This window comes from Massilia sp. DWR3-1-1 (genome assembly GCF_049898325.1).
Lineage (GTDB): Bacteria > Pseudomonadota > Gammaproteobacteria > Burkholderiales > Burkholderiaceae_D > JAFCUW01.
In genome coordinates, this window is record NZ_JAFCXL010000020.1 from 56,334 (window position 1) to 99,664 (window position 43,331).

The 43,331-nt window shown below is 66.8% G+C and carries 43 protein-coding genes and 1 pseudogene (1 of these 44 only partly in view); 13 read left to right on the forward strand and 31 right to left on the reverse strand.

Features of this window, described 5'->3' with window-relative positions; all coding sequences use genetic code 11:
- From ACP7EY_RS19150 to ACP7EY_RS19170, 5 genes are all read right to left on the reverse strand, one after another.
- Positions 1 to 173: the 5' end (the start) of a peptide MFS transporter gene (locus tag ACP7EY_RS19150; protein ID WP_426196426.1), read on the reverse strand. 1,357 nt of this gene lie to the left of the window's left edge; 173 of the gene's 1,530 nt are visible here — the first part of the coding sequence; the start codon lies at positions 171 to 173; the stop codon falls past the left edge of the window.
- Positions 174 to 331: 158 nt separating this feature from the next.
- Positions 332 to 754, reverse strand: a complete 423-nt coding sequence (locus ACP7EY_RS19155) for a response regulator (RefSeq protein WP_426196427.1) — start codon at positions 752 to 754, stop codon at positions 332 to 334.
- A gap of 204 nt (positions 755 to 958) precedes the next feature.
- Positions 959 to 2,188: a cyanophycinase gene (locus tag ACP7EY_RS19160; protein ID WP_426196428.1), complete on the reverse strand. Its 1,230-nt coding sequence runs from the start codon at positions 2,186 to 2,188 to the stop codon at positions 959 to 961.
- Between the two features lie 13 nt (positions 2,189 to 2,201).
- The gene (locus ACP7EY_RS19165) at positions 2,202 to 3,044 is read right to left on the reverse strand and encodes a ferritin-like domain-containing protein (RefSeq protein WP_426196430.1); all 843 of its coding nucleotides are present in this window, start codon (positions 3,042 to 3,044) and stop codon (positions 2,202 to 2,204) included.
- Between the two features lie 202 nt (positions 3,045 to 3,246).
- On the reverse strand, positions 3,247 to 4,920 hold the full coding sequence (locus ACP7EY_RS19170) for a DUF4394 domain-containing protein (RefSeq protein ID WP_426196431.1): 1,674 nt from the start codon (positions 4,918 to 4,920) through the stop codon (positions 3,247 to 3,249).
- 370 nt (positions 4,921 to 5,290) lie between these two features.
- Here ACP7EY_RS19170 and ACP7EY_RS19175 point away from each other — a divergent pair, with 370 nt between their 5' ends.
- Positions 5,291 to 5,755 carry a GNAT family N-acetyltransferase gene (locus tag ACP7EY_RS19175; protein WP_426196433.1) on the forward strand — a complete coding sequence of 155 codons (465 nt, stop codon included), beginning with the start codon at positions 5,291 to 5,293 and terminating at the stop codon, positions 5,753 to 5,755.
- A gap of 9 nt (positions 5,756 to 5,764) precedes the next feature.
- On the opposite strand, the gene ACP7EY_RS19180 is transcribed toward ACP7EY_RS19175, so the two are convergent.
- A complete protein-coding gene (locus tag ACP7EY_RS19180) occupies positions 5,765 to 6,160 on the reverse strand; it encodes a winged helix-turn-helix transcriptional regulator (protein ID WP_426196435.1) in 396 nt (131 codons plus the stop codon).
- Positions 6,161 to 6,261: 101 nt separating this feature from the next.
- On the opposite strand from ACP7EY_RS19180, the gene ACP7EY_RS19185 reads away from it, so the two are divergent.
- Positions 6,262 to 7,017: an SDR family oxidoreductase gene (locus ACP7EY_RS19185; protein WP_426196437.1), complete on the forward strand. Its 756-nt coding sequence runs from the start codon at positions 6,262 to 6,264 to the stop codon at positions 7,015 to 7,017.
- 21 nt (positions 7,018 to 7,038) lie between these two features.
- Here ACP7EY_RS19185 and ACP7EY_RS19190 read toward each other — a convergent pair whose 3' ends face one another.
- Together ACP7EY_RS19190 and ACP7EY_RS19195 are read right to left on the reverse strand one after the other, a co-directional pair.
- On the reverse strand, positions 7,039 to 7,692 hold the full coding sequence (locus ACP7EY_RS19190) for a response regulator (RefSeq protein ID WP_426196438.1): 654 nt from the start codon (positions 7,690 to 7,692) through the stop codon (positions 7,039 to 7,041).
- Positions 7,689 to 8,981 (reverse strand): sensor histidine kinase, encoded by a 1,293-nt coding sequence (locus ACP7EY_RS19195; RefSeq protein ID WP_426196440.1) that lies wholly within the window; start codon positions 8,979 to 8,981, stop codon positions 7,689 to 7,691. Before ACP7EY_RS19195 ends, ACP7EY_RS19190 begins: the two co-directional genes overlap by 4 nt.
- 162 nt (positions 8,982 to 9,143) lie before the next feature.
- Here ACP7EY_RS19195 and ACP7EY_RS19200 point away from each other — a divergent pair, with 162 nt between their 5' ends.
- The gene (locus tag ACP7EY_RS19200) at positions 9,144 to 11,702 is read left to right on the forward strand and encodes a TonB-dependent receptor (protein ID WP_426196442.1); all 2,559 of its coding nucleotides are present in this window, start codon (positions 9,144 to 9,146) and stop codon (positions 11,700 to 11,702) included.
- Here the strand turns inward: ACP7EY_RS19200 and ACP7EY_RS19205 are convergent.
- The gene (locus tag ACP7EY_RS19205) at positions 11,680 to 13,578 is read right to left on the reverse strand and encodes an amidohydrolase (protein WP_426196444.1); all 1,899 of its coding nucleotides are present in this window, start codon (positions 13,576 to 13,578) and stop codon (positions 11,680 to 11,682) included. The genes ACP7EY_RS19200 and ACP7EY_RS19205 overlap by 23 nt on opposite strands.
- A 224-nt stretch (positions 13,579 to 13,802) precedes the next feature.
- On the opposite strand from ACP7EY_RS19205, the gene ACP7EY_RS19210 reads away from it, so the two are divergent.
- Positions 13,803 to 14,183, forward strand: coding sequence for a translational machinery protein (locus ACP7EY_RS19210; protein ID WP_426196446.1), 381 nt, complete (start codon positions 13,803 to 13,805; stop codon positions 14,181 to 14,183).
- A gap of 29 nt (positions 14,184 to 14,212) precedes the next feature.
- Here ACP7EY_RS19210 and pnuC read toward each other — a convergent pair whose 3' ends face one another.
- From pnuC to ACP7EY_RS19240, 6 genes are all read right to left on the reverse strand, one after another.
- Positions 14,213 to 14,794, reverse strand: a complete 582-nt coding sequence (gene pnuC, locus ACP7EY_RS19215; RefSeq protein ID WP_426196448.1) for a nicotinamide riboside transporter PnuC — start codon at positions 14,792 to 14,794, stop codon at positions 14,213 to 14,215.
- Between the two features lie 157 nt (positions 14,795 to 14,951).
- Positions 14,952 to 15,419 (reverse strand): hypothetical protein, encoded by a 468-nt coding sequence (locus ACP7EY_RS19220; RefSeq protein WP_426196450.1) that lies wholly within the window; start codon positions 15,417 to 15,419, stop codon positions 14,952 to 14,954.
- 627 nt (positions 15,420 to 16,046) lie between these two features.
- A complete protein-coding gene (locus ACP7EY_RS19225) occupies positions 16,047 to 16,652 on the reverse strand; it encodes a hypothetical protein (protein ID WP_426196452.1) in 606 nt (201 codons plus the stop codon).
- Positions 16,653 to 16,811: 159 nt separating this feature from the next.
- A complete protein-coding gene (locus ACP7EY_RS19230; protein WP_426196454.1) occupies positions 16,812 to 17,975 on the reverse strand; it encodes a helix-turn-helix transcriptional regulator in 1,164 nt (387 codons plus the stop codon).
- Positions 17,976 to 18,317: 342 nt separating this feature from the next.
- Positions 18,318 to 19,493, reverse strand: a complete 1,176-nt coding sequence (locus tag ACP7EY_RS19235; protein ID WP_426196456.1) for an acyl-CoA dehydrogenase family protein — start codon at positions 19,491 to 19,493, stop codon at positions 18,318 to 18,320.
- A 109-nt stretch (positions 19,494 to 19,602) separates the two neighbouring features.
- Positions 19,603 to 19,977, reverse strand: coding sequence for a nuclear transport factor 2 family protein (locus ACP7EY_RS19240; RefSeq protein ID WP_426196458.1), 375 nt, complete (start codon positions 19,975 to 19,977; stop codon positions 19,603 to 19,605).
- A 97-nt stretch (positions 19,978 to 20,074) separates the two neighbouring features.
- On the opposite strand from ACP7EY_RS19240, the gene ACP7EY_RS19245 reads away from it, so the two are divergent.
- A complete protein-coding gene (locus tag ACP7EY_RS19245) occupies positions 20,075 to 20,545 on the forward strand; it encodes a MarR family winged helix-turn-helix transcriptional regulator (protein ID WP_426196460.1) in 471 nt (156 codons plus the stop codon).
- Positions 20,546 to 20,623: 78 nt separating this feature from the next.
- Here ACP7EY_RS19245 and cydX read toward each other — a convergent pair whose 3' ends face one another.
- The 5 genes from cydX to cydD are packed head-to-tail and all read right to left on the reverse strand — an operon-like array spanning position 20,624 to position 27,019.
- Positions 20,624 to 20,752: a cytochrome bd-I oxidase subunit CydX gene (gene cydX, locus ACP7EY_RS19250; RefSeq protein WP_426196461.1), complete on the reverse strand. Its 129-nt coding sequence runs from the start codon at positions 20,750 to 20,752 to the stop codon at positions 20,624 to 20,626.
- A gap of 28 nt (positions 20,753 to 20,780) precedes the next feature.
- Positions 20,781 to 21,938, reverse strand: a complete 1,158-nt coding sequence (gene cydB / locus ACP7EY_RS19255; protein ID WP_426196463.1) for a cytochrome d ubiquinol oxidase subunit II — start codon at positions 21,936 to 21,938, stop codon at positions 20,781 to 20,783.
- Positions 21,939 to 21,942: 4 nt separating this feature from the next.
- Positions 21,943 to 23,553, reverse strand: a complete 1,611-nt coding sequence (locus ACP7EY_RS19260) for a cytochrome ubiquinol oxidase subunit I (protein WP_426196465.1) — start codon at positions 23,551 to 23,553, stop codon at positions 21,943 to 21,945.
- A 35-nt stretch (positions 23,554 to 23,588) separates the two neighbouring features.
- Positions 23,589 to 25,292: an ATP-binding cassette domain-containing protein gene (locus ACP7EY_RS19265; protein ID WP_426196467.1), complete on the reverse strand. Its 1,704-nt coding sequence runs from the start codon at positions 25,290 to 25,292 to the stop codon at positions 23,589 to 23,591.
- A complete protein-coding gene (gene cydD, locus ACP7EY_RS19270; RefSeq protein ID WP_426196469.1) occupies positions 25,289 to 27,019 on the reverse strand; it encodes a thiol reductant ABC exporter subunit CydD in 1,731 nt (576 codons plus the stop codon). The genes ACP7EY_RS19265 and cydD overlap by 4 nt, the downstream gene beginning before the upstream one ends.
- Positions 27,020 to 27,335: 316 nt before the next feature.
- On the opposite strand from cydD, the gene ACP7EY_RS19275 reads away from it, so the two are divergent.
- The 5 genes from ACP7EY_RS19275 (at position 27,336) to ACP7EY_RS19295 (ending at position 30,633) form a co-directional block, all read left to right on the forward strand.
- On the forward strand, positions 27,336 to 27,863 hold the full coding sequence (locus ACP7EY_RS19275) for a GbsR/MarR family transcriptional regulator (protein WP_426196506.1): 528 nt from the start codon (positions 27,336 to 27,338) through the stop codon (positions 27,861 to 27,863).
- Positions 27,864 to 27,953: 90 nt separating this feature from the next.
- Positions 27,954 to 28,568: a pyridoxamine 5'-phosphate oxidase family protein gene (locus tag ACP7EY_RS19280; protein WP_426196471.1), complete on the forward strand. Its 615-nt coding sequence runs from the start codon at positions 27,954 to 27,956 to the stop codon at positions 28,566 to 28,568.
- Between the two features lie 40 nt (positions 28,569 to 28,608).
- Positions 28,609 to 29,034: a hypothetical protein gene (locus tag ACP7EY_RS19285; RefSeq protein WP_426196473.1), complete on the forward strand. Its 426-nt coding sequence runs from the start codon at positions 28,609 to 28,611 to the stop codon at positions 29,032 to 29,034.
- Positions 28,970 to 29,203 carry a universal stress protein gene (locus ACP7EY_RS19290; protein ID WP_426196474.1) on the forward strand — a complete coding sequence of 78 codons (234 nt, stop codon included), beginning with the start codon at positions 28,970 to 28,972 and terminating at the stop codon, positions 29,201 to 29,203. The genes ACP7EY_RS19285 and ACP7EY_RS19290 overlap by 65 nt, the downstream gene beginning before the upstream one ends.
- A 200-nt stretch (positions 29,204 to 29,403) precedes the next feature.
- Entirely contained in the window at positions 29,404 to 30,633 is a 1,230-nt protein-coding gene (locus tag ACP7EY_RS19295; protein WP_426196476.1) for an HD-GYP domain-containing protein, read from the forward strand.
- Between the two features lie 100 nt (positions 30,634 to 30,733).
- Here ACP7EY_RS19295 and phbB read toward each other — a convergent pair whose 3' ends face one another.
- The 4 genes from phbB to ACP7EY_RS19315 all read right to left on the reverse strand — a co-directional run bounded on the left by phbB (position 30,734) and on the right by ACP7EY_RS19315 (position 32,578).
- A complete protein-coding gene (gene phbB / locus ACP7EY_RS19300) occupies positions 30,734 to 31,456 on the reverse strand; it encodes an acetoacetyl-CoA reductase (protein WP_426196478.1) in 723 nt (240 codons plus the stop codon).
- Positions 31,457 to 31,581: 125 nt separating this feature from the next.
- On the reverse strand, positions 31,582 to 31,740 hold the full coding sequence (locus tag ACP7EY_RS19305) for a hypothetical protein (protein ID WP_426196480.1): 159 nt from the start codon (positions 31,738 to 31,740) through the stop codon (positions 31,582 to 31,584).
- On the reverse strand, positions 31,721 to 32,101 hold the full coding sequence (locus tag ACP7EY_RS19310; RefSeq protein ID WP_426196482.1) for a TraR/DksA family transcriptional regulator: 381 nt from the start codon (positions 32,099 to 32,101) through the stop codon (positions 31,721 to 31,723). Before ACP7EY_RS19310 ends, ACP7EY_RS19305 begins: the two co-directional genes overlap by 20 nt.
- Positions 32,102 to 32,134: 33 nt before the next feature.
- Positions 32,135 to 32,578 (reverse strand): Hsp20/alpha crystallin family protein, encoded by a 444-nt coding sequence (locus tag ACP7EY_RS19315; RefSeq protein ID WP_426196484.1) that lies wholly within the window; start codon positions 32,576 to 32,578, stop codon positions 32,135 to 32,137.
- A gap of 515 nt (positions 32,579 to 33,093) precedes the next feature.
- On the opposite strand from ACP7EY_RS19315, the pseudogene ACP7EY_RS19320 reads away from it, so the two are divergent.
- A pseudogene (locus ACP7EY_RS19320) lies at positions 33,094 to 33,264 on the forward strand (fatty acid desaturase); the annotation flags it as partial.
- 8 nt (positions 33,265 to 33,272) lie between these two features.
- On the opposite strand, the gene ACP7EY_RS19325 reads toward ACP7EY_RS19320, so the two are convergent.
- The 7 genes from ACP7EY_RS19325 to tssE are packed head-to-tail and all read right to left on the reverse strand — an operon-like array spanning position 33,273 to position 40,677.
- Positions 33,273 to 33,548, reverse strand: a complete 276-nt coding sequence (locus ACP7EY_RS19325) for a hypothetical protein (protein WP_426196507.1) — start codon at positions 33,546 to 33,548, stop codon at positions 33,273 to 33,275.
- 9 nt (positions 33,549 to 33,557) lie between these two features.
- Positions 33,558 to 34,721, reverse strand: coding sequence for a M23 family metallopeptidase (locus ACP7EY_RS19330; RefSeq protein ID WP_426196486.1), 1,164 nt, complete (start codon positions 34,719 to 34,721; stop codon positions 33,558 to 33,560).
- A 42-nt stretch (positions 34,722 to 34,763) separates the two neighbouring features.
- Positions 34,764 to 35,360, reverse strand: a complete 597-nt coding sequence (locus ACP7EY_RS19335) for a DUF2345 domain-containing protein (RefSeq protein ID WP_426196488.1) — start codon at positions 35,358 to 35,360, stop codon at positions 34,764 to 34,766.
- Positions 35,361 to 35,390: 30 nt separating this feature from the next.
- Complete coding sequence (locus ACP7EY_RS19340) at positions 35,391 to 37,229, reverse strand: type VI secretion system Vgr family protein (RefSeq protein WP_426196490.1); 1,839 nt, start codon at positions 37,227 to 37,229, stop codon at positions 35,391 to 35,393.
- Positions 37,230 to 37,281: 52 nt separating this feature from the next.
- Entirely contained in the window at positions 37,282 to 38,358 is a 1,077-nt protein-coding gene (tssG, locus tag ACP7EY_RS19345) for a type VI secretion system baseplate subunit TssG (RefSeq protein WP_426196492.1), read from the reverse strand.
- A complete protein-coding gene (tssF, locus tag ACP7EY_RS19350) occupies positions 38,355 to 40,190 on the reverse strand; it encodes a type VI secretion system baseplate subunit TssF (protein ID WP_426196494.1) in 1,836 nt (611 codons plus the stop codon). The genes tssG and tssF overlap by 4 nt, the downstream gene beginning before the upstream one ends.
- Positions 40,191 to 40,215: 25 nt before the next feature.
- Complete coding sequence (tssE, locus tag ACP7EY_RS19355; protein WP_426196496.1) at positions 40,216 to 40,677, reverse strand: type VI secretion system baseplate subunit TssE; 462 nt, start codon at positions 40,675 to 40,677, stop codon at positions 40,216 to 40,218.
- A gap of 230 nt (positions 40,678 to 40,907) precedes the next feature.
- On the opposite strand from tssE, the gene tssK reads away from it, so the two are divergent.
- Together tssK and ACP7EY_RS19365 are read left to right on the forward strand one after the other, a co-directional pair.
- A complete protein-coding gene (tssK, locus tag ACP7EY_RS19360) occupies positions 40,908 to 42,257 on the forward strand; it encodes a type VI secretion system baseplate subunit TssK (protein ID WP_426196498.1) in 1,350 nt (449 codons plus the stop codon).
- 31 nt (positions 42,258 to 42,288) lie between these two features.
- Positions 42,289 to 42,690 carry a hypothetical protein gene (locus ACP7EY_RS19365; RefSeq protein ID WP_426196500.1) on the forward strand — a complete coding sequence of 134 codons (402 nt, stop codon included), beginning with the start codon at positions 42,289 to 42,291 and terminating at the stop codon, positions 42,688 to 42,690.
- Positions 42,691 to 43,331 lie beyond the last annotated feature (641 nt).

Here is a 43,331-nt window from a genome sequence, read left to right on the forward strand (position 1 = left end):
CTGTCGTCGAAGCCCAGTCGCTGGACCAGGAAATAGACGATCAGGGCCTGCATGCCGTAGTAGCCAAAGCGCTCCCACAGTTCAATGAGGGCGATGGTGGAAAACGAGCGCGTTTGCGTGTAAGGGGCGCTGCTGGCCGCCGAAAGGGGCGCGAGGGGGGCCTGGGTTTGCATGTCCGTTTTTGCCTTTATGGTCGATATCGAGGCGCCTTCCCGGATCGCGGGAAGGCGCCACTGGCTGCGTCGTGGTTCACTGACGCGCAATTATCGTGCATGGACGGGCAAGGCGGCAACCGAAGAGTGCGACTGGCGCGGCGCGGCGCGCCGGGCGATCAGGCGTCGACGATGATCTCTTCGATCACTTCGATCGAGGTGGGCTTGGTCAGGTGCAGGTCGAAACCGGCGCTCTTTGCGCGCGCGCGGGTGGCGTCGTCGCGCCAGGCGGTCAGGGCGACGATGCGCACCGCGGCCAGGCCGGCGATCTGGCGCATGGCGACGGCCACCTCGAAGCCGTTCATGCCGGGCATGCCGATGTCGAGAAACACCACATCGGGCCGCTGGCGCTCGGCAGCGCGCAGACCATCGGCGCCGTTGTGGGCGGCGACGGCGTCGTGGCCCAGCAGTGACAGGATCGCCACCAGGGTGTCGGCGGCGTCGGCGTTGTCGTCGATGACGAGCACGCGGCGGTTCGGGACGACCACCGCGCTATCGGCGGACGTTGCGGCACTGGCGGTGGTGAGAGAGGGAGCGTTCATGGGAAACTCTGCATCAGTTCGACCGGCAGGTCGGTGTTCAAACAAACGGGCAGAGTTTTGGCCGAAGGGTTGTGTTGTCATTCTGGCCTCGCAAGGCGGACCACACAATGGCTGTACTGTAACACGAATTGAATTGAAGACACACCTGCCCCGCCCGTGGCGTGCGCGGGGGGCAGGCGCCGCCGCGCCGCGCCCGCGCCCCCCTCATTGCGCGCGCACTGGCCCCTGGTAGGGCTGGTAGGCGGGCCACTGCAAGGCCACCGGCCGCACGTCCAGGCGCAGGCGGTAGACGGAAACCGCCTCGGAACTGGCCGACACATAGCCACTGCTGGCGGGCGCGCGGCTGAACCGAAACTCGAAGCCGGGGGCGCCGGCGGGCGCGCCCGGTCCCGCGAAGGCCAGCCCGATGGCGGCCGGCTGGTCGCTGTCGATCAGGCGCGACATCAGGTCGACGACGGTGGTGTTGCCCAGGATATCGGCGGCGACCAGCGCTGTGCGGTATTCGGGCGCGGCGGGATCGACCTTGCCGCCGATCTTGTCGGCGGACGGGGTCAGCACGCCCGTGGCCAGGTTGATGCGGTCGCCATGGTCGAGGTAGCTGATGCTGGCGTTGCTGACGTTAAAGCCGGGCACGCTGGCATCGACCTGCGCCGCGTCCGTTTCCAGCACGATCACGCCCTTGTAGCCGATCACCTCGGCCTCGCGCCCCGGCCCCACCACCAGCGCCGTGTTTTCATCGATGCCGATGCCGCGCCGGTACTGCTGGCGCAGCATCAGCGGCAGCATGCGGGCGAAGCGGCCCCGCACCAGCAGGTGCTGGTCGACAAACACGTCATTGCCGATAAACCCCAGGCCAGGCGCCATCACGCCGCCGTCGGCCACCCCGCGCTGCAGGACCTCCAGCACGGACGGGGCATTGTCGAACATGGTCGAACTCATCACGGCCGCACCCGCGCTGGTGCCGGCAATCACCCCGCCGCGCCGGTACAGGCGCCAGATGGCGTCGAGCACGGCCGAATTGGCGCCGTCCGGGTTGCGCAAGGTGGCGACGATGCGGGCCTGGTCGCCACCGAGAAAATACACGCCGCCGGCGCCATCGATCTGCGCCACCAGCGCGCTGTCGTTGGCCGCCTTGCGCACGTCGCCCGGCAATTTCGGCGACAGCGGCAGCAGGAAGGCCTGCGCCCCGTACTCGTTGAGGGTGCGTACCCAGCTGGCGCCGGAGCGGCCCGGATTGCCGGCCGCGGCGGGGATGACGGCGATGCGGGCGCCCTTGCCGCCGGCCAGGCGGACGATGCGCTCCCACACCACGGCGTTGTCGGCGCGCAAGGCGCCGCCGGCGATGACCAGGTGGCCCTCGGCGCAGACCGCGCTGGTGCTGCACAGAATGACCAGTCCCAGCACAAAGCGGCTACCCCATTGACGATATTGCATGTCGAATCCTTGATTATATTGAAATATGTCGCGCCGTCGCCGCGGCCTGCAGCGCCGCCAGTTCGGCCTCGCCAAAGCCCGCGCGGCGGCGCGCTTCCAGGTTGAACGGCCCGCGCAGCACGGGCGCATCGTAGCGCACCGTCAGGACGGCGTAGGTGGCGGCCCGGTCCAGGCCGCGCGCCTCGCACAGCGCACCATACCAGTGGTTGCCGATTTCGACATGGCCGACTTCGTCGCGCAGGATGATGTCGAGGATGGCGGCGGCGGCCAGGTCGCCGCCCTGGGCCAGCTTGGCGCGCAGCGGCGGAATGGCATCGAGCCCGCGCGCCTCGAGCGTGCGCGGCACCAGCGCCATGCGCGCCATCACGTCGTCATTGGTCTTGGCGACCATCTCCCACAGGCTGTCGTGGGCGGGAAAGTCGCCGTAGGCGTGGCCCAGCACCTGCAAGTGCGCCACCAGCATGGCGTAGTGGCCCGCTTCCTCGGCGGCCACGCCCAACCAGTCGCGGTAATACGCTTCGGGCATGGCGCCGAAGCGGGCGACGGCGTCGAGCGCCAGGTTGACGGCGTTAAATTCGATGTGCGCGAGCGCGTGGACCAGCATGGCGCGCCCCTCGACGGTGACCATCGAGCGCCGCCCCACCAGGCGCGGCGCCACCAGTTGCGGACGCGCCGGGCGGCCGGGGATGGCGTCGGCGTGCGCGCCCTGCATGGCGATGCTGGCGCCGGCGTCGACCGTGACGGCGCCCGCCGCCAGGGCGGCCGCGAGGGCGCCGATGGCGGCCATTTTTGCGGGGGGATCGGTTTCGAGCAGGCAGCGCAAGGCGCCCGCGCGCAGCTCGACGGCATCGGTCATGGCTGGGTGCTCTCTATAAATGTGGTGTGCGATCACGCGCGCTTGCAGCGTGATGGCAGCGCGAATGAGCCGGCAGTGTAACGCAGAGGCGGCCGGCGCCAACAAAAACGCCAGGGGCGTCGACGGTGCGACGCCCCTGGCGCAGGGCAGCAGGCGGCCGGCGCCGCCCGGCCCCATGCAAGGGGCCCAGGCGGCCGAGACCTTACTTGAGCACGATGGCCAGGTCGATCAGGCCCAGCTGGCCGTTGCCGATTACCGAGCTCGCCGGCGTGGCGGCGCCGTTCACCAGCACGGCCGCGCCCGTGGCCAGGTCGATCCGGTACAGGGCGCTCGGGCCCGTGGCCGTGGCGCGCAGCGCTGCCAGTGCCAGGCCGTTGGCGCCACCGGCGATGTCGAAGCCGACGTCGCCCGCCACCACCGCGCCCAGGGACCCGATCGTGGTCAGGGTGCCGTCGTTGGGCGGATTTTGCAGGGAAAGTGCGGCGGTATTGCTCAATACGTCGAGGTCGAGGTCATACAGCATGGTCGCCGCGCTGTTGGCGAAGCTGTTGCTGTTGGCGGCGGCCGTCACGTTGGGGGCGTTGACGGCGCCCGGGCGATTGAGCGTGCCATCGGTGGTGACGGCGCCCGTGTCGACATTGATGCGCAGGCTCTGGCCCGTGTTGCCGATCACCCGCAAGCGGTCCGCCACGGGATTGAAGTCGACGGCGAAGGCACTGCCGGCCACGGCCATGTAGGGGGCGCTGGTGTCGGCCGGATCGGCCGCCAGCGTGGCCTTGAAGGTGGTGGCGCCCGTCAGCGGATCGATCGTCACCAGCCGGCTGGTGCTGGTCAGGCCGTACAGCATGCCGTCCTTGGGCCGCACGTCGAAGCCCAGCAGCTTTTCACCCGTGCCCAGGCCGCTGATGGCGACGTTGCTGAGCAAGGTGGTGGGCGTGGCCGGGCGGAAGCCGACGATGCGGCCCTCGTCGGTCAAGCCGTAGACCAGCGCTGCGGCGGGCGTGCGCACGGCCAGGCCGCGCAACGCCTCGGTGGCGCCGACGACGCCAACCAGGGTGGCCGGCGCGCTGGTGGCGGCCAGGTTGATGGTGTACAGATTGCGCGCGCCGTCCACGGTCATGACGGCGTAGCCGGTGTTGCTGACGGCGTCGATGTCGAAGCCGGCCACGCTGGTGGCCGTCACGCCCAGCGCCACGGGGCTGGCCAGGGTGCCGTTATTCGGTGGATTTTGCGTATACAGGGTGCTGTTGACGGCGTCGATCACATACAGCGTGGTGCTGGCGGTGCCGGCGAAGCTGTTGGTGTAGGCGGCGCCATGGATGGCGCTGGTGGCGGCGCCGCCATTGATGTTGCCGTCGGTGGTGGTGGCGCCCGTGTCGACATTGATGCGCAGGCTCTGGCCGCTGTTGCTGACGATGCGCAGGCGGTCGGCCACGGGGTTGAAATCGACGCCGTAGTCGGTTCCCGCCAGGCCCGCGAACGGCGCCGTGGTGTCGGTGGGGTCGGCCGCCAGGCTGGCCTTGACGGTGGCGACCCCGGTGCCGCTGTCGATGGTGTAGATGCGGCCCGTGCTGCCCACGCCATACAACAAGCCATCGGCCGGCCGGAAATCGATGCCCAGCAGGTTCTCGCCCGCCTGCAGGCCCGTCACGCTCACGCTGGTGCGGATGGTGCCGGGGCTGGCGCGGTCGAAGGTCAGCAGCTTGTTGCTCACGGTCAGCACGGCAAGGTCGCCGGCGCTGAGTACCGGCACGGGCACGGGAACCGGCACGGGCGTCACTGGCGTACCCACGTTATTGCTGTCGCCGCCGCATGCAGCCAGGCTGAGGGTCAGGGCGGAAGCAAGTGCGAGTTTACTGAATGGAAAGTTTTGCATGGTCTGGGCCTCTTCGGTAGTGCTTCTGTGGCCCCGGGTCAAGGGGGCGGTGGGGCACGTGGTCATGACCGGCCCTGGGGCGCGGCCGACATCACGGCACGGAAAGCGTCGCTGGCGCCGGTCTGGCGGGAGCGTACTGAAGTACTACACGGCGGAGATGGCTTCGGATGCAGGGCATGCGAAAAAAACTTGGCGCTTTCACGGTCACGATGAAAGCGCCAAAAACTTCGTCGGGCCAGGCGCGAGCGCATCGGCGTCGCCCAAGGCGGGCTCCAAAGTCCTAAAATGCACTCACTTCATCCTTCGCGGAGACCGACCCATGGATTGCCCAAGCCCACATCAGGCGCCTGACCAGCGGCGAGCGACCTTTATGCTGATCCGCCCCATGCTCGGCGCCGACGTGGTGCCCGTAGCGCAGTTGCTGCACACGCTGGCGCTCACGTTTATCGTCCACGACATGCGCCCTGAAGCGGCCGCCACTTTCTTGCGCGACAACGACGCCGAGGCCATCGCCCGCCATCTCGAACGGGGCTTTGCCTATCACGTGGCCGAGGACGACGGCGCCATTGCCGGTTTTGTCGGCATGCGCGAGGGCAGCCACCTGTTTCACCTGTTTGTCGGCACCCCGTGGCAGGGGCGCGGCCTGGCGCGCCGCTTGTGGGACTGCGCCCGCATGGCCACCATCGCGGCAGGCAGCGCGCCGCCGTTCACCGTCAATGCCTCCAACTACGCCGTGCCCGCCTACCTGCGGCTGGGCTTCGTGCCCACCGGGCCCATGATGGAAAAAAACGGCGTCCGCTTCAATCCCATGCGCTGGCCGGCGCCGCCGGACTGACGCGGGCGGTCACGCTCGCTGCGTCCGCGCGGCGAAGGCGGCCCGCGCCGCGCCGATCGCGGCGCGGTTGGCCTCGGCCCATTCCCACACGCCGCAAAACGCCGCGCCCAGGCTACGCCCCAGCGCCGTCAGCTCGTAGTCGACCTTCGGCGGCACCACCGCGTACACGGTGCGCTCGACCAGGCCATCGGCCTCCATCTGGCGCAAGGTCTTGGTCAGCATTTTCTGGCTGATGCCACCCATCAGTTCGCCCAGCCGGGTGAAGCGCAGCCGCCCTTCCTGCTCCAGTACTTCGAGCGCCACCATGGTCCACTTGTCGGCCACCGGGCCGATCAGTTCGCGCACCAGTTGTTCCAGTGCAGGGTCGAGCGGGACGGCGGGCGCCGTGCGATCATTGTGTTTCATGGTATCTCCCTGGTTAGTACAGCACTTTCGGGTGCCTACTTCCCTTTGGTGCGCAAGGAGCTTACCATCGCCGCATCACTTCAACAACGGAGCAAGTCACCATGCACATCAGCGACAACACCATCCTCATCACCGGCGGCGGCTCCGGCATTGGCCGCGCCCTGGCCGAAGCGTTTCAGCGCGCCGGCAACGACGTCATCATCGCCGGCCGCCGCCAGGACGCCCTCGACACCGTGCTCGCCGCCAATCCCGGCATGCACGCCGCCGTGCTCGATATCGAGGACGGCGCCTCGATCGCGCCCTTCGCCGCAGCCCTGCTCGCCCGCTTTCCGCGGCTCAATGTAGTGATCCACAATGCCGGCATCATGCGCCCGGAAAAACTGATCGAAGGCGGCCTCGACACGGCCGAGCACACCATCGCCACCAACCTGCTGGGCCCGATCCGCCTGAACGACGCCCTGCTGCCGCAGTTGCTGGCGCAGCCGCGCGCGACCGTCATCACCGTGTCCTCGGGCCTGGCCTTCCTGCCGCTGGCGGCCACCCCGACCTACAGCGCCACCAAGGCCGCCATCCACGCCTACACCATGGCGCTGCGCCACCAGCTCAAGTCGACCAGCGTGGAAGTGCTGGAACTGGCGCCACCGTACGTGCAAACCGAATTGATGGGCGAGCAGCAGGCGAGCGACCCCCGCGCCATGCCGCTGGCGGACTTCATCAGCGAAGTCATGGCCCTCATCGCGCACGGGCCCGAGCATGGCGAAATCCTCGTCGAACGGGTCAAGCCACTGCGCAATGCCGAGGCGAGCGGCAATTACCACGGCTTTTTCACCACCTTCAACGAGGCGATGGCGCACTGACCTTTGCTCAGTGCTCACCACTCAGGCGCAGGCGGCCGGATCGAGCGTGAGCAGGCCGTGGCGGGCCGCCAGGTGCAGCAACTTGAAATCGTTGTCGACGCCGAGCTTCTGGCGGATCAGCGAGAGGTAATTGAGGATGGTTTTCGGACTCAACTGCATCGAGCTGGCGATCGCCTGCGACGATTCGCCCCGCACCAGCATGCGCAGCACTTCGAACTCGCGCGGTGTCAGGTGGTCAAAGGCGCCGTCGCCGGCGGCCGCCTGGCAGGCGATGATCTGGGCGATTTCGGCCGAGAACACGCGCTTGCCGCCGGCCACCCTGCGAATGGCGTCGATCACCTCGTCCGGCTCGCAGTGCTTGCTCAGATAACCCAGCGCGCCGCAGCGCAGCGCCTGGGTGATGTGGCCGGCCTCTTCGTGCATCGACAGCACCAGCACCTTGAGCTCGGCACGCCGGGCCAGCATGCCGCGGATGGCCTCGAAGCCGCTGCTGCCGCGCAGGCTCAGGTCGACCACGGCGACGTCCGGCTGGCAGCGCAGCATCACCTCGTTGGCCTCGTCGGCGCGCGCCGCCTCGCCCACCACCAGCAGGTCGGGTTCGGCGTCGAGCAGGCGGCGGTAGCCATTGCGCACCACGGCGTGGTCGTCGACCAGCAAGATCCGGATACGGTTCATGCCGCCTCCCTGAGCGCGGCCAGCGGCAGGCAGGCCTGCAAGCGCACGCCCCCCGCGCCGCCGCTTGCCAGGCGCAACTGGCCGCCCACCATGCGCAGGCGCTCGGCCATGCCGATCAGGCCACAGCCGTGGGCGGCGCCGTCGCCCAGGCCGCAGCCATCGTCGACTAGCGCGGCCGTCAGCACGCCGCCGGCCAGCGTCACACTGAGCTGACAATGGCGGGCGCCGCTGTGGCGCACCACGTTGGTCAGCCCTTCCTGCACCACCCGGTACAGCACCAGGCCCAGTTCCTTGTCCAGCGGCGGCAGATCGGGCGGCAGGCTGGCCGTGAAGGCGATGCCGCAATCGCGCTGCTGCCAGCTGCCCAGCAGCTCGCGCAGCGCCGGCAGCAAGCCGGTTCCTTCCAGTCCGTGCGGGCGCAGCCGCGACAGCATCGCGCGCAACTGTTCGGAGCAGGCGCGCACGTCGCGCCGCAAGTCGGCCGCACACTCTTTGACGCGCGCGCCATCGAGGGCGGCGCCATGGCGGCCCAGGTAGGCCGCCGTCACGCTGATGGCGGTGAGGCTCTGCCCCATTTCATCGTGCAATTCCATCGCCAGCGTGCGCCGTTCGTCTTCCTGCACGCGGATCAACTGGTGCGCCAGGCGCCGCTGCCCTTGCTGCGCTTCGGCCAGGGCGGCGGCGAGGCGGTCGATGGCGGCCGCCACGCGGGCAAATTCGCGCAGGGAAAACGGCGGCAAGGCGGCGTCCGGCTCGCCGTCGGCCAGCCGCTGCAGCCCCGCCTCGAGCGAGCGCACGGGCGCCAGCGCGCGGTCGGCCGCCCACCAGGCCAGCGCCAGGGTTGCTCCAGAAAAGAACAGCAGGGTGCTCCAAAGTCGAACAACATCGCCCAGGCGCTCGTCGATTTCCGAGGCGGGATTGGGCGCAATGCGCAGCATCTGCCCGCCCAGGCGCACCACTTGCCCGTCGCCCGCCGTCAATCCCAGCAGGTCCGCCAGGCGCGCGCCCAGGCCGGCCGGCGCCACGCCGGCGGCGCCGTCGACGCTGATGCGGATGTGGCGCAGCGCAGCGCCGTCGATGATGGCGGCCAGCCGGCTTGCTGCTTCGCGTTCACCCTCGCCCTCGCCGGCGCGGCCCGCTTCGAGCAGGGCCAGGGCCAGCCGCTCGGACGCGCGCACCTCCTGTGCCGCGTCGCCGCGCAGCGACGACAGGTTGATCGCCACCGTCACCAGCATCAATACCAGCAGGCAGGCGCCCAGCCGTGTCAGCAGTTGTCGCCGCAGATCCATGCATTGCTCCCCTATCCAGTCAGCGATCAATTGAGCATAACTTGAGCAAGATGCGTGCCTACGATTTCCCGGGAAGATTTCCCGGTATCGCGGTGAGAACTACCCGCCGTGGACCGGCCGCGGCGACCCTATACTGGAAAAAAACCGACAACCAGGGACACCATGAAACAGCCACCAGCAGGCAGCGTCAGCGCACGCTACAGGTTCAACCGTCTGAGCGGCGCCGTGCTGGCCGCCCTGCCCTTGCTGGCGCCGCCGGCGTCGGCCCAGGACGGCATCGCGCAAGTGGCCGGCGTCGATCCTTCCGCTCCCGTCGCCCGCGTTGAAATCATCGGCGTCACGCCCGTGCCCGGCGTCGGCCAGGCGCGCAACGAGATCGCCGCGCCCGTGCAGCGCGCCAGCGCGGCCGACATCGCCGCCAGCGGCGCGCTCGAACTGGGCGACTTTCTCAACCGCCGCCTGGGCAGCGTGCACGTCAACGAGATGCAAGGCAACCCGTTCCAGATGGACGTCAGCTACCGCGGCTACACCGCCTCTGCCTTGCTCGGCAGCGCCCAGGGCATCTCCGTCTACCTCGATGGCGTGCGCGTGAACCAGCCCTTCGGCGACGTCGTCAGCTGGGATCTGATCCCGCGCGCGGCAATCGCCTCGGTGGCGCTGATGCCCGGCTCGAACCCCCTGTTCGGCCTCAATACGCTCGGTGGCGCGCTGGCCGTGCAAACGCGCGACGGCCTGCACCATCCGGGCAGCGCGCTGCAGGCGAGCATCGGCAGCCACCACCGCCGCGCCGTCGAAGTCGAGCACGGCGGCGCCAACGCCCAGGGCCTGCACTGGTTCGTCACCGCCAACCGCTTCAAGGAAGACGGCTGGCGCGACGATTCGCCGTCCGCCGTGGCCCAGTTGTTCGGCAAGCTGGGCTGGCAGGACCGCGCCACCAGCGTGACCGTCTCCGTCTCGCATGCGGACAATACCCTGACCGGCAACGGCCTGCAGGAGCAGCAGCTATTGGCGCGCGAGCGCGCCAGCGTCTACACCAGGCCCGATGTCACCGACAACCGCGCCAGCCTGATCAGCCTGGCAGCGAGCCATCGCGTCGACGAGCGCCTGCAAGTGTCCGCCAACGCCTGGTACCGGCGCCTGCGCACAGCCACTTACAACGGCGACGTCAACGAGGGCGCGCTCGACCAGTCGGTCTACCAGCCCAGCGCCGCCGAACGGGCCGCCCTGCTGGCGGCCGGCTACAGCGGCTATCCCGCCAGCGGCGCCAACGCGGCCAACACGCCGTTTCCCTACTGGCGCTGCCTGGGCCAGGTGCTGCTGCGCGACGAACCGGCCGAAAAATGCAACGGCGTCATCAACCGCAGCAGCAGCAGCCAGCGCAATTACGGCCTGACCGGGCAGTTCAGCTGGCAAACTACGGGCGAGGCTTACCGCAATGCGCTGGTGGCCGGCGCCGGCTACGACGCGAGCCGCCTCGATTTCACGCAATCCTCGCAGCTCGGCTATCTCAATCCCGACCGCAGCATCACCGGCGTGAACGCGTATGGCGACGGGGTCACGGGCGGCGATGTCGACGGCGAACCCTACGACACCCGGGTCGACCTGGCCGGGCGCGTGCGCACCGCCAGCGTGTACGCCAGCGACACCCTGTCGTGGCGGCGCCAGTGGCACCTGACGCTGTCGGGCCGCTACAACCGCAGCACCATCGACAACCGCGACCGCATCCACGCGGCCGGCGATCCGGCCTCGCTGTCGGGCGAGCACCGCTTCGCCCGCTTCAATCCCGCGCTGGGGCTGGTGTGGAATGCGCGCCCCACCCTGGGCGCTTACGCTTCGCTGAGCGAAAGCAGCCGCGCGCCCACTTCCATCGAACTCGGTTGCGCCAACCCGGAGCAGCCGTGCAAGCTGCCCAACGCGATGGCGGGCGATCCGCCCCTGCACCAGGTGGTCACGCGCACGCTCGAACTGGGGCTGCGCGGCGGCTGGCCCGGCGACGCCCGTGCGCTGCAGTGGAGCGCGGGCCTGTTCAACGCCATCAACCGCGACGACATCCTGTTCGTGGCCGACAACCAGGCCGGCTTCGGCTACTTCAAGAACTTCGGCAAGACCCGCCGCCGCGGCCTGGAACTCGGTGTCGATACCAGCGTGGGCGCGCTCAGGCTGGACGCCCACTACACCTGGCTCGACGCCACGTTCCAGAGCGGCGAAATCGTCAACGGCAGCAGCAACAGCAGCAACGAGGCCGCGCTGGCCGGCGTACGGGGCGTCGATGGCGTCATCGCCGTCCATGCGGGCGACCGCATCCCGCTCACGCCGCGCCACCTGTTCAAACTGTCGGCCGAGTACGCCGTCAACAGCGCTTTGAGCCTGAACGGGGGCCTGGTGGCCACCTCTTCCAGCCTGGCGCGCGGCAACGAGAACGGCGCCCACCACAGCGACGGCGTGGTCTACCTGGGGCCGGGCGCCAGCGCCGGCTACCTGGTCGCCAGCGTGGGCGCGCGCTGGCAAGTGAGCCCCCGCTGGCAGGTGCTGGCCCAGGTCAACAACCTGTTCGACACCCGCTACAACACGGCGGCGCAACTGGGGCCGACCGCCTTCGACGGCGCCGGCAATTTCGTCGCGCGGCCGTTTGCCACTAACAACAGCGCAGTGCGCCAGTTGACCTTCTTTGCGCCGGGGGCGCCGCGGCTGGTCTCGCTCAGCGTGCGCGTCGCCCTGTGAGGACGGGACCGGCGGCGGGGTGCCAGGCGGGCGACTGGTAGACCACCTTGCCGCCCACCACCGTCTGCAATACCTTGATGCGGGCGATGTCGGCCGCCTCGATGGTGAAGTAATCGCGGTCGAGCACGATCAGATCGGCCAGCTTGCCCACTTCGAGGGAACCCGTGAGCGCTTCCTGGCGCAGCGTGTAAGCGGCGTCGATGGTGATGGCGCGCAGGGCGGCGACGCGCTCCAGGCCCGGCTGCGCCGTCAGCCGGCCGGCATACGCGGCGCCGGCGTCCCCCGCGCCCGTGCGCGTGACCCCCACCTTCAGCGCGAACCACGGGTCGAGCGGATCGACCGGCCAGTCGCTGCCGAATGCCAGCCGCGCGCCCGCCTGCGCCAGCACCGCCTGCGGCTCCACGCTGGCGTAGCGCAGCGGCCCCAGGTAGCCCTGCAGGGCGCCCACCGTGTCCGGCGCCGGCTTGGCCCACTGGAACGACAGCACGGGCGTCACGTCGAGTGCGGCGAAGCGGGGATAGTCGGCCGGGGCAACGATCTCCGCATGCGCGATGGCCGCGCGCATCGCCTTGCCCGGCGCGCCCGCACGTAGCGTCGCGATGGCGTCGAGCGAGGCGCGCACGGCGCGGTCGCCGTCGGCGTGGATGTGCGCATCGATGTTGGCGCGGGCCAGTTCAGCCAGGGTGGCGGCCAGCAGGTCCGGCGAAAAATACGTGGGCGGGCCGGCGTCGGCCGTGCTTTCCCAGCGCGGCTGCTCAGGCGTGCCGCGGTTGGCCAGGTAGGGCTCGAGCATGGCCCCCGTCAGGGCGGGCGCGGCGATCACGCCATCCATGAACAGCTTGGCATGGCGCAGCTGCATCGACGGCGCCACCACCGTCGGTCCCTGGTCGAATTGCGCCTGCTGCGCCAGCAGGTCGGCCACGGCGCTGCGCGGGGTGGCGTCGGGCCGGCTGGCGTCCTTCAGGTCGATCAGCACGGCGAAGTGGGCGCGTGCGCTCAGCCGGCCCTGGCGCTGCAGGGTGGCGAACGCGGTCAGCGTTTCAGGGTCGGTCCAGGCATCGAGAAAACTGGTGATGCCCTGGCGCCCCATGGCGGCCAGCGCCACCTTCGAGGCGGCCAGATTTTCCGCCACGTCGAGCGGCGGCACCAGCGCCATCGCCGCGTCCTGGGCGGCGTCTTCGAGCAGGCCGGTGGCGTCGCCCGCGCCATCGCGCACGATCTTGCCGCCGGCCGGGTCGGGCGTGTCGCGGCCGATGCCGGCCAGCGCCAGCGCGCGCGAATTGAGCAGCGCCGAGTGGCCAAACGAGGAGCGCACGATCAGGGGACGATCCGTCACCACAGCGTCGAGCAGCGCCTTGCTGGTGTTCACGCCGTCGGGCAGCATGCCTTGCTCGAACCAGTTCACCACCAGCAGCGGCCGCGTGGCAGCGATGTGTTTGGCGCGGTCGCGCGCCGCGCAGGCCTGGATACGGGCCTGGAACTGCGCCACCGTCAAGCTGGCGTAATCGAGACTGCAATTGAGCAGGCGGCTGCCGCCCGATTGCGGGTGCATGTGGGCGTCGATCAGGCCGGGCATGAGCATGCGCCCTTGCAGGTCGATGACGCGGGTCGTCTTGCCCACCAGCGCCAGCGCGCCCGCGTTCGCGCCCACGTAGACGATGCGCCCGGCGCGCACGGCCAGCGCCTCGCGCACGCTGTCGCCGGCATCGACGGTGGCGACGCGGCCGTTGCGGTAGACCAGGTCGGCGGGCGCGGCCGATGCGGCCGATGCGGCGGGTACGGCCGATGCGGCCGATGCGGCGGGTACGGCGGCGGCGACGGCGGCGGCGGCGCCGCCCAGCAGCGCCAGCAAGGCAAAGCGAATCGGCAGGGTCATGGGGTCCTGGGGTGGGGAGCGGCGATGGCGGCCATCATACCGCGAAGTCCAGGCAGCACCGCCGCTTGGTGCGCTGGCGCACTGTGCGATATTGGCGCGCCGACTACACTGGCAAGGCTGGCAGTGGGACTACCCGGTCCCCCTCGCCGATCTCCTTTGGCAAGATTGCACTTCGCTTGCAGCCGGCACCGCCGCTGCATCCCCATTCCCCCACGAAAGAACCCATGTCCTTGAATAACGCCGTCGTCTGGCTCGACCATTCCAAAGCAGTCGTCATCCACTTCGACAAGGACGCTGCTGAGTCCGAGTCCCTGAAAACCCACTCGACCCACGCCCATCCGCGCCAGAACCACGCGGACAGCCATGCCAATGAAGACGACAACAGCAAGTTCTTCAATGAAATCGCCGCCGCCCTGGGCGACAGCGAGCAGATCCTGGTAGTCGGCCCGGCCGAAGAAAAGACCGTGTTCATGAAGCACCTGAGCAGCAAGTCGCCCGCGATCGCCGCCAAGGTCAAGGCCGTCGAAACGGTCGATCACCCGTCGGACGGCCAGCTGCTGGCCCACGCGCGCAAGTATTTCGTCAGCGCTGGCGGCCTGCAGTAAGTGGTTCGTCGCGGCCCGCCAGGGCTGCGTCAGGCGGCACTACCGGCCAGCGCCGGTTGCCGCGCCAGGCGGCGCCACTGCAGCCAGGCATAGATGGCGTGCACCCAGTAGCACGCGTACAGCAGCGCCGTCAGGTACAGGCCGCGGCTGGCGTACAGGGGCACGGCCAGCGAATTGACCAATAGCCAGAACGCCCAGTTTTCAATGCGGCGCTTCATCAGCAGCAATTGGGCAAGCACGCTCAGGGCCAGCACCAGCGAATCGACGAAGGGCGCGTAGGCGTCCGTAAAATGCAGCAGCAAGGCGCCGTACGCGGCCGCCACCGCCAGCGCAGCCGCGCCCGGCCACAGCACGCTGGCGAAGTCGGCGGGCGCGATCGGCAGCGCCGCACCGGCGTCGCCGCGCCGCCAGTACCACCATCCCAGTGCGCTCGAACCAATGAAAAACACCTGGAGCAGCACGTCCGCGTACAGGCGTTCCTGGAAAAACAGCACAGCGAACAGGGAGCAGCCGACCATACCGGTCCACCAGGTGTGCACATTGTTGCGACCGGCCAGCACGATGGCCAGGGTGGCGCCGCCGTTGGCGGCCAGTTCCAGCATGCCGGTCATGCGCCGGCTCCGGCCAGTGTGTTCGTCGTTTGCATCGAATGATCCTCATGTTGTCCTGGCGCGCGCCTGGTCGAGCCTGGCCATGATACCGCTTGCAGGGGCGCGGCAACATGCAGGCGTATTGCACGCCAAAAAACCAGGGCAACATGGCAGGCAGCTAAGCCAGGCCCAGCACCAACAACACGATGTAAGCGAGAAAGCCCCAGATGGCGATCCTGACCGCGAGCTTGACAATCACGCCAGTAATGACCATCGCCCAATGGAACAGCCAGCCCGCCGCATAGCCAACGATCGCGCCAAGCGCAAGGTAGAGGCCCAGTTGGATGGCACTGAGCTGGGGCGCATACCCCCAGACGAGGGCGATGACGGCAAACATGGCGGCCCCCGCCCGCGCAGTGCGGCTTGCCGAAGACGGTGCTGTCGGAACAGGCGCATGCGCATACTGCGCCGGTGAAACGGGATTGACATGGTCCGATGTATCTATCTGCGTCGGTGTGGCAACACTGACGGGCGTGGCGCGCTCCTGCGCACGGACCTCCTCCTGGCGGCGCACCCAGGCGCCATATTTCTCGGCCTGCGTCGTTGCATTGGCAGGATCGTTGTAACCGTCGCGTACTTCGCTCATGTTCCCCTCCGTGAAAACGGCGCCTGCAGGTGATGGCGGGATGACTTCACCTGCACGCGCCCTGTTGACAGATGTCGTGCCCGTGCTGGCCATGCTTCTGGCCCGGGCAGAGCGCGGCGTTGGCCGGCACATAGACCGGGTAAGCGCAGCGGTTCTTTAAAAGATTGGTGGTCGACCCGATCTCGTGCGTGATGCACGGATGGGGGCCTGATACGACGGACGGTGCGCCAGCGCGGGATGCGTCGGCGGCGCCGGCCGCATGCGCAAGCCCAGGCGGCAGGGCCTGGCGGGGCTGAGGTATTCCCGGGCCTGGCGATCGCCCACGCCGAATTGGCCGCCTTGTCCAGCGCATCAGCAGCATGCTTGCTCAATCGTCGCTTGAGCTCGTCCAACGGGTCGGCAGAAGCGACGGACATCGCCACGGTGGCAGCCGGTGCAGCCCGTGCCGGCACGCTGCACCAGCGGATCGACCGTGCGAGCCGCAGCTCGACCAGACATGGATTCATTGCTGACACCCCTTGCACGGCCCGGCAGGGCCGATTGATTGCGCGATGCACCAATGTAGGACGGTTTCATCGCGTGGTCATCTCCCAAACGGGAGAGCGCTTTGCAGGGCCACGGGAGCGGCTATTCTGTCGTGGTGGTCAGCCACAGCGCTGCCGATGACTTGCCGGTCCGAGAAATTTCGCCGCAATAGTCCCTGGCGCCGAAGTGTTTCGCCACCCGCGCCGCCGGCACGGATACCCATTTGATACTGAGCAGGGTGCCGACGGATGTCACCTTGACGGTCATATTGGCGTCGTCGCGCTCGGCGTAGGCGGCGCCTGGCTTGCCGGGCACCCGCTTGTCATCGAGTGCCCAGGCGCACGCCATCATGTACCGTGGCGTGGCCTGGGGCGCAAGCGGAAACCTGGCGGGCTTGACGATGCGCCGGGCACCGGCCATTTTTAGCGACGGCAGATAGTCGGCGTACTGGAGCAGCAATACCTCTCCCGATTCAAACCAGCCGAACGTTGCCAGGCCTGCCGGAGGCGCATCGCCTGTCGAGGTCGCGGTACGGTCTGTATAGGACGACAGGATCGAGTACTTGCTGTCTTTGGCGTTTTTGGGGAAGTAGTTGCCACCGACGTGCATCGTTGCGTATAAGCCAGATGCTACCTGCGCACGCACGGGAAGCGCCATGTACACGCAGGCGAGGCCAAGCGCGGCAGCGCGCGCGGGGAAGAAACACATCGTGCCCTCCTGAAGAGTTGCGAACCCGGCACAGCAGTCATTGCTCGCCCAAGCACCTTGCCGCCGCTTGCGCGGCCATCGCGGAAGCTGCGGGCAACCACGTACAAATCGTCTGTCACCCTGTGGCCCCCATACGGGACAGGAACTACGGCACAGGAACTACGGCAGGTTTGCCAGGTCGGCCACGCTGCGTGACACCAGGGTGGCGAGCGCGCCCTGCCGGCCCGTACCGGTCTTTGCCAGCGCTTTTTTCACGTGGGTGCGTACGGTCCCGAGGCCCACACCGAGGGACGCGGCAATGTGTTCCTGCGAGTGGCCTTCGCCAATCGCCACGGCAATCGCCGCTTCCGCGCGCGTCAGGCCGAACATGTCGCGCAGCACCGCGCTGGCGCCCGGTCCGGACGCTTGCGGATCGCGGATGAAAATGAGCGCCACCGGTTGCGAGACGGTGTCGTGGGCCCAGGTGGCGCGCCACGGCGACACCAGCACAGTAAGCGGCAATTGCCCGGCACGTGGCACCGCGAATGCCGCGCCCGGCAGGTGGACGTCGCCAGCGGCCGTGCGCTCTGCCTCGCGTACCAGCCGCGCCAGCCGCGTGTTCAGGCCGGGGTCCTGGATGCAAAGCCGTTGCGCATGGATGGCCACTGCGCTTGCTCCCATCAACTGCTGTTCAGCCGCCCGGTTCGCATACAGCACGGTGCGCGACGCATCGACCACCAGCACCCCGATGCCGATGTGCTCAAGCGCGGCCAGTGCCGCATTGCGCGCCAGCGCACCGCTGCGCAAGCGCTCGCGCAAGCCCAGCGCACGGCGTACGTGCGGGAACAGGCGCGCCAGTTGAACGCGATCGGCCGCGCCATAGGGGCCAGCGGCACGGGCCCGGTGCACCCCGAGCACGCCGGTTGCGCCATGCTGCGTGGGAAACAGCACGCCCACCATATGATAGATGCCGAGCTTGCGCGTCCAGTCCTGATAAAAGCCCGTGCGCTCGTACTGCGCATCGGGCATCAGGCTCTGGCTGGTGAACACCCGGGCCATGCCCACGCTCGCGGAGAGCGCGACCCACAGATCGTTGCGCTGCCAGTGCTCGGCCCACGAGCGGTCCTGCGCCGCAATACGCAGGTTCTCGGTCACGCTCGCCAGTATGGGGTCGGACTGGCCGCCGCCGTAGGTCTTGAGCACCACACTGGTCGAGCCAAAGGCCGCGGCGATGGTGGCAGCCATGCCTTGCCATCGCTCGTCATCGAGCACCGCGTCATAGAGCAGATTGATCACCGACTCCAGGCGGTCCGCTGGACGCACCGGCTTGCCTGCTGCACGCATGGGTACTCTCCCCAACTTTGAACCATGGCATCCGGTTGGACCGGCAACGCGCGCATTTGGTTCAAATTTTTGCCATTGCAGGCCTGGCGTCGGCGCACGGCGGCCTGCGCGCTTTACCTGCGCCGTGCACGCGCCCATACTCGGGGCGCACACTGGTGGGCTTGCCAGTGACGCCCCGGCCTTTGGAGCAATACCGTTTGAAAACTGTTTTACACGTCATTGCGGCACTCGCGTGTGCGAATGTGCACGCGAGTGCCTGGCAGCCGCCCCAGGGCACCGGGCAAGTGGCGCTCTGGCCTGGCGCCAGGGCCGTTGAAGTGGACGTGGCCGAGGGCCGGCGCCTTATCTCGCCGGCGCGGCCGGGCCCCGCAACAGCGTGCGGGCGATGCTCCAGCGGTGCACCTCGGACGGGCCGTCGTAGATGCGAAAGGCGCGCACATCGGCAAAGATGCGCGCCACCACCGTTTCGTGGGTCACCCCCTGCCCGCCCAGGATCTGCACGCAGCGGTCGACGACGCGCCAGATCGCTTCCGACGAGGCCACCTTGGCCACGCTCGACTCGTGCTTGCCCAAATGGGCCTGGTCGAGTACCCAGGCGCAGTGGGCGATCACCAGGCGCGTCGTGTGCAGATCGATTTCATTGTCGGCCAGCATGAAGCCGACGCCCTCGTGGGCGCCCAGCTGCTTGCCGAAAGCCTGGCGGCTGCGCGCATAGTCGAGGGCGACGTCGTGCGCGCGCCGGGCCGCGCCCAGCCAGCGCATGCAGTGGGTCAGGCGGGCCGGCGACAGGCGCACCTGGGCATACTTGAAACCCTGGCCCAGTTCGCCCAGGATGTCGCTGGCCGGCACCCGCAGATTGTTGAACGACACCACCCCGTGGCCGCCAGGAAAGCAGGAATCGAGCGAATCCATCATCCGTTCAACGACGATGCCGGGGCTGTCCATGTCGGCCAGGAACATGGTCGCCTCGCCGCTGTCGAGCTTGGCCATGATGATGGCGAAGCTGGCGCCGTCGGCGCCCGTGATGAACCATTTTTCGCCGCTGATGAGGTAATCGTCGCCATCCTGGACGGCGCGCGTGAGCAGCATGCCGGGGTCGGCGCCGGCGCCGGGCGCGGGCTCGGTCATGCAAAAGCACGAGCGGATGGCGCCCGCCGCCAGCGGCCGCAGCCAGCGCTCTTTCTGCGCCGGCGTGGCGACCATTTCCAGCAGGTGCATATTGCCCTCGTCGGGCGCGGCGATGTTGAGCGCCACCGGGCCCAGCGGCGAGTAACCGGCTTCCTCGAACATCACCGCCTTGGCCGCGTGGTCCAGGCCCAGGCCGCCGAATTCGACGGACACGTGGGCCGACAGCAGGCCGGCGGCGCGCGCCTTGCCGATCAGTTCGGCACGCAAGGCTTCGGTCGGCCCGTGCGGCGTGCAGCGGGGATCGCGTTCCATCGGGATGACGTGGTCGGCAATGAAGGCGCGGGTGCGCGCCTGCAATTGCTGCAAGGCTTCGGAAATCGGGTAGTTCATGGCGTCCTTGTGGTGGGGGCCGGCGGCCGGCATCGATCTGATGCGCTATTGTTCCACATCGCCGCCCGCGCCGTGCGCACAAGTCCGCTCCCCGCCCTTTCTCCCCCTGTCAGGCGGCGTCCTCGATATCGAAGCGCACCACCTGGTCCCCCGCAAAGGTGAACACGTGCCGCACGAGGCGGTCGTGCAAGCCGTGCGCCTGGTCCTGCAAGGGCTGGCCCGCCAGGTCGCGCACCGTCTGCATGACGGTGACGACGAGCGCGCCGTCGGCCGCCTGCGCAAAGCGCACGGGCTGCACGTGGGGACTGATCTGCGCCCATTGTTGCGTCCAGTACTGGCGCAGCGCAGCGTGGCCATGCACGTGGCCCCCATCCATGCCGTTGGCCCAGGCGACATCGCTGGCCAGCGCGGCCAGCACGCCGTCGATCTGCCTGGCGTTGAAGTCCTCGTACATGCGTACAACAAGTGCCTGCTGACGGTCCATTGCGCGGTCCTTTACCAGTAAAAAACAAGTGAAAAAGTGGGGGCGGATTGCCCGTATGGCTGCTACACTGACGCCATCATAAACAATATAGGCACCTATGCAAAGCCCTGTTTCCCTGTCGGCGGTACTGACGACGCCGGGACACCTGATCAGCCTGGCGGCGCGCGTGTTTGCGCGCCTGAGCGAAGCCCGCCTCAAGCCGCTGGGCTTCGGGGTGGGCCACTTGCCCGTGCTGGTGGCGCTCGAGGACGGCCTGGCCGCCTCGCAGCGCGAGCTGGCCCGGTTTGCCCGCATCGAACAGCCGTCGATGGCGCAGATGCTCACGCGCATGGAGCGCGACGGCCTGATCAGCCGAAGCGCCCATCCCACCGATGGCCGCAGCAGCCAGATCACGCTGACCGAGGCGGCCCGCGCGCGCCTGCCGGCCGCCTGCGAGGTGCTGCTTGAGGGCAACCGCGCGGCGCTGGACGGCTTTTCGGCGCAGGAAGCGGCCCAGTTGGGCGCGCTGCTGGGCCGCCTGATCGCCAACCTTGATCGCGTCACCGGTGGCGCCACACCGCCGGGCTGAGCGGGCGCGCCGCGCGTGGTCGCAATCACGCCCGGCGCGGGGGCCAGGCCGCGTGCTGGTACTTAGTTGCTTAGTGGCTTAGTGGCGCGGCGGCTCCCCGCCCTCCCCCTTGTGGGCCAGGTCGTCCATCATTTCGTACCACATGGCGTTCATGACGGCGAACCCTGCCGCCAGGGGCAATCCCAATATCCAGGCGAAATACCACATTGATAGCTCCTTGATTAAATAGTTCGGTTCAGTAAGCGTGGCGCTTGCCATCGCTGATGTCGGCCGGATTGACCTTGCCCCACAACACCTTGTAGACCCAGCTGGTGTAGCCGATGATGAGCGGCAGGAAGATGCAGGTGCCGACCAGCATGATGAACAGCGTCAGGTGGCTGGACGAGGAATCCCACACGGTCAGGCTTGCCTGGGGCTGGATCGACGAGGGCAAAATAAACGGAAACATCGACGCGCCCACGCTGAGGACGATGCCGGCGATCGACAGGCTGCTAAACAGCATGGTGCTCTTTTCCCAGCGACGCACCAGGCCCAGCAGCGCCAGCGCGGCGCCGCCGATCCCGGCCAGCGGCGCCGCCATGGTCCACGGGTGCGCCAGGTAGTTGGCGAACCAGGCGCCGGCCGCGTGCGCGTCGACACTCTTGAACAGGGGATTGGAGGCGCCGGTGGTGACGAGCGCACTGGTAATCCGGTAGCCATCGATGAAGGCCCACAGCAGCAGGCCGGCAGCGCTGTAGAGCACGATCACGGCGAGCGCCGACCAGCGGCCCCAGGCGCGTGCGCGACCGGCCACCGCCCCACCCGTTTTGAGCACCAGCCAGCTGGCACCATGCATGATCAGCATGGCCACCGACACCAGGCCGCACAGCAGCGCGAACGGGTTGAGCAGGCCGAAGAAGCTGCCGTCGTAGAAAATCTGCATGTCCGGCGTCAGGCGGAAAGGTACGCCCTGCAACACATTGCCCATCGCCACGCCAAAGATCAGCGCGGGGATGAAGCCGCCGGCGAACAGCGCCCAGTCCCAGCTGGCGCGCCAGCGCACATTGTCGCGCTTGCTGCGGTACTTGAAACCGACCGGACGCAGGATCAGGGCCAGCAGCACCGCCGCCATCGCCAGGTAAAAGCCGGAAAACGACACCGCGTACAGCTGCGGCCAGGCGGCGAAGATGGCGCCGCCGCCCAGCACCAGCCAGACCTGGTTGCCTTCCCACACGGGGCCGACGGTGTTGATGACGACCCGCCGCTCGAGGTCGGTCTTGCCCACGAAGGGCAGCAAGATGCCCGTGCCCAGGTCGAAGCCGTCGGTGATGGCGAAAGCCACCAGCAGCACGCCGAGCAAAATCCACCAGATCAAGCGCAGCACATCGTAGTCAAGCAAGGTATGAAGGATCATGGTTTTACTCCGTAGAAATCATGGGTGCGCCGCGCAAGGCGGCGGTGGCGCCGATCAGCGGGCTGGCGATCCCGGGCGCCGACGGCGCTTCGCTCTCGGGGCCCTTGCCGATGGCCTTGAGCATCAGGCGCATCTCGACGACCAGGAGGATGGTGTAGAGCACCACGAAGCCGATCAGGGTGGTCAGCACGGTGCCGATGCCCAGGTTCGACACGGCCACGGCGGTGGGCAGCACGCCTTCGATGGCCCAGGGCTGGCGGCCCAGTTCGGCCACGATCCAGCCTGCCTCGGCGGCAATCCACGGCAGCGGCAGCGACCACACGGCCACTGTCAGCAGCCACGGATAGGCGTCGAGCCGACGCCGTGCCGACAGGATGAAGAAGGTGGCAGTGAGCACAATAAAATACATGCCCAGCGCGACCATGATGCGGAACGACCAGAACAGCGGCGCCACCTGCGGCACGGTGTCGGCGGCGGCCAGGGCGATCTGGGCGGCGCTGGCCTGGCGCGGATCGTCGACGTAGCGCTTGAGCAGCAGCGCGTAGCCCAGCACCGCGCTGTGCTGGTCGAAGCGGGCCTGCAAGGCGGGCGGCACGCTGGCGTTGCCGCCCGGCGCGCGGATGTCCATCAGCGCATCATAGGCCAGCATGCCCTCGCGGATGCGCACTTCGGCCAGCTTGACCAGTTCATTGATGCCAGCCACTTCGCCCGTCAGCGAGCGCGTGCCGATCAGGCCCATCACCCACGGGATGTGGATGGCGTAGTGGGTGGCGCGGGCCGCCTGGTCGGGCAGGCCCACCACCGTGAAACCGGCCGGCGCCGGCTCGGTGTGCCACATCGCCTCGATCGAGGCCAGCTTCATTTTCTGGTGTTCGGACGACAGGTAACCGCTTTCGTCACCGAGCACCACCACCGACAGCGAGGCGGCCAGGCCGAACGAGGCGGCCACCGTCAGCGAGCGCTTGGCCAGCTCGACGTGGCGGCCGTGCCGCAGGTACCAGGCCGACACGCCCAGCACGAACAGCGAAGCGACGACGTAACCGGCCGAAGCGGTGTGGACGAACTTGGCCTGCGCCACCGGGTTGGTCAGCACCGCATAGAAATCGGTCACTTCCATGCGCATGGTCTGGGGATTGATGGCCGCGCCGACGGGATTTTGCATCCAGCCGTTGGCGATCAGGATCCACAGCGCGGAAAAATTGGTGCCCAGCGCAACGAGCCAGGTGACGACCAGGTGGGCCACTTTCGACAAGCGGTCCCAGCCGAAGAAGAACAGGCCGACGAAGGTCGCTTCGAGGAAGAAGGCCATCAAGCCTTCCAGCGCCAGCGGGGCGCCGAAGACGTCGCCCACGTAATGGCTGTAGTAGCTCCAGTTCATGCCGAACTGAAACTCCATCACCAGGCCCGTGGAGACGCCGATGGCAAAATTGATGCCGAACAGGATGCCCCAGAACTTGGTCATCTGGCGCCAGATGGGGCGGCCCGTCATCACATAGACGGTTTCCATGATGGCCAGCAGGATCGACAGTCCCAGGGTGAGCGGCACGAACAGGAAGTGGTACAGCGCCGTCAGGGCAAACTGCAGTCGGGAGAGCCCGACAATGTCGAGTTCCATGGGGATTCCTTTCTAGTAGTTAATCAAATAAGGGGTCAGTCCGGGCGCAGCGCAGCGAGCGCGGCATCGAATTCGGGGCTGCCGCGGCGCAGGTCGGCGACGATGCAGCCGCCCTCCATGAGCAGCAGGCGGGACGCGAGCGCCGCCTCGCGGCGCGTGTGGCAGGCCAGCAGCACGGTGCGGCCTAGGGCAAGCCGGTCCAGGCGCGCCAGCACATCGGCGGCGGTGGCGCCGTCGAGCGCTTCGGTCGGTTCGTCGAGCAGCCAGAAGTGGGCGTCGCGCAGCAGCAGCCGGGCCAGCGCCAGCCGGCGCGCCTGGCCGCCCGACAGGCCCAGCCCGCCCTCGCCCAGCACGGTATCGAGGCCGCCGGCGAACTGGCGCACATCGTGCTCGAGGCCGGCCGCGGCCAGGGCCTGCCACAGCTGGCCGTCGTCGGCGTCGGGGCAGCCCAGGCGAAGATTGTCGCGCAGGCTGTCCTGGAACAGGGCCACGCGCTGGGTCAGCCAGCAGGCCGGGCGCGCCTCGATGTGGCCCGCCTGCAGTGCCCATTCGCCGGCGATGACGCCCAGCAGGGTCGATTTTCCGGCGCCGCTGGCGCCCACCAGCGCCACCCGTTCGCCGTCTTCGATGACGAGATCGATGTCGCTCAGGGCGGGACAGGCGCGGCCGGCGTGGAATACGCTGGCCCCTTGCAGGCGCAGTGCCAGCTGCGCGCTGGCCGGCATCGGCACGGACGGCGCGGCCGGCACTTCACGCAGGCGCGGCGCCAGCCGGCGTGCCGCCAGCCAGCTGCGACCGGCCTCGATGGCGCCACGGCGCAGGGCGGCGAACGGCTCGAGCGCCGTCAGCGCCAGCAAGATCGCCAGGGCGGCGGCGGGCGCGCCCAGCACCTGTGCTTTTACCAGCGCGCCGCAGGCCAGCAGCACCGCCGCCACGCCGGCGTGGCCGGCCACCGCGTACAGCCAGCCGGCGCCGCTATCGAGCCGGAACAGATCATGGTCGGCGCGCGCCAGCGTGGCGTCGCGCGCGGCCACGGTGGCGCACTGCGCTTGCAGGCGGCCGGCCATCAGCAGGTCGGTCTGGCCCGCCACCAGGTCGATGGCCGCTTCGCGCAGGCGCTCGATGGCGCGGGCGCGGCGCAGGGCCGCCACCCGGGCGCGCGCGGCCAGCGCCGCCGTGATGCCCAGGCCGCACAGCAGCAGCCAGGCGCCCAGCGCCAGGCCCAGGCGCAGATCGAGGGCGCCGAGGACGGCGCCGGCCAGCAGCGCGGCGCCGGCGGCGGCGCAGGCCGGCACCGCCAGGCGCAGATAGATCGCCTCGAGGGCGTCGATGTCATGGGTCAGCCGGAACAGCACGCGCGCCGGCCGGCGCAGCAGCGCGCGCGCCGCCGCCGGCGTGGCCCAGGCCCGAAACAGGCGCTCGCGCAGGGCCGCCACCACGTTCAGGGTGGCGTCGTGGGTGAGCAGGCGTTCGCCGTAGCGGCCGAAAGTGCGCACCAGCGCCAGCAGGCGGATGGCGGCGCTGGGCAGCAGCACATTCAGGCCCGCCGCGCCGGCCGCGGCCAGGCCGGCCAGGCCGGTGGCGGTGATGAACCAGCCCGAGGTGCCCAGCAAGGCCATCCCCGCCAGCACCACCACGGTGGCCAGCAGCGCGCCCAGCGCCAGGCGGGCGCCGTCGATGCGCACGAACAGGCGCAGCACCAGCAGCAGGTCGGCGCCGCGCCGGCGCGGGCCGCTCATGCCACGCTCCGCGGGTGGTCCAGCTGGTCCGGCACGGCCAGTTCGGCCAACCTGGCCAGCGCGTCGAGGTCGATGACCCGGTCCATCCGCGCCGCCAGCGCCAGGTCGTGGGTGGCGACGATGAGGGTGCGAGGCCCGGCGATGGCGAGCAGGGCGTCGGCGATGGCGGCCGCGCTGTGGCGGTCGAGGTGGGCGGTGGGTTCGTCCACCAGCAGCAGGCCGGCGCCGGGCGCGACGGCGGCGCGCGCCAGCGACAGGCGCACCAGTTCGCCGCCGGACAAGCCCGCGCCCGCCTCGCCGAGGATGTCGTTGGCGCTGGCGTGGTGCACGGGACCCAGGCCGACCGCTTCGATCGCCGCGCGCACCGCCTGCGCCGACACACCGGGGCGCCGCAGCGACACGTTCGCCCCCACCGTGCCATTAAAAATGTGCGGCAGCTGGCCGACCCAGGCCATGCGCGCGCGCAGGGCGCCGGCCGTGGCGTCGCTCATGAGCAGGCCGCCGATGCGGACCGCGCCGTCGCTGGCGGGGGCCAGGCCGGCGATGATTGACAACAAGGTGGTCTTGCCGGCGCCGCTGGCGCCCACCAGCGCCACCCGTTCGCCGGCGCCGATGTGCAGCGCAAGCCCCTGCCACAGGGGGGCCGCGCCGGGGTGAGCGAAGCGCAGCGCGGCCAGCTCGACCGCCAGCGGGCCGGCCGGCGCCGCCTGCGCACCCGCCGCCAGCGGCCCGGCCCCGGTCAGCGCCAGCGTGTCGCGCCCGAGGGCGGCCAGCGCGGCGCTGGCGGCGTCGCCTGCCGCCTTGTCGTGCCACAGCAGGGCCAGTTCGCGCAGCGGCTCGTAGAACGCCGGCGCGAGCAGCAGGATGAACAGGCCCTGGCCCAGCGTCAGGCGACGGCCCCAGCTGCCCGGCCCCAGTTCGCCCAGCAGGTGAAAGCCGATATACACGGCCACCAGCGCCACCCCCAGCGACGCGAACAGTTCGAGCGCGGTCGACGACAGGAAGGCGATGCGCAGTACCTGCATGGTGCTGCGGCGCAGCGCCTGCGCCGCTTCGCCCAGGCGGCCGGCGGTCAGTTCGACGGCGCCCAGCGCGCGCAAGCTCGACAGGCCGCGCAGGCGGTCCAGCAAGAAGCCGTTCATGCCACCCTGCTGGCGCAGCTGGGCCTGGCTGGCGGCCTGGGCACGCCAGCCGATCACGGCCATAAAAACGGGAATCAGGGGGGCCGACAACAACAAGATCAGCGCCGCCAGCCACGACAGGCTGGCCACGCACAGGGCGATCAGGGGCGGCACCACCAGCGCCCGCCAGCGCGCCGGCTGGTAGCGCAGCAGCCATGGCAGCACTGCCTCGGCCTGCTCGGCCAGCACACTGGCGGCCTGGCCCGAGGGCAGCCGCGCGCGTTCCAGCGGCGAGCAGCCGGCCAGCGCCTGGGCGGCGTCGGCGCGCAGGCGCGACAGGCAGGCGCGCGAGGCGGCGAACTGGGCGCGCGCCCCCCACGCTTCGACGCTGGCGCGCAGCACCCCCGTGCCCAGGTAGCCCAGCGCGCACCAGGCCACCGGCGCCAGTGCGGCAGTGGCCTGGTGCGCGCCGGCGAGATGGTCGACGGCGACGGCGATCAGCCCCGCCTGGACGATCCACAGCAGCGCGGCGGCGCCGCCGGCGACCGCGCCGGCGCGGGTGGCGGCGGCATGTTCCCGGCGCCAGGCCGGCAACGGCGTGCTCATGGCAGGCGTCCCCGGGCCCCGTTCGGCGCTGGTGACAAGGAAGGGGACAGCACGTAAAATAGCGAAAACACAACAGGACCGATCTTTCGAATATTCTGTAATTTCAGGAATTAGTGAAATTATGCGCGATAATATTCATGCTGTCACGCAACGATCGCACGTCTGTTCAAATTATTTGCCGTCGCTTGTGAGGGCGCGCGCCTGCAACCGGGCCGAACCGGCAAGGCCGACGTGCGATAATTCAGACCCCTGCAACCGAAAAAAGTGCGATGCCGTGACCCCTCTCGTTCAAACGTTTGTCAGCCATTTCGGCGAAATGGGCAGCCGCTGGGGCGTCAATCGCACGGTGGGCCAGATCTACGCGCTGCTGTTCGTCACCGAGGAGCAACTGAACGCGGACGACATCGGCGAAAAGCTGGGCATTTCCCGCTCGAACGTGAGCATCGGCCTGAAAGAGCTGCAATCGTGGGGGCTGGTACGGCTGAGCAAGGTGCCGGGCGATCGCCGCGAGTATTTCACGTCGCTGGGCGACGTCCAGGAAATTTTCCGCGTGGTGGCGGCCGAGCGGCGCCGCCGCGAAGTGGCGCCCACCCTGTCGGTGTTGCGCGAGCAGTTGCTGGTCAACGTCAAGACCCCGGAAGACGCGTTTGCCCAGCAGCGCATGCGCGAAATGCACGAACTGGTCGACCTGGCCAACAACTGGTTCGACGACTTGCAGCGCATCTCGCCCGAATCGATGGCCAAGCTGATGAAAATGGGCTCGAAACTGCAGAAGCTGCTATCGGCCAAGGACCGCCTGTTCGGCGCCGCCGAGCCCGGCAGCGACGGCCACAGCGCCCCGTAGAGCGCGCCGCCGCGGCGGTCAAGCGCGCGGCGTCCCGGCGCTGTTCCGTGGCATAGTGGGACGCGGCGATTGCGCAGGGGGCGTGTGCCGATGGGCTCGCACCTGCCGCACCTGTCGTACCTGCCGCACACCCCGCACCGCACGCGCATGCGCGACGCCTCGTCCGCGCCATCGAGCCGGCGGCGCCGTGCGCGAACCGGGCTCACCTCACGAAAGACCACCATGGCAGCACTCGATTCCCCGACCGCGGCACTGATCGACCATATCTTCAAGGGCGCCGCCGACCTGACCCTGGCGACCTTGCGCGCGGACGGCTCGCCGCATGCGTCGACCGTCAATTTCGTCCACCACGGCCTGACCCTGTACGCCGCCATTTCGCTCGACAGCGGCAAGGCCCACGATATCCACCACGACCAGCGGGTTGCGCTGACGGTCAACCTGCCCTACACGGACTGGGCCGAAATCCAGGGCGTGTCGATCGACGCCATTGCCGCCTTCGTCACCGATCCGGCGGAACTGGCGCTGGCCAGCTCCCTGCTCATCAGCAAGCTGCCAGCCTACAACACCATCATCGCCCGGCCCGACATCGTGCCGTGGCCGGGCACGCTGTTCGTGCGCATCACGCCGCACGCGCTGACCCTGCTCGACTACACGCTGGGCTACGGCCACGCGCGCCACATCGCCCTCGACCAGCCAGCCGGCTGAGGCGACGGCCCCCGCCAGCCCCTGCTACGCCGCCGCTGCCGTGATGGCGCCCATCGGTCCCGAAGACCTGGGCTTGCTCACGGAAACGGCGCAGCGCGAGCTGGCATATTTCCAGGACAGCGTGCGCCAGTGCGGCATCAGCGCCGTCGACTGGCAACTGAGCGAGACCAGCGCCAGCCGCGCCTTGCCACTGGCGGCGCGCTACTGCGACCTGCTGCTGATCGGGCAGTCGCACGTCGCCGACGCCCTCATTGCCGACACCGCGTCACTGGCGCGTACCGTGCTGGTGTACGCGCCCTGCCCCGTGCTGGTCGTACCGCCCGGCACGCCTGCCCCAGCGCCCCTTGCCGGCCTGGGATGGCGGCATGGAGGCGAGCCGTGCGGTACGCGCCGCCCTGCCCTTGCTGCGCCGACCGGCCAGCGTCGCCGCTGTCGCGTCTTCGCCGCAAACATACCCGTCCGATGAAGCATTTCCCGGCGCCGCCCTGCAAGCCTGCCTGGCCTGTCACGACATCGGCGTCGAACTGATCGTCATGGGCTGCTTCGGCCACTCGCGCCTGCGTGAAATCGTGCTGGGCGGGGCCACCGGCACGGTGCTGCGCGAGACCACGGTGCCGGTACTGATGGCACACTGAACCGGCGGCAGCAAGGGCAGCCGTTCGGTCCCGTACGCCATTTCACATTCCTGCGATATCTGCTATATTCCGAGCATTGGTCAGGATTTCTTCAAAGAAATTATCCCGTGGGCGCCGGCCGCACGGGCACCAATACGCCGCAATGTCCATGCCGGACCTGCGCGCATGCGGGCGACCGCGACTGGACTCGAAGCGGCAAGATGACCTTGAAAAAACTGAACGTGGCCGAATTACGCCTTGGCATGTATTTGCATGGCTTCGATGGCTCGTGGCTGCAGCATCCGTTCTGGAAGTCGAAATTTCTGCTCAAGGACGCCAACGATCTGCGCGCCGCGCACAACAGCGGCGTGCAGACGTGCTGGATCGACACCGCGCGCGGGCTCGATGTGGAGGCCGACGCGCCGCCTGCACCCACGCCGTCGCCGGAGCCGGAGGCGGCCGCGCCCGTGCCCGTGCTTGCGCCAGAACCGGCGAAGTTCGATCAGGAACTGCAGCGCGCCGCCGCGCTGTGCCTCAATGCGCGCGACGCAACGGCGTCGATGTTCAACGAGGCGCGCCTGGGCAACGCCATCGACACCCTGGCCTGCTTACCGCTCGTCAATGACATTTCCGACTCGGTGCTGCGCAATCGGGAAGCGCTGATCAGCCTGGCGCGCCTGAAAAGCAGCGATGACTACACCTATATGCACTCGGTGGCCGTGTGTGCGCTGATGGTGGCGCTGGCGCAGGCACTCGGCTTGGACGAGGCGGCTTGCCGCGATGCGGGCATGGCAGGCCTGCTGCACGACATCGGCAAGGCCCATATGCCGCTCGACATCCTGAACAAACCGGGCAAGCTCACCGATGACGAATTTGCCACCATCCGCCGCCACCCGGAGCGGGGCCACGATCTGCTGCTGTCCGGTGGCACGGCCAGCGCGGCGATGCTCGATGTGTGCCTGCACCACCACGAAAAAATCGATGGCAGCGGCTACCCGCACCGCCTGGAGGGCGATCAGATCTCGCTGCTGGCGCGGATGGGCGCCGTCTGCGACGTCTACGACGCCATCACCTCGAACCGTCCCTACAAGGCGGGCTGGGACCCGGCCGAGTCGGTGGCCCGGATGATTTCCTGGAAAGGGCATTTCGACAACAAGATATTGTCGGCCTTTATCAAAATCCTGGGCATCTACCCCACCGGCGCACTGGTAAAAATGCGCAGCGGCCGGCTGGCCGTGGTGATCGAACAGAACCCCGCGACCATGACGCGGCCCGTGGTGAAGGTGTTCTTCTCGACCACGGCCAACGCCCACATCGCGGTCGAACGGATCGACCTGGCGCGGCCGGACGAAAACGACGTCATCGTCGGGCGCGAACCGCGCGGACGCTGGGACGCGGCCCTGATCGACGAGATGTGGGCGGGCGACCTGGCCTCGCGCGGCATCTGGTAAGTTGAAGCGGGCCCGTCAAGGGCACGGGCGACCGTACCGGCGCGGCTGGGTAAGCTGCTGACGCCTTGCTCCGGCCCGTGCGCGGGGCGCTCCTGCGCCGTCAGCCCAGGTACTGGCCGCCGTTGACGTCGAACGTGGCCCCCGTGATGAAGCCGGCCTCCGGGGCGGCGAGGAAAGCCACCATGCGCGCCACATCCTCGGGCACGCCCAGGCGCCCCACCGGGATGCCCGCCACAATGGTCTGCAAGCGCTCCGGGCGCAGTTCCGCCAGCATGGCCGTGTCGCAGTAGCCGGGCGCGATGGCGTTGACGGTGATGCCATGGCGGGCATTTTCCAGCGCGAGCGAACGGGTGAAGCCGAGGATGCCTGCCTTGGCCGCCGCATAATTGGTCTGGCCCACCTGTCCCTTGCGGCCGTTGACGGAACTGATATTGATGATGCGTCCGTAGCCCCGTTCGCGCATGCCGCCGATCAGCGGCCGGGTCATGTTGAACATCGAGCCCAGGTTGGTGCGCAGCACGTCCTCCCACTGGGCCGCGCTCATCTTGTGAAACATGGCGTCGGCGGTGATGCCGGCGTTGTTGACCAGCACCGTGACGGGGCCCAGCGCCTCTTGTACGGTGGCCACGCCCTGCTCGCAGGCGCCGGCATCGGCCACGTCCCACGGAAACACGGCGATGCCCAGGCTGTGGCGCGCCTGCTCGGCCGCCTGCGCGTCGTGGTGGTAGGTGGCGGCCACCCGGCAGCCCGCCGCACGCAGGGCGGCGCTGATGGCCGCGCCCAGCCCCCGGGTGCCACCTGTCACCAGCGCGATCTGTTCCATGTTGCCCTCCTTTTGAGAAACGGCCGCCCCAACACGCGCCTGCCGACGCTGCCGGGCCTGCTCGCGCCACCTGCGCCAATACAGACACGGTACGAGCGGGACCGCACAAGCGCGTTTGCGCTGCCTCAAACGCCGCGCCCGGCAGCGCTACGGTAGAACAGCCGCCTGGCGCCTTCGACGGCACCCAGGTACAGCACCACCATCGCCGCCAGCAGCAGGTAGAACGGCGCCGACGGGGCGCAAGGCTGGCGCGCCCCCGCCCCCTCAGGCGGCTTGGCCCGCACAGGACAAGCAGGTGGCCGCCGCCGGCGCCACCCGCAAGCGTTCGATGCCGATCGGCGCGCCGCAGTCGACGCACAGGCCGCCCACCCCGAACTCGATGCGCCTGAGCGCGGCGTCGATGGCGCGCAGTTCGTCGACGGCGCTGCCCAGCGTGGCGATCTGCGTGGCAGTGAACATTGCATCGACGTCGCCCTCGTCCGCACCGTCGGGCTGCCCGCCCCCGCCCCGGTGAGGACGGCCGCCCTGACCGTCCTGTCCGGCCCCGTCGGCAAGCCGGGCCCGCAGCGCAAGGAGCGCGCTGAGGCGCAAGGTGCGCAACTTGTCTTCGATCTCGTCCAGGTCCGACGATGTCAGTTTGCGCATGGTGCCTCCCGTGCGTGGGCCCCAGCGGGCCGGCTACTGGATGGCCAGCGGCTTGGCGCTGCCGCCGGCTTTCTTGGGCAGGTTGAGCTCGAGCACGCCGTCGTGGAATTCGGCCCTCGCCTGGCTGTCGTCCACCGCCTGCGGCAGGGTGAAGCTGCGGTAGTACTGGCCCCACGCGCGCTCGGTGCAGATGGCGCCGGCGGCTTCCTGCTCGTTGCGCGACTCGGTGGCGGCGGAGATGGAGACCTGCGCGCCATCGATATTGACCTTGATGTCGTCCTTCTTGACCCCCGGCAGATCGGCCATGACCTTGTAGCCCTGGTCGGTCTCCGTCACGTCGATGCGCACGCGGGGCGCGACGTCGGCGCGCAGCAGCGATGGCATGCGCATATCGGAAAAGAAATCGTCGAACTCCCGGAAGGGATCGGCACGCAGCATGCGGGCAAAGGGATCGAAGCGGGTCAGTGAAAGTGCCATGATGAATCTCCAAGAAGATTACAGAAGAGTCTGCCCAAGATCAACGCCGGCATCACAATCATCCTATCGACTCGCCCCTTTACCCATATGAGCTGGATCAAGGAGGCGCCGCCGCAGGAATCGATGCCTTGCTGGGCCAGAAATTTCCCTCGATGAATAAATTTCAAGCCTCCACGTTGCGATTTGCGCTACATCAAACTTTACAAATAGACATGTGATGAACTGGCGATGCCGGTGCCAGCGCCGCCGGTGGGCCAGACACTGCCATCCGCGGCGCAGCCCTTCCCGACCGGGAACGGCGCGAAAGAAGTTCCCCTGTCGAAGGCGGGCCGCATGCGCGCCCACGGCGGCCCACAGAAAGGCAAGCAATGGCGGCACAGCAAGTACATACGGGCGTCAGTCCCGCCTTGCGCCGTTTTGCGCCCGACGTCAGCCTGTTGCGCCTGCAACCATGGCGGGCGCTGGCGGCGCTGGCGGCGGACTGGGGCCTGATCGCCCTGGCGCTGGCCGCGGCGATGCGCTGGCCCCATCCCGCCGTGTTCGTGCTGGCGGCGATCCTGATCGCGCGTACCCAGCTGGCGCTGGCGGTACTCGTGCACGCCAGCGCCCATCACAGCCTGCTGCCGGCGCCGGCGTTCAACGACGCCGTCGCGCAGGCCTGCGCCGCCGGGCCGCTCGGCTTGTCGCTGGCGAGCTACCGGGCGCGCCACCTGCGCCAGCACCGGGCGCCGCTGCGCGGAGACGACGGCGTCGCGCTGGCCCGCGGCAGCGTCAACGGTGCCGGATTGTCAGGCGTGGCCGATTTGATCCAGGACCAGCGCACCTCCAGTGTTGCCGCCTCCCACTTGCACGGAAATTTGCACACGGTTTTCTTGAGCTGGCGCGCTACGGCCGGGTCATTGCGCGCCGCGTCGGGCGAGCGCAGGCCGCTTTCCTGCGCCTCCCCGCCGCCAAAAATTTTCTTGATCATGGCCGAGTCTCATTTACAGTCGGTGGCGGCGCTGTCGTCGTCCACCAGCAGCCATCCCTTCCAGTGTGGGAAGTCTGCATCGCTGAACTTTCGCACATTGTCCGCATTCAGATTGAGCCAACCCTCGCCGCCGTCATATTTTATTTTGCGCCAGTGGGGTGCGTTGGCCGGGTTCAAGGGTGTGCTCGGTGGCGCAGTGATGCGGCCGTAGCGCAACAGTTGTAAAACCGCACCAACGGTCGGAATCTCGGGGTATTCCTGCGGATGGGCCTTTTGAGCGCTCTCCCATGTCGCGACGATGCGGGCCGCAGTTTTCGAAAGCGTCGATTCATCACCAGTGTCGGCCACAGTAGCAAGCTCGCTGCCGTCCTGGCGATAAGTTGTCGTACCCAGGCCACCCGGGGCACTACCCAGCCATCGATCGCTCCGCACGCCGACGATTATCTCAGCGGTGGTGGTCGATGCCGCAGCCTGCGCTTGCGTGGGGGGCAAGGGTGACGATGGCTTGGACCGCGGCGGCTGCACGTGCCCATCCGACCGAAAATGCGCTGGCTCATTGGCGTAGACGGGCACGCCGGCCGGAATGACGAAGTAAATTTCGCCGAAGACGAGGTCGGCGCGCCCATCGGCATTTGTCGACAGAGGGCCACCTGTGCGCCCGACCAGCTTTCGGAGGTTGGCATCGTCGCAGCAAATTTCGAAATGAAAACGGTCTTTTTCAGTGTAAATGCGGCCGGCAAACCCGATCGGATCCCTGCGGCGGACAGTGGCCCCGGCGGAAAGTTTCTCGTTCAAGCCGGTAAGATGGTGATAGACAGAATAGTACGTAAAACTTCCGCTGTCGCCCTGGCAGATCTGCATGCGATGCTCAAGAACGATGCAAGCATCGCTGGTGTAGCCGTCGAAATAATTGAGTGGATGGTCTTGCTCCGAGGGCGATGCAACGGTGACCTGACGCACGAAGACCACCTTGCCGTCGGCGACCGCGCAAATCTCCGCCGCTCTGGTGCCGTTACGCGGCGCGCTAAGGTGCAGGCCGCCATGCCACTCGAACTCGTGGCTGAGCGGATAGGCACCGCGGCCCGGGGCGTCGCCTATCATGCAACGATCGATCCATTCGTCCTCGTGCTCGTTTTCGTTGCGAGGCAATAAGATCGGCGGACTGATGATCATATGGAGCAATTCTTGAAAGAATGATAGAACAGGCGTCTTCGATCAGCAGGAAACCGGCCGCTGCCTTTTTCTTTCAGTTTTTTTCATGGTTTTTATGTCGCATATTTCTAGTTCGGCCGGCATGTTCCTGGCGCCCACGAAGTGGTGCTCAGCAGCATGGAAGGTATGTTTGCCGTTGGTGCCGAACTCAATCCCGCCGGCGCTAAACTTGCCGTAACTGCCACCGCCATTGATGACCAGCTCTTCCTTGGCGGTGATGGTGATGCAATTGGCGTTCTGCGTGATGTTCAGTTTCGCCAGCATGTGCAGATTGTGCGACAGCGCCCTGATGTCGATGTCGCCCGCTGCCGCCACCAGTTTCATGCCCGCCTTGTAGACCAACAGACGGAAGGTGTTGCCGATTGTTGCGAACAGGCTCTCGCCGTTGACGATCGACAGGCTCTCGCCTGTGGTGATCGCCGTGTGTTCGTCACTGGCGAAATGCATCGATCGGCCGCTGCTCGCTTCGATGCCGCCCTGGCTGGCCAGAAGAAGGTGGGGCTTGGACAGTTCTGGAAATTGAGCGCCCTGTCCCTTGATCTCCTCATTCTGCCCCTTGATCGCGTCGGCCACCGCACTTTGCATTTTTTGTTCCTGCACGCCATAGTCCTGCGCCAGATCGGCGTGGGCCTAGTGTTGCTCGCGGGCCGCCAGGAGACGCCTGACAGTTTCCCCCATGTCCTTGATGTGCGAAGCGGCACCCAGGCGCGCCTCGGTAGTAATCAGTAGCCCCTTCGCCGCGCGTACCACGCCCCAGGCGTCGCTGCGCAGCTCGAAGCCCTCGCCGCGCTCATCCTTGCGGCCGGCATTGTCCTCGATGCGGGCAATGCGGCCCAGCGACAGCTGGCTGCACCCGTGGTCGCTCTTGAGCTGAGCCTGGATGCCGCCCTTGGTGTCGTCGAGCACCAGGTGATTACTCCGTCCACCGCCGCCCAGCTCGCGGCTGCGCAGGCCCGACAGCGCGCCCTGCCCCGGCAGCTGCCACGGCGGCATGTTGGCGCTGTTGTAGACCACCCCGGTGACGATGGGATGGTCGACGTTACCGCCCACGTACTGCACCATCACCTCCTGGCCGGCGCGGGGCAGGCCAATCTGGCCGAACTGTCCACCGGCGACCGGAATGGCCACGCGCACCCACTGCGAGCTGGCCTCGTCGTACTGGCCCATGCGGTCCCAGTGGAACTGCAGTTTGATGCGGCCGAGGCTGTCCGTGTGGATCTGCTGGCCGGCGGGCCCCACGACCAGCGCCGTCTGCACGCCGGGGTCAACGCAGCGCTCGCTGTTATGGCCGCGGCCTGGCCGCCAGCGCACGCTCTGGCGCACGCACATCATGTCGTTGGTATAGATGGAGCTGGCGCCGGGGCCGGCCTGGTAATTGTTGCTGGCGTGATGGTCGATCGCGACGATCACATAGTCGCGTGCAGCGATGGCCATCCGCGGCGGCTCGCTGCTGAAGTGACCGACCAGCCGAAAACTGCGGCCGGCCTGGGCGTTACAGTCGTTGCCGGCCGCGTGGAAGAATTGCTTCATGCTGTCGAGTTCTTGCATGCGTCGCGCTGCCAGCGCCTCGCCGTCGGCATGATCGCTGTAGGCATAAGCTCCGGTGTCGGCAAACCGTTCGTAGGAATACACTTCACCCTGGCGGTTGGCGGAATAGCCCAGCGCGCGCTGCGGACGTGGCGCCTTGTAATCGAAGCTGGTCAAGGTGAGCGAACCGCTGCCGATCTGGCGCGCCGGCTGCCATTGTTTGATTCCATCGCCTTCGCCGGCGCCCGATTCGCTTCGGAAGGCCATCTCGCCGACTGCATCATCGTCGGCGCCCTTTTCGATGTCGATCCATGGTGCGAATGCCGTGTTGTCGGCAAGCCACAAGGTATGGCCGTCGGCACGGTGCTCGTACCAGTAGTGCAGGCCCAAGGCTTCCCAACGCCGGTGCAGGTGGTTGTAGTCGGTTTCGTTGTACTGGTTGGCGCAGCTGAGCTTCGGGTCGGGATCATCGATCCGGGTCTTGAGGTCGCGCTCCGGGTACAGCTCGAACGTCGCCTCGGTCAGCTCGATCACGCTTTTATTTTGGAACGACACGCAGTCCTGGCGCAGCTTGGTGAACGCCAGCCACGGCCCCAGCACCATCTGGTAGAAGGCGAAGCCGCCGTCAGTCCTGATCAGGCGGAATTCGGCGACGTAGCCGTTGAAATAGCGTAGCGAACCATCGGCGCGCACCAGTGAAACGGTCGCCATCTTGGCCATCATCGATTTGAGGGGGATGAAAGCATTGTCCGAGAGCAGCTCAAGGTCGATATGGAAGTCGCGCGAGAGCTCCTCGCGCGTGTCCATTGTGTTGACCAGCAGGACACCTTTTTCCGGGCCGTCGCCGAACGGGAAGTTCAGCCGCAACAGCCGGTTCAACTGCGAGGTGGTGCCGAAACACGACAGGGCGGCGATGTCGGCCGCCGCTTCGCTCAAATTCATAAGTAATCCTTCGTCGACGATTGTTCTGACCTTGCTACAAGGCGGGCAGGTTTCAGGAGACCAGGCACAAGGCGCTCCCTGCCGGGGGCCGGGCGACGTGCATCTTGAACAGGTAGCGCGCATCGGCGTTGGCCGGCGAGCCGGGGACGCTGGCAAGGAAACTGCCCCACCCGAGCCGGTCCGGCGCCGGCTTGTTGGCGCTCAGCACTGCGGGGCGCACGCATTCGGGTTTGAGCAGCAATCGCACCTCGCAGTCCAGGTTGGACATGCCGAAGCGCTGCAGCATGCGCTTGACGCCCCTGGCGATGGCACCATGAGGCAGACAGCGATCGCGCTCTGCCGCATCGAGCGGGCCGATATTGAGCCGGATGCGCAGGTCGCAACGCCAGATCCGCTTACCCAATGCGGCACCATGGCCCAACAACGGCCCGCGATCGCCCAGGATGGTTTGCTGGTCTGTACCAATATTGTCCCAGCAGCCGACGAATTGCTCGAGTTCGACCGGCACGCCGAAATGGTCGCTGAGCGCGTCGGCAACGGCGAATGCGGACACGGGCCGCGTACGAAAGGCGGCGGCAAAGTACGCTTCCACATCATCCTCGCTGCTTGCGTGGTGACGTGCGCTCGCCTCCTTGAAGCCGCCCAGTTGGGTGAGCATCCCGCGCAGCGGATCGACGCCGTGTGTGTCGACACTCGTTTCCATCCGGTACTTGCCCCAAGCTTCGAAGAACAGGCCCACCATGCGGTTCGACAGGATGTCGAGGAAAGCGCGCGCGCTGCCGTCCTTGGTGTCTAGCTGCTGGGCTGCGATGCGCTCGGAATAATGAAATGGGAGGCTGCCGCTGGTGCCGAGCAGGCCGATGAACGCCGGCGTGAGCGCAATCTGACCGGGCACACCCGGCGCGACCTGATTGCCGTGTTCGGCCGAATCGGCCGCACCGGTCAGCTCGGCTTTCAGCGCCTCGATTTCGCTGGCGGGAAAGCCGAGCGAAACGCTGTTTTGAAACCGCAACACGTGCTTGAAGGCGTCATCGTACGTCACGCCCTGCGCGCGCAGCCACAGCAGCAGGAGCCGCAGCGCCTGGCGAAATTGGTACTGGGCCGGTTCGTCGAACAGGTGGTCGATCACACCAGCTGCTGGTAGCCGTTCCTTGGCTTGCATCGCTTGATCTCCTCACCGGTCTGTTGCGACATGACGAGCAATTGGACAAAGCTGTTGTGCTGCACATACAGCCCGAGAAACTGGTCGATGACTTCACTGAATATGTGCACGCCACTGCCGACGAAGGCTTCCTCGTCGATCGTGATGCGCACTTCGATGCCGTGCACCAGGCAGGGCCCCAGTTTGCGGCGCATCCAGGTGGCGCTGTCGGCGTAGTCCAGATCGACGATGCCTGCGATCAGCCGCTGGGACGTGGCGGACTGCGGCAAGTCGTACAGGGTCAGCATTTCGCGCAGCGCCTCCAGGCCTTCCTGCACCAGCGAATGGTGGTTGAGGGTCAGGTGGGAAATCAGGCGCCAATTCTGGCCGTTGCCGGAGGGGAAGCGGTACGACGGCGAAGGGCGCCGCAGGAAGCGAATCGGCGTCTGCATGGCGCCCTTGAGCAACTTCAGGTCGCCATCACGCTGACCGCATTTCAGCCTCGACGGCCAATCCCGGTTGGTGCAGCTGAGCATGAGAGAGAGGCAGCTTTTTTCCTTCGACAACATGGCCAGGTCAGCGTCGACCAGGGTAATGCGCTTCTCGAATCCGGGGCTGATGGCGGCGACCGACTCGTCGTGGCGCATGACCCAGTAATGGCCGGCGTCAGCGGCGTCTTCCCCATGGCGCAGCGAATAGAAAGGACGAAATTCGGTTGGGGAGGACGTAGCAGCGCTCTGGCGCACCATGTGGACGCTATCGATCGAATAGACCTCGTAGCCCTGCGGATGCTGCGAGTGGGCGAGCACCGGGTAGTCCACTGTCGTGCCGGTCACGGCAATAGGAACCCCGGGCTGCGTGAACAGGTTGACCACCGGGGTGCAGCCGGGCACAAGGTTGGCGGCCGACAGTCCGCGCAACATGCGCGCCACATTCGAGTCGGCGCGCACGCCGGCGCAGCCCAGGTGCAAGGTAAGCCGCTTGCAGGCCGGCCCGGTGTGTTGAAACAGCGCGCCCAGATCGATGTCAAAAAAATTAAATTTTTCGGGAAAGGCGAAGTATTCGGTGAGCACGCGGTAGGCGCGATGGGATCGCGCCCCGAAGGGAATCAGCGCCTCGTCGTCACTCAAGCCGACCCGCCGCAGCGGAATGGCCGGCAAGGCAAGCCAGCTGCCATCGTCCAGTTCAAGGTGGGCACACACCACGCGCATGAACATCGTGTCGAGCAGCGTCGCGCAAAACGACGCCTCGCCGTCGATGAACAGCCGCAAGTGCGACTGCCCATCCAGGGGCAGGCCCGCGCCAATGTCGATCTCGATGTCGATCGAGCAGGACGCGGCGATCGGCAAACGCACGCCAGGTGGCGCCTTGATCAGCGCATTGAACTTCGCCGATGCAATGCCAAGCGGCGCCTCGACCACGTCGTAGGCCGTGCGGAAGCGGCAAGGCACGCCCTGGACCGGGGCCGAATCGAGGATGCTGCCGCGGGCCACCCGGTTGATCGAAGGCGCCGCGCCCTCGCCCGTCACGGCCCTGTCAAAGCGCGCGATCGCGCAGGAGGGAAACGGCCGCATGTAGTGGGGATGGAGGACGTCGAGCAAGCGTTCGGTGAATTGCGGGTAGTCGTCGTCGAGGCGCTTGGAAATCCGGGCGGCGATCAGCGCCACCGACTGGATCAAGCGCTCGACATGGGGATCCTCGCAGCTGTCGCCGGCGATGTGCAGCTTGCCGGCGACCTTCGGATAGCGCCGGGCAAACTCGCTGCTGAGCAGCCTGAGCTGAACCATTTCCAGCTCGTATTCCTTCAGTATGTCATCCATGGGGGCGGGCCGATGCCAAAGGGGTTCAGGTTTTGCGAATCGAATAGCGCTGTGTCGCCGGCTCGAGTACCGCGTCGAAGTGCAGCATGTCGGAGGCGGCTTGGGCTTTGAGCTTTCCCGAAATGACGAAGTCGAAACGGTTGATCTGGCTGCTGCGCTGGCGCAGCGTGGCGGTGACGCCTTGCAGGCGCGGCTCATGCCGCTCGATGGTCAGCAGCACAGCGGCGCAGATTTTCTTGCGGTCGGTGTCACTGGTCATGCACAGGTCGGCAAAATCAGTCAGTCCGTAGGTCAGCACCGATCTGCTGGCCTCGGGATAGGCGACAAATAGCTGCTCCGGCATCGCCGCACGGGTATTGAGCAGCGACTCGAGGTCGCGCGCGACCGCATCCTTGAGATGGTCGAGCGTCCAGGTGGCCGGGACCGCCTCGCGCTGATCGTCAAGGAGCCGGTCGAATAGTCCAGGCGCGTAGCGTTGCTTTTCCATCGATCCCTCCCCGGCGCGGCGATCCCGCTGATCGAAGAGAATTATTGCCGCGCTGAAATCGGCGAATTTGCGCTATATCAAAGCCGAAGCAGTCGTTGTAGCACGGTCCTGAAGTGACAGGTTTCGAAAAATTAATCGGGGCAACTTGATGAAAATCAATCAGCCAGTTGAGACGGCCTTTACGCTTCCATAGCGCTTGCATTGGATCAAACAAAACCAGGGAGAAAGCGATGAGTCTGCCGTCAAAAGTATGTTGGTTCGAGGGACTGGCGCTGTCGCCGCAACAGTTCCAGCAGCAGGATCTGTATCACGAGGCGCGTTTGCAGCACGTCGCCGCCGCGCTCAATCCGCACCTATGGGGCGTGCGGGCGATCGAGTGGGATGGCGCCGCCCTGGCGAACAACGCGCTGCAAGTGACGGCTGTGTCCCTCATTTTTCAGGATGGTGAAGTCTATGAAGCGTCGGCGATGGAAAAGCTGCCCGCGCCGATCGATCTGCGCGCGCTACCGGCCAGCGTCCAGCACTGCACCTACTATGCCGCTTTACCTCGATTCAATCTCTACGGCGACAACCTGTCGCGCACCTCCGACGAACGCGATGCGCGCTATGCCAGGCGTGACCGCGACACCATTGACTTATATTCCGAAGCGATCGAGACGCCCGTTCTTTTTCTCCAGAAGAATGTACGACTGCTCTCGCAATTCGAGTCGCGTGATGCCTACGTCGCTTTCCCGATTGTGCGGATCCGGCGCAAGGCGAGTGGCGGCTTCGAACTCGACCCGGCCTTCTTCGCGCCGTCCTTGTCGACGGGAGCGTCGGCCCCACTGCAGGCGATGCTCGAGAGCCTGCTCGCGCAGCTGTACGTGAAGATCGAGGCGCTATACGGGCGCCACCGGCAGGTGAGCGATGATGTTTTCGAAATTCAAAACTTCGACATCACTTCTTACCTTCTGCTCAACACCATTACCAGCGCCAGCGCCTCGCTGTCGCACTGCCTGCGCTACCGGGCCCACCACCCCGAGTTCCTGTTCGACAAACTCAGTGCACTCGCCGGCGGCTTGCTGGCATTCTCGCGCCGCTACAGCATCGACACCTTTCCCGCCTATAACCATGAAAATGCGGCGGCGGGCTTCCTCCAGCTCGACGCCATCATCCGCGACTTGATCGAGGTGACCTTGTCGAGCCGCTATCACGTCATCGAGCTTGTCAGGGACCCGGCGCGGCCCACCCGCCATGTGGCCACACTCAGTGCGGACCTGGTGGACGAAACGACCATGCTGGGCATTGCCGTCAGCGCCGAGATGCCGGCACTCGAACTGGTCGCAGCCGTGCCGGACCGTTTCAAGATCTGTGCACCGGCCAACATCGACAACATCGTCCAGTTCGCGCTGTCGGGTGTGAAGCTCATTCATATGGCGCAGGTACCGGCCGCTGTACCTGTGCGACCCAACACCCATTATTTTAGTCTGGAGAGCAAAGGGGATTTGTACGAAGCAATGCTGCGGAACCGGGCATTGACACTGGAAGCAGCCGGCGGCATTCCTGGATTAAAGGTTGAATTATTCTGCCTGGCCGCCTAGCTTACTAGCTTCCTGGAGTCAAAGGGACGATATGGAAAGCGATAAAGTAGTAGTTCTATTTATTCCTGTGCGTAAGGGAATGATAGAGAAGATGAAGACTTTCTATGGTGACATCCTTCGCTTCACCATTGACGGAAGTGAGTTTTTCATGAACAATATAGAGGCTATTCGCGGTCAGTTGCAATATTCAAAAGTGAAGATTGATCCAGCAAAGAATCCGCTGTTTCAGTTCAATATCGTAAGTGATTTCCCCGAATATTGCATATCATTGCGGCAGCAAGGCGTTCATTTTGATTTTGTCGCGATGACGCCAGGCGGATATATGGCGAAGATATTCGACGCTTGTGATAACTCGATATTAATCGGATGTGACAGTTTTGAAACCAGTAGCGATATCGGCATATCGAGTTGGAATGAATACCGACGCTACTAGCTTGAATATTTCATGACACGATCACATATCATTGTAGCAAACTAGACGGTGCTTTTCTGAAGAGTCGATGCTTGCTATATTCAAAAAAAATGAGGTGTGGCAGATCCAAACAGAACAAGCTCGTCACTCTGGCGGTACCTGCAGGTCCAAGTAGAAAATTAATATCCGAAGCGGAGTGGTTGATACCGCGGCACATCCGCCCGAGTGAATTTGTGGGCAAGAGAAAAGTAACATGACAACTATCCCGACTTGTGATCTACGTAAGGTCGATGTGCCCCAAGGAAGGTTTAACTGGACCACATTTTCAGAATTTGCATTGACGTTTGATCCTCTGTCTGAGGCTATAGACCAATTCAATCAAGTGCCTACAAGCGCGGTGCCATCTGACACATGGACTGCAGTGACCTTGCGGTATTTTCTCTATTGCTGGCAGCGGATCGGAAATAATCAGGGAGGGATGAGACAGGAGGCAATTAACAAGGTTCAGGCAGCTCTGAACATTCTTCGTGCAAAGATCTGAATAGAAGGGGCAGCCTCTAAAACCAAGTGCAACACCCTTTGCTGTAAGGTGCTGCCATGCCGAAAATCTATACCCATCTGACGACACAGGAGCGCGCCGTCGTGATGACCATGCGGGACGA

Excerpts from the sequence above, each read along its gene's own strand:
- ACP7EY_RS19155 (WP_426196427.1), bottom strand. The coding sequence starts at position 754 with ATGAACGCTCCCTCTCTCACCACCGCCAGTGCCGCAACGTCCGCCGAT.
- ACP7EY_RS19160 (WP_426196428.1), bottom strand. The coding sequence starts at position 2,188 with ATGCAATATCGTCAATGGGGTAGCCGCTTTGTGCTGGGACTGGTCATT.
- ACP7EY_RS19165 (WP_426196430.1), bottom strand. The coding sequence starts at position 3,044 with ATGACCGATGCCGTCGAGCTGCGCGCGGGCGCCTTGCGCTGCCTGCTC.
- ACP7EY_RS19170 (WP_426196431.1), bottom strand. The coding sequence starts at position 4,920 with ATGCAAAACTTTCCATTCAGTAAACTCGCACTTGCTTCCGCCCTGACC.
- ACP7EY_RS19175 (WP_426196433.1), top strand. The coding sequence starts at position 5,291 with ATGCTGATCCGCCCCATGCTCGGCGCCGACGTGGTGCCCGTAGCGCAG.
- ACP7EY_RS19180 (WP_426196435.1), bottom strand. The coding sequence starts at position 6,160 with ATGAAACACAATGATCGCACGGCGCCCGCCGTCCCGCTCGACCCTGCA.
- ACP7EY_RS19185 (WP_426196437.1), top strand. The coding sequence starts at position 6,262 with ATGCACATCAGCGACAACACCATCCTCATCACCGGCGGCGGCTCCGGC.
- ACP7EY_RS19190 (WP_426196438.1), bottom strand. The coding sequence starts at position 7,692 with ATGAACCGTATCCGGATCTTGCTGGTCGACGACCACGCCGTGGTGCGC.
- ACP7EY_RS19195 (WP_426196440.1), bottom strand. The coding sequence starts at position 8,981 with ATGGATCTGCGGCGACAACTGCTGACACGGCTGGGCGCCTGCCTGCTG.
- ACP7EY_RS19200 (WP_426196442.1), top strand. The coding sequence starts at position 9,144 with ATGAAACAGCCACCAGCAGGCAGCGTCAGCGCACGCTACAGGTTCAAC.
- ACP7EY_RS19205 (WP_426196444.1), bottom strand. The coding sequence starts at position 13,578 with ATGACCCTGCCGATTCGCTTTGCCTTGCTGGCGCTGCTGGGCGGCGCC.
- ACP7EY_RS19210 (WP_426196446.1), top strand. The coding sequence starts at position 13,803 with ATGTCCTTGAATAACGCCGTCGTCTGGCTCGACCATTCCAAAGCAGTC.
- pnuC (WP_426196448.1), bottom strand. The coding sequence starts at position 14,794 with ATGACCGGCATGCTGGAACTGGCCGCCAACGGCGGCGCCACCCTGGCC.
- ACP7EY_RS19220 (WP_426196450.1), bottom strand. The coding sequence starts at position 15,419 with ATGAGCGAAGTACGCGACGGTTACAACGATCCTGCCAATGCAACGACG.
- ACP7EY_RS19225 (WP_426196452.1), bottom strand. The coding sequence starts at position 16,652 with ATGTGTTTCTTCCCCGCGCGCGCTGCCGCGCTTGGCCTCGCCTGCGTG.
- ACP7EY_RS19230 (WP_426196454.1), bottom strand. The coding sequence starts at position 17,975 with ATGCGTGCAGCAGGCAAGCCGGTGCGTCCAGCGGACCGCCTGGAGTCG.
- ACP7EY_RS19235 (WP_426196456.1), bottom strand. The coding sequence starts at position 19,493 with ATGAACTACCCGATTTCCGAAGCCTTGCAGCAATTGCAGGCGCGCACC.
- ACP7EY_RS19240 (WP_426196458.1), bottom strand. The coding sequence starts at position 19,977 with ATGGACCGTCAGCAGGCACTTGTTGTACGCATGTACGAGGACTTCAAC.
- ACP7EY_RS19245 (WP_426196460.1), top strand. The coding sequence starts at position 20,075 with ATGCAAAGCCCTGTTTCCCTGTCGGCGGTACTGACGACGCCGGGACAC.
- cydX (WP_426196461.1), bottom strand. The coding sequence starts at position 20,752 with ATGTGGTATTTCGCCTGGATATTGGGATTGCCCCTGGCGGCAGGGTTC.
- cydB (WP_426196463.1), bottom strand. The coding sequence starts at position 21,938 with ATGATCCTTCATACCTTGCTTGACTACGATGTGCTGCGCTTGATCTGG.
- ACP7EY_RS19260 (WP_426196465.1), bottom strand. The coding sequence starts at position 23,553 with ATGGAACTCGACATTGTCGGGCTCTCCCGACTGCAGTTTGCCCTGACG.
- ACP7EY_RS19265 (WP_426196467.1), bottom strand. The coding sequence starts at position 25,292 with ATGAGCGGCCCGCGCCGGCGCGGCGCCGACCTGCTGCTGGTGCTGCGC.
- cydD (WP_426196469.1), bottom strand. The coding sequence starts at position 27,019 with ATGAGCACGCCGTTGCCGGCCTGGCGCCGGGAACATGCCGCCGCCACC.
- ACP7EY_RS19275 (WP_426196506.1), top strand. The coding sequence starts at position 27,336 with ATGGGCAGCCGCTGGGGCGTCAATCGCACGGTGGGCCAGATCTACGCG.
- ACP7EY_RS19280 (WP_426196471.1), top strand. The coding sequence starts at position 27,954 with ATGGGCTCGCACCTGCCGCACCTGTCGTACCTGCCGCACACCCCGCAC.
- ACP7EY_RS19295 (WP_426196476.1), top strand. The coding sequence starts at position 29,404 with ATGACCTTGAAAAAACTGAACGTGGCCGAATTACGCCTTGGCATGTAT.
- phbB (WP_426196478.1), bottom strand. The coding sequence starts at position 31,456 with ATGGAACAGATCGCGCTGGTGACAGGTGGCACCCGGGGGCTGGGCGCG.
- ACP7EY_RS19310 (WP_426196482.1), bottom strand. The coding sequence starts at position 32,101 with ATGCGCAAACTGACATCGTCGGACCTGGACGAGATCGAAGACAAGTTG.
- ACP7EY_RS19315 (WP_426196484.1), bottom strand. The coding sequence starts at position 32,578 with ATGGCACTTTCACTGACCCGCTTCGATCCCTTTGCCCGCATGCTGCGT.
- ACP7EY_RS19325 (WP_426196507.1), bottom strand. The coding sequence starts at position 33,548 with ATGATCAAGAAAATTTTTGGCGGCGGGGAGGCGCAGGAAAGCGGCCTG.
- ACP7EY_RS19330 (WP_426196486.1), bottom strand. The coding sequence starts at position 34,721 with ATGATCATCAGTCCGCCGATCTTATTGCCTCGCAACGAAAACGAGCAC.
- ACP7EY_RS19340 (WP_426196490.1), bottom strand. The coding sequence starts at position 37,229 with ATGAATTTGAGCGAAGCGGCGGCCGACATCGCCGCCCTGTCGTGTTTC.
- tssF (WP_426196494.1), bottom strand. The coding sequence starts at position 40,190 with ATGGATGACATACTGAAGGAATACGAGCTGGAAATGGTTCAGCTCAGG.
- tssE (WP_426196496.1), bottom strand. The coding sequence starts at position 40,677 with ATGGAAAAGCAACGCTACGCGCCTGGACTATTCGACCGGCTCCTTGAC.
- tssK (WP_426196498.1), top strand. The coding sequence starts at position 40,908 with ATGAGTCTGCCGTCAAAAGTATGTTGGTTCGAGGGACTGGCGCTGTCG.
- ACP7EY_RS19365 (WP_426196500.1), top strand. The coding sequence starts at position 42,289 with ATGGAAAGCGATAAAGTAGTAGTTCTATTTATTCCTGTGCGTAAGGGA.